50 protein-coding genes and 1 pseudogene (1 of these 51 only partly in view) are annotated in these 56,476 nt (G+C 72.1%); 24 read left to right on the top strand and 27 right to left on the bottom strand.

The features are described 5' to 3' along the window. Nucleotide 1, bottom strand: a 1-nt sliver of a protein-coding gene (purF, locus tag P3T41_RS22460; protein ID WP_280691789.1) for an amidophosphoribosyltransferase. Its footprint begins 1,580 nt before the window's first position; only 1 of the gene's 1,581 nt is visible here; only part of the start codon is in view: it crosses the left edge, with 1 base visible at nt 1; its stop codon lies off the left edge, out of view. A 212-nt stretch (nt 2–213) separates the two neighbouring features. Continuing rightward, nucleotides 214–1,047 carry a diacylglycerol kinase gene (locus P3T41_RS22455; protein ID WP_348533682.1) on the bottom strand — a complete coding sequence of 278 codons (834 nt, stop codon included), beginning with the start codon at nt 1,045–1,047 and terminating at the stop codon, nt 214–216. Between the two features lie 126 nt (nt 1,048–1,173). Here P3T41_RS22455 and P3T41_RS22450 point away from each other — a divergent pair, with 126 nt between their 5' ends. Further along, on the top strand, nt 1,174–2,457 hold the full coding sequence (locus P3T41_RS22450; protein ID WP_280691788.1) for an adenylosuccinate synthase: 1,284 nt from the start codon (nt 1,174–1,176) through the stop codon (nt 2,455–2,457). A gap of 173 nt (nt 2,458–2,630) precedes the next feature. After that, nucleotides 2,631–3,038, top strand: coding sequence for a GNAT family N-acetyltransferase (locus P3T41_RS22445; RefSeq protein ID WP_280691787.1), 408 nt, complete (start codon nt 2,631–2,633; stop codon nt 3,036–3,038). A 68-nt stretch (nt 3,039–3,106) separates the two neighbouring features. Here the strand turns inward: P3T41_RS22445 and P3T41_RS22440 are convergent, their stop codons facing one another. Beyond that, a complete protein-coding gene (locus P3T41_RS22440) occupies nt 3,107–4,063 on the bottom strand; it encodes an NADP-dependent oxidoreductase (RefSeq protein WP_280691786.1) in 957 nt (318 codons plus the stop codon). Between the two features lie 96 nt (nt 4,064–4,159). Here P3T41_RS22440 and P3T41_RS22435 point away from each other — a divergent pair, with 96 nt between their 5' ends. The 5 genes from P3T41_RS22435 to P3T41_RS22415 all read left to right on the top strand — a co-directional run bounded on the left by P3T41_RS22435 (nt 4,160) and on the right by P3T41_RS22415 (nt 7,939). Continuing rightward, entirely contained in the window at nt 4,160–4,579 is a 420-nt protein-coding gene (locus P3T41_RS22435) for a helix-turn-helix domain-containing protein (RefSeq protein WP_280691785.1), read from the top strand. Between the two features lie 156 nt (nt 4,580–4,735). After that, nucleotides 4,736–5,359 carry a hypothetical protein gene (locus P3T41_RS22430; protein WP_280691784.1) on the top strand — a complete coding sequence of 208 codons (624 nt, stop codon included), beginning with the start codon at nt 4,736–4,738 and terminating at the stop codon, nt 5,357–5,359. A gap of 113 nt (nt 5,360–5,472) precedes the next feature. Next, the gene (locus P3T41_RS22425) at nt 5,473–5,703 is read left to right on the top strand and encodes an antitoxin (protein ID WP_280691783.1); all 231 of its coding nucleotides are present in this window, start codon (nt 5,473–5,475) and stop codon (nt 5,701–5,703) included. Further along, on the top strand, nt 5,690–6,037 hold the full coding sequence (locus P3T41_RS22420; RefSeq protein ID WP_280691782.1) for a type II toxin-antitoxin system PemK/MazF family toxin: 348 nt from the start codon (nt 5,690–5,692) through the stop codon (nt 6,035–6,037). Before P3T41_RS22425 ends, P3T41_RS22420 begins: the two co-directional genes overlap by 14 nt. Nucleotides 6,038–6,103: 66 nt before the next feature. Next, complete coding sequence (locus P3T41_RS22415) at nt 6,104–7,939, top strand: NHL domain-containing thioredoxin family protein (protein WP_280691781.1); 1,836 nt, start codon at nt 6,104–6,106, stop codon at nt 7,937–7,939. 58 nt (nt 7,940–7,997) lie between these two features. Here P3T41_RS22415 and P3T41_RS22410 read toward each other — a convergent pair whose 3' ends face one another. Beyond that, nucleotides 7,998–9,305 carry a M18 family aminopeptidase gene (locus P3T41_RS22410; protein ID WP_280691780.1) on the bottom strand — a complete coding sequence of 436 codons (1,308 nt, stop codon included), beginning with the start codon at nt 9,303–9,305 and terminating at the stop codon, nt 7,998–8,000. A gap of 232 nt (nt 9,306–9,537) precedes the next feature. Further along, the gene (locus tag P3T41_RS22405; protein WP_280691779.1) at nt 9,538–11,367 is read right to left on the bottom strand and encodes an acyl-CoA dehydrogenase; all 1,830 of its coding nucleotides are present in this window, start codon (nt 11,365–11,367) and stop codon (nt 9,538–9,540) included. Nucleotides 11,368–11,636: 269 nt separating this feature from the next. Between P3T41_RS22405 and P3T41_RS22400 the strand changes: the two genes are divergently transcribed. The 3 genes from P3T41_RS22400 to P3T41_RS22390 all read left to right on the top strand — a co-directional run bounded on the left by P3T41_RS22400 (nt 11,637) and on the right by P3T41_RS22390 (nt 14,398). After that, a complete protein-coding gene (locus P3T41_RS22400; RefSeq protein WP_280691778.1) occupies nt 11,637–12,173 on the top strand; it encodes an SseB family protein in 537 nt (178 codons plus the stop codon). 148 nt (nt 12,174–12,321) lie between these two features. Continuing rightward, nucleotides 12,322–13,269 (top strand): pirin family protein, encoded by a 948-nt coding sequence (locus tag P3T41_RS22395; RefSeq protein ID WP_280691777.1) that lies wholly within the window; start codon nt 12,322–12,324, stop codon nt 13,267–13,269. 247 nt (nt 13,270–13,516) lie between these two features. Then, nucleotides 13,517–14,398 (top strand): LLM class F420-dependent oxidoreductase, encoded by an 882-nt coding sequence (locus P3T41_RS22390; protein WP_280691805.1) that lies wholly within the window; start codon nt 13,517–13,519, stop codon nt 14,396–14,398. Nucleotides 14,399–14,418: 20 nt separating this feature from the next. Here the strand turns inward: P3T41_RS22390 and P3T41_RS22385 are convergent, their stop codons facing one another. Next, entirely contained in the window at nt 14,419–14,913 is a 495-nt protein-coding gene (locus tag P3T41_RS22385) for an FBP domain-containing protein (RefSeq protein WP_280691776.1), read from the bottom strand. A 63-nt stretch (nt 14,914–14,976) separates the two neighbouring features. Here P3T41_RS22385 and P3T41_RS22380 point away from each other — a divergent pair, with 63 nt between their 5' ends. Beyond that, the gene (locus P3T41_RS22380) at nt 14,977–15,555 is read left to right on the top strand and encodes a TetR/AcrR family transcriptional regulator (RefSeq protein WP_280691775.1); all 579 of its coding nucleotides are present in this window, start codon (nt 14,977–14,979) and stop codon (nt 15,553–15,555) included. A gap of 53 nt (nt 15,556–15,608) precedes the next feature. Further along, nucleotides 15,609–16,301: an SDR family NAD(P)-dependent oxidoreductase gene (locus P3T41_RS22375; RefSeq protein ID WP_280691774.1), complete on the top strand. Its 693-nt coding sequence runs from the start codon at nt 15,609–15,611 to the stop codon at nt 16,299–16,301. Nucleotides 16,302–16,334: 33 nt separating this feature from the next. Here the strand turns inward: P3T41_RS22375 and P3T41_RS22370 are convergent, their stop codons facing one another. The 3 genes from P3T41_RS22370 to P3T41_RS22360 all read right to left on the bottom strand — a co-directional run bounded on the left by P3T41_RS22370 (nt 16,335) and on the right by P3T41_RS22360 (nt 19,009). Next, complete coding sequence (locus tag P3T41_RS22370; protein ID WP_280691773.1) at nt 16,335–17,156, bottom strand: protein phosphatase 2C domain-containing protein; 822 nt, start codon at nt 17,154–17,156, stop codon at nt 16,335–16,337. Between the two features lie 234 nt (nt 17,157–17,390). Further along, nucleotides 17,391–18,212, bottom strand: a complete 822-nt coding sequence (locus P3T41_RS22365) for a TIGR03086 family metal-binding protein (RefSeq protein WP_280691772.1) — start codon at nt 18,210–18,212, stop codon at nt 17,391–17,393. 119 nt (nt 18,213–18,331) lie between these two features. Further along, a complete protein-coding gene (locus P3T41_RS22360) occupies nt 18,332–19,009 on the bottom strand; it encodes a TetR/AcrR family transcriptional regulator (protein WP_280691804.1) in 678 nt (225 codons plus the stop codon). Between the two features lie 165 nt (nt 19,010–19,174). Here P3T41_RS22360 and P3T41_RS22355 point away from each other — a divergent pair, with 165 nt between their 5' ends. The 3 genes and pseudogenes from P3T41_RS22355 to P3T41_RS22345 all read left to right on the top strand — a co-directional run. Next, nucleotides 19,175–20,365, top strand: a complete 1,191-nt coding sequence (locus tag P3T41_RS22355) for an acyl-CoA dehydrogenase family protein (RefSeq protein ID WP_280691771.1) — start codon at nt 19,175–19,177, stop codon at nt 20,363–20,365. 57 nt (nt 20,366–20,422) lie between these two features. Further along, complete coding sequence (locus P3T41_RS22350) at nt 20,423–20,779, top strand: metalloregulator ArsR/SmtB family transcription factor (protein ID WP_280691770.1); 357 nt, start codon at nt 20,423–20,425, stop codon at nt 20,777–20,779. Between the two features lie 115 nt (nt 20,780–20,894). Next, nucleotides 20,895–22,094 (top strand): annotated as a pseudogene (locus tag P3T41_RS22345) (MFS transporter); the annotation flags it as partial. An 8-nt stretch (nt 22,095–22,102) separates the two neighbouring features. Here the strand turns inward: P3T41_RS22345 and P3T41_RS22340 are convergent. Beyond that, the gene (locus tag P3T41_RS22340) at nt 22,103–23,521 is read right to left on the bottom strand and encodes a pyridoxal-dependent decarboxylase (RefSeq protein ID WP_348533681.1); all 1,419 of its coding nucleotides are present in this window, start codon (nt 23,519–23,521) and stop codon (nt 22,103–22,105) included. A 158-nt stretch (nt 23,522–23,679) separates the two neighbouring features. Here P3T41_RS22340 and P3T41_RS22335 point away from each other — a divergent pair, with 158 nt between their 5' ends. Both P3T41_RS22335 and P3T41_RS22330 read left to right on the top strand, forming a co-directional pair. Then, on the top strand, nt 23,680–24,366 hold the full coding sequence (locus tag P3T41_RS22335) for a spermidine synthase (RefSeq protein ID WP_280691768.1): 687 nt from the start codon (nt 23,680–23,682) through the stop codon (nt 24,364–24,366). Between the two features lie 37 nt (nt 24,367–24,403). Beyond that, on the top strand, nt 24,404–25,225 hold the full coding sequence (locus P3T41_RS22330) for a hypothetical protein (RefSeq protein ID WP_280691767.1): 822 nt from the start codon (nt 24,404–24,406) through the stop codon (nt 25,223–25,225). A 56-nt stretch (nt 25,226–25,281) separates the two neighbouring features. Here P3T41_RS22330 and P3T41_RS22325 read toward each other — a convergent pair whose 3' ends face one another. Continuing rightward, on the bottom strand, nt 25,282–26,445 hold the full coding sequence (locus tag P3T41_RS22325) for a nitric oxide synthase oxygenase (RefSeq protein WP_280691766.1): 1,164 nt from the start codon (nt 26,443–26,445) through the stop codon (nt 25,282–25,284). Between the two features lie 343 nt (nt 26,446–26,788). Between P3T41_RS22325 and P3T41_RS22320 the strand changes: the two genes are divergently transcribed. After that, nucleotides 26,789–28,171 (top strand): aminopeptidase P family protein, encoded by a 1,383-nt coding sequence (locus P3T41_RS22320; protein WP_280691803.1) that lies wholly within the window; start codon nt 26,789–26,791, stop codon nt 28,169–28,171. Continuing rightward, nucleotides 28,168–30,888: a LuxR family transcriptional regulator gene (locus P3T41_RS22315; protein WP_280691765.1), complete on the top strand. Its 2,721-nt coding sequence runs from the start codon at nt 28,168–28,170 to the stop codon at nt 30,886–30,888. Before P3T41_RS22320 ends, P3T41_RS22315 begins: the two co-directional genes overlap by 4 nt. 55 nt (nt 30,889–30,943) lie before the next feature. Here the strand turns inward: P3T41_RS22315 and P3T41_RS22310 are convergent, their stop codons facing one another. Genes P3T41_RS22310 through P3T41_RS22260 form a run of 11 tightly spaced genes read right to left on the bottom strand, consistent with a single transcriptional unit; the run spans nt 30,944 to nt 41,838 of the window. Further along, a complete protein-coding gene (locus P3T41_RS22310; RefSeq protein WP_280691764.1) occupies nt 30,944–32,269 on the bottom strand; it encodes a hypothetical protein in 1,326 nt (441 codons plus the stop codon). 3 nt (nt 32,270–32,272) lie between these two features. Continuing rightward, on the bottom strand, nt 32,273–33,724 hold the full coding sequence (locus P3T41_RS22305) for an amidase (protein ID WP_280691763.1): 1,452 nt from the start codon (nt 33,722–33,724) through the stop codon (nt 32,273–32,275). Further along, nucleotides 33,717–33,914 carry a hypothetical protein gene (locus P3T41_RS22300; protein ID WP_280691762.1) on the bottom strand — a complete coding sequence of 66 codons (198 nt, stop codon included), beginning with the start codon at nt 33,912–33,914 and terminating at the stop codon, nt 33,717–33,719. The genes P3T41_RS22305 and P3T41_RS22300 overlap by 8 nt, the downstream gene beginning before the upstream one ends. A 23-nt stretch (nt 33,915–33,937) precedes the next feature. Further along, nucleotides 33,938–34,831, bottom strand: a complete 894-nt coding sequence (locus P3T41_RS22295; RefSeq protein WP_280691761.1) for an ornithine cyclodeaminase family protein — start codon at nt 34,829–34,831, stop codon at nt 33,938–33,940. Continuing rightward, entirely contained in the window at nt 34,828–36,054 is a 1,227-nt protein-coding gene (locus tag P3T41_RS22290; protein ID WP_280691760.1) for an aminotransferase class I/II-fold pyridoxal phosphate-dependent enzyme, read from the bottom strand. The genes P3T41_RS22295 and P3T41_RS22290 overlap by 4 nt, the downstream gene beginning before the upstream one ends. Beyond that, entirely contained in the window at nt 36,051–36,965 is a 915-nt protein-coding gene (locus P3T41_RS22285; RefSeq protein ID WP_280691759.1) for an alpha/beta hydrolase, read from the bottom strand. The genes P3T41_RS22290 and P3T41_RS22285 overlap by 4 nt, the downstream gene beginning before the upstream one ends. Next, entirely contained in the window at nt 36,962–37,867 is a 906-nt protein-coding gene (locus P3T41_RS22280) for a hypothetical protein (protein ID WP_280691758.1), read from the bottom strand. Before P3T41_RS22280 ends, P3T41_RS22285 begins: the two co-directional genes overlap by 4 nt. A 41-nt stretch (nt 37,868–37,908) precedes the next feature. Further along, nucleotides 37,909–38,754 carry an aldolase/citrate lyase family protein gene (locus P3T41_RS22275; protein ID WP_280691757.1) on the bottom strand — a complete coding sequence of 282 codons (846 nt, stop codon included), beginning with the start codon at nt 38,752–38,754 and terminating at the stop codon, nt 37,909–37,911. Continuing rightward, nucleotides 38,751–39,743, bottom strand: a complete 993-nt coding sequence (locus P3T41_RS22270; protein WP_280691756.1) for a 2OG-Fe(II) oxygenase family protein — start codon at nt 39,741–39,743, stop codon at nt 38,751–38,753. Before P3T41_RS22270 ends, P3T41_RS22275 begins: the two co-directional genes overlap by 4 nt. Next, nucleotides 39,740–40,243, bottom strand: a complete 504-nt coding sequence (locus P3T41_RS22265; protein WP_280691755.1) for a MaoC family dehydratase — start codon at nt 40,241–40,243, stop codon at nt 39,740–39,742. The genes P3T41_RS22270 and P3T41_RS22265 overlap by 4 nt, the downstream gene beginning before the upstream one ends. Continuing rightward, nucleotides 40,240–41,838, bottom strand: a complete 1,599-nt coding sequence (locus P3T41_RS22260; protein ID WP_280691754.1) for a 2-isopropylmalate synthase — start codon at nt 41,836–41,838, stop codon at nt 40,240–40,242. Before P3T41_RS22260 ends, P3T41_RS22265 begins: the two co-directional genes overlap by 4 nt. Before the next feature lie 292 nt (nt 41,839–42,130). On the opposite strand from P3T41_RS22260, the gene P3T41_RS22255 reads away from it, so the two are divergent. Then, nucleotides 42,131–43,522: an MFS transporter gene (locus tag P3T41_RS22255; protein ID WP_280691753.1), complete on the top strand. Its 1,392-nt coding sequence runs from the start codon at nt 42,131–42,133 to the stop codon at nt 43,520–43,522. Nucleotides 43,523–43,598: 76 nt separating this feature from the next. Next, nucleotides 43,599–47,207 carry a carboxylic acid reductase gene (gene car / locus P3T41_RS22250; RefSeq protein WP_280691752.1) on the top strand — a complete coding sequence of 1,203 codons (3,609 nt, stop codon included), beginning with the start codon at nt 43,599–43,601 and terminating at the stop codon, nt 47,205–47,207. 77 nt (nt 47,208–47,284) lie between these two features. Here the strand turns inward: car and P3T41_RS22245 are convergent, their stop codons facing one another. Together P3T41_RS22245 and P3T41_RS22240 are read right to left on the bottom strand one after the other, a co-directional pair. Beyond that, nucleotides 47,285–48,757, bottom strand: a complete 1,473-nt coding sequence (locus P3T41_RS22245; RefSeq protein WP_280691751.1) for an aminopeptidase P family protein — start codon at nt 48,755–48,757, stop codon at nt 47,285–47,287. Nucleotides 48,758–49,133: 376 nt separating this feature from the next. After that, nucleotides 49,134–49,553: a hypothetical protein gene (locus P3T41_RS22240; RefSeq protein ID WP_280691750.1), complete on the bottom strand. Its 420-nt coding sequence runs from the start codon at nt 49,551–49,553 to the stop codon at nt 49,134–49,136. On the opposite strand from P3T41_RS22240, the gene P3T41_RS22235 reads away from it, so the two are divergent. Next, a complete protein-coding gene (locus tag P3T41_RS22235; RefSeq protein WP_280691749.1) occupies nt 49,525–50,289 on the top strand; it encodes a hypothetical protein in 765 nt (254 codons plus the stop codon). The two genes, P3T41_RS22240 and P3T41_RS22235, sit on opposite strands and share 29 nt — an antisense overlap. Nucleotides 50,290–50,318: 29 nt before the next feature. Here P3T41_RS22235 and P3T41_RS22230 read toward each other — a convergent pair whose 3' ends face one another. After that, nucleotides 50,319–50,924: a hypothetical protein gene (locus P3T41_RS22230; RefSeq protein ID WP_280691748.1), complete on the bottom strand. Its 606-nt coding sequence runs from the start codon at nt 50,922–50,924 to the stop codon at nt 50,319–50,321. A gap of 407 nt (nt 50,925–51,331) precedes the next feature. On the opposite strand from P3T41_RS22230, the gene P3T41_RS22225 reads away from it, so the two are divergent. Further along, the gene (locus tag P3T41_RS22225) at nt 51,332–53,446 is read left to right on the top strand and encodes a right-handed parallel beta-helix repeat-containing protein (protein ID WP_280691747.1); all 2,115 of its coding nucleotides are present in this window, start codon (nt 51,332–51,334) and stop codon (nt 53,444–53,446) included. 198 nt (nt 53,447–53,644) lie between these two features. Then, a complete protein-coding gene (locus tag P3T41_RS22220) occupies nt 53,645–54,664 on the top strand; it encodes an aldo/keto reductase (protein WP_280691746.1) in 1,020 nt (339 codons plus the stop codon). A gap of 73 nt (nt 54,665–54,737) precedes the next feature. Here the strand turns inward: P3T41_RS22220 and P3T41_RS22215 are convergent, their stop codons facing one another. Both P3T41_RS22215 and P3T41_RS22210 read right to left on the bottom strand, forming a co-directional pair. Next, nucleotides 54,738–55,154: an ester cyclase gene (locus P3T41_RS22215; RefSeq protein WP_280691745.1), complete on the bottom strand. Its 417-nt coding sequence runs from the start codon at nt 55,152–55,154 to the stop codon at nt 54,738–54,740. A gap of 120 nt (nt 55,155–55,274) precedes the next feature. Beyond that, on the bottom strand, nt 55,275–56,282 hold the full coding sequence (locus tag P3T41_RS22210; RefSeq protein ID WP_280691744.1) for a helix-turn-helix domain-containing protein: 1,008 nt from the start codon (nt 56,280–56,282) through the stop codon (nt 55,275–55,277). Between the last annotated feature and the right edge of the window lie 194 nt (nt 56,283–56,476).

Below are 56,476 nucleotides of genomic sequence, written 5' to 3'. Positions count from 1 at the left end.
CGTCTTCGAGTCTAGGGCAGTTGGCACAGGCTTCGGCAGTCAGGCATGGGTCCGGCCTGGCGATTTGCCCGGCGACGCGCGTAGAACAGGCCCCTTACCATGCCGCCCGGGCAGGCAGGACAGGGAAACCGGAGGTGTCCGCGTGACCCTGATCACCCAGGGGTCGGTCAGAGCCAGTTCGAGTCGGTGCGGGCCGGTCCGGGTCGGTGCGGGTCATCTCATGGGCAGCAGCAGGCCCCAGGCGGCCGGGCGGGCGGTCCAGGTCCGGGTGGGCACCGGGCCCGCCGGGCAGCCGTCGGCCTCGTAGCCGAAGGTGCGGCCGGCCACCGTGACGCTGGAGGCGCGCACCCGCAGCAGCGCTCCGCCCGGCCCCGAGGGCCGCACCACCACCTCGACCGCGGCGGAGTCGGCCGGCAGTCGCAGCGCGACCAGCCGCAGGCCCCGCCCCGGGCCGGCCAGCGCTCGCCCGTCCGCCTCGACCCGCAACCGGGCCTCCTGGGACTCCACCTGCTCGGCCGCAATCAATTTCGCCCAGAGCGAACGCCAGCCGCCCGAATGGCCGTGCCGCCGGCCGGGGATCCGCACCTCCCCCAGCACCACCCCGTCGCCGTCGTCCAGCAGCAGCCCCAGCTGCCTGGGCACCCCGCCCAGCACCGCGCGGGCCGCCGCCACCGGCTCGACCGGCACCCCGAGCGAGCGGGCCAGCGCCACCGTCCGCCCCGGCCCGACCGGCACCAGGCCCAGCGGGCCGGCGCCCAACTCGCGCTGGTGGTGCAGCGCCTGCACCACCCGCTGCAGCGCCAGGTCGGAGCCGACCACCACCGGACGGCGCCTGCCCCGGTGCGCGAGCACCCGGTCCAGCTCGGCCGCACTCTCGGGCACCACCACCTTCACGTCCGCGCCCCCCGAGAGCACATCCCGGGCGATTCGCACCGCCTCCCCGTCGGCTTCCTTGGCCGCCGGATCGAGCAGCACGAGAAGCGGGATGCCGCCAGGCGGCCCGGCTGCGTCGGAGGGTCGGGGTGCGGGCGTGGACAGGGACGACACGACCGGTCCTTCCTCAGGTAATCTCTCGGTGCAAGAGCCCCTTGCGCTATTGCGCCAGGGGCTTCGTCTATCTCGGGGCATACTGCGGCCTACGCAGGATGCCCCAACCGGAAGGGGTGTACGCCTGTGCCGGCACTCGTGCTCGTTGGTGCCCAGTGGGGAGACGAGGGCAAGGGGAAGGCCACGGACCTCCTCGGCGGCTCCGTCGACTACGTCGTTCGCTACCAGGGCGGCAACAACGCCGGTCACACGGTGGTCATCGGCGACCAGAAGTACGCGCTGCACCTGCTGCCTTCCGGCATCCTGAGCCCCAACGTCGTGCCGGTGATCGGCAACGGCGTGGTGATCGACCCGGGTGTGCTGCTGGCCGAGCTGGCCGGGCTGAACGAGCGCGGCATCGACACCTCCAAGCTGCTGATCTCGGGCAACGCCCACCTGATCACGCCCTACCACCGCACCCTGGACAAGGTGGTCGAGCGCTTCCTCGGCAAGCGCAAGATCGGCACCACCGGTCGCGGCATCGGCCCGGCCTACGCCGACAAGATCAACCGGATCGGCATCCGGGTCCAGGACCTGTTCGACGAGTCGATCCTGCAGCAGAAGGTCGAGGCCGCGCTGCACGACAAGAACCAGATCCTGGTCAAGCTCTACAACCGTCGCGCGATGCCGGCCGACCTGGTGGTCCAGGAGTACCTGGCCTACGCGGAGAAGATCCGCCCGTTCCTGGCCGACACCACGCTGGTGCTCGACCAGGCGCTGAAGGCGAACAAGGTGGTGCTGCTGGAGGGCGGCCAGGGCACCCTGCTGGACGTGGACCACGGCACGTACCCGTTCGTCACCTCCTCCAACCCGACCTCGGGCGGCGCCTGCACCGGCGCCGGTATCGGCCCCACCAAGATCGACCGGGTGATCGGCATCCTCAAGGCCTACACCACCCGGGTCGGCTCGGGCCCGTTCCCGACCGAGCTGCTGGACGCGGACGGCGAGGCGCTGCGCCGGATCGGCGGCGAGCGCGGTGTCACCACCGGCCGTGACCGCCGCTGCGGCTGGTTCGACGCGGTGATCGCGCGCTACGCGACCCGGGTCAACGGCCTGACCGACTTCTTCCTCACCAAGCTGGACGTGCTGACCGGCTGGGAGCAGATCCCGGTCTGCGTGGCGTACGAGATCGACGGCAAGCGCGTCGAGGAACTGCCGTACAACCAGTCGGACTTCCACCACGCCAAGCCGATCTACGAGAACCTGCCCGGCTGGAGCGAGGACATCAGCAAGGCCCAGACCTTCGCCGACCTGCCGAAGAACGCGCAGGCCTACGTGAAGGCGCTGGAGGAGATGTCGGGCGCGCCGATCTCGGCGATCGGCGTCGGCCCGGGCCGCACCGAGACGATCCAGATCAACTCGTTCATCTGACGCTTCGCGCGCACAAGGGCCCCGCACCTCGGTGCGGGGCCCTTTTCGTCGCGTCCGTTTTCACTTTTGTACTAGATCAATAGAACATTGCATCTAGTACTTACCCCGGCTACCGTGGCGGCCATGAGCGCGAAGACCCTGTCGCGCGTCAACTGATCAGAGGAGTAGCCCCCATGTGGAAGTGCGAGGTCGTCGACGGCACGGAACTGGACGTCGAGGAGGTGGCCGCGCTCTACCGGGCCTCCACCCTCGCCGAACGTCGACCGGTCGAGGACGGCGCCCGTTTCGCCGGCATGGTCCGCGGGGCGAACCTGGTGATCACCGCGCGGGCAGCCGGTCAGCTCATCGGCATCGCTCGCTCCCTGACCGACGGCGTCTACGCGACGTACCTGTCCGACCTCGCCGTCGACCAGGCATTTCAGCGTCAGGGCGTAGGCCGCGCCCTCATCCAGGCGACCCGCGACGCCGCGCCACAGGCTTCCCTCGTGCTGCTGGCCGCGCCGGCGGCGGTCGGGTACTACCCGCGCATCGGGTTCACGCAGCACAACTCGGCATGGGTCATGGAACGCGCGGCCGGCTGACGAGCGGCCGACCGCCGGCCGAGGCCCGTCGGTCGAGGCCCGTCGGTCGAGGCCCGTCAGTCGAGGGTTCAGTCGAGGGTGAGGACCACCTTGCCCTGGGTGCGGCCCGAGCCCACCAGCTCGAAGGCCTGCGCCACCTCGGCCAGCGGCAGCCGCGCGGCGACCTCCACGCGCAGTTCCTTGCGCTCGATCAGCTCGACCAGGCCGCGCAGCCCGAGCTGGTCCGGCTCGACCAACACGTCGGTGATCCGCAGGCCCCTCGCCCGCGCCTGCTCGGCCGCCTGCGGGTCCACCCCGCCCGGCACCGCCACCAGCAGCCCGCCCTCGCGCAGGGTGCGCAGCGAGCGCAGCTGGTGCTCGGGGTCGCCGATGTTGTCGACCACCAGGTCGAGCTCCGCGACCGCCTCCTCGAACGGACCCGCCGTGTAGTCCAGCACCTGGTCCACACCGAGCGAGCGCAGGAAGTCGTGCTTGGCCGCCCGCGCCGTCCCGATCACGTACGCGCCCCGGGCCTTGGCGATCTGCACCGCGAGGTGGCCCACCCCGCCGGCGGCCGCGTGCACCAGCACCCGCTGGCCGGGCGACACCTGCGCGGTGTCCACGATGATCTGCCAGGCCGTCAGCCCGGCCAGCGGCAGCGCGGCCGCCTCGGCGTGGCTCAGCGCGACGGGCTTGCGCACCCAGTGGCGCGAGGGTGCGGTGACGTACTCGGCGAAGGCGCCGGCCAGCCGCGGGAAGTTGGGCATCCCGAGGACCTCGTCACCGACCGTGAGCGTGGTGACCCCGAAGCCGACCGCCACCACGGTGCCGCTGACGTCCCAGCCCAGCGTGTAGGGCGGCTCGCCGTAGTACCAGGCCAGGCCCTCGCCCCGGCTGGTCTTCACGTCGACCGGGTTGACCCCGGCTGCGTGCACCTTCACCAGCACCTCGGTCGGGCCGGGCTCGGGGCGGTCGGTGCGGGCGATCCGCAGGACCTCGGGAGTGCCGAAGAGATCCTGGGTCACGGTGTTCATCTGCGTCGTCATGGCCCCAGCCTGCTTCGGCCGGCCCGCCGACCGGTAGACGGCACCTGCGGGTGCCTGCTCGGAATACCGGCCGCCACCCCGCGGGTTGCCGCGTTCATGAACGACGACGACCAGGACCCCTGCCCCTGCCGCCCGCTGCTGGACCGCCTGGGCGACCGCTGGTCGGCCCTCCTGCTGGTGACCCTGCAGCAGGGTCCCGCCCAGTACGGCGACCTGCACCGCCGGATCGGCGACATCAGCCGCAAGATCCTCACCGAGAAGCTGCGCAGCCTGGAGCGCGACGGCCTGGTCACCCGCACCGTCCTGGGCGGTCCCGTGCTGCGGGTCCGCTACGAGCTCAGCCCGCTCGGCCTGAGCCTGGCCGAACCGCTGGACGCCATCCGCGGCTGGATCGACCGGTACCAGCCCTCCGTCGAGGCGAACCAGCGCGCCTACGACGCGGCCAACCCCGCCCCGGGCGTCACCGAACTGCGGCGGCGCCGCGCGGTGCCGCAGCTGCAGCTCGCCCGGGGCTGACCGAGCGCGAGGTCGTGGCGGCAGTGGCGGCAGCATCCGCTGACGACAGCACGGGGCAGTCCGGTGAGCCGGTCCGGGGGAATCATGACGAGCAGGGCCCAGCGGCGCCGACGCCCACAGCCAGGACGCCGCACGGTCGAGCCGGACCGGCGAGTGGTGTCGCTGCTCGCCAAGGCGGGGCCGGACGGCGTTCCCGCCCGGGTCGGTCGACGACGGATCCGCACCGGGCACGCGATGCTGGCGCTGGCCACGGCTACGGGCATCTGCCTTCCCGCCCTGCTGGAACGCTTCGGCGCGATCGGCACCGGCGCGCCCCTGGTGGGTCTGTGCACCACCCTCGTGGCGGCCGTGCTCCTGCCGGCGCTGCATGACACCTGGACCGTCGCGCAACACGGTCCGGATTCCCTGCTGGCCAGCGCTCGGACCCTGCTGGGCCCCCGGACCGTGGATCTCGCCGAACTGACGCGCATCCGCCGGGTGCGCATGCCCGGCAGGAACGGAGGGATCGACCAGCTCTGGCTCACCGACCGCTCGGGCATCTTCCTCCTGACGGACGACCCCGGAGTCATTGCCTCGGTCGCCTCGCTGGTCGGCCACGAGCAGCCAGTCGAGCCGAACGTCCGCGTCTCCAGATCGGCGGCAGTGCTGCTGGGCCTGGAAACACCCGGTCGCGCCTACCGAGTCGCCCGCGTTGTGCTCGACTTCGCCGTGGGACTCTACGCACCGGGCGCCGCCGCCGGCCTGGGCGCCTTGGCCACCTGGGGCCTCGCGGTCGCGTGAGCATGGTCCGGACCGACCGGCCCCGGGCAGCGGTGCTACCGCCAGCGCTCGATAGTGCTACCACTGACGGCCATGAGTAGCAGTGCAGGTAGGACCGCAAGTAGAATATCGGCATGAAGATCAGCGTCAGCCTGCCCGAGGCGGATGTCGCCTTCCTTGACGAGTACGGGGCCAAGACCTCCAGTGACTCGCGCTCCGCCGTGATACACGCCGCGATCGAACTGCTCCGCGCCGCCCAGTTGGAGGACGACTACCAGCAGGCATGGCAGGAGTGGGGACGGGACGAGTCCACCTCCCCGTGGGAAGACACCATGGAGGACGGCCTCTCCGATGCTGCGCGGTGACATCTACCTGATCGACTTCGACCCGGTGCGCGGGAGCGAGGCGAACAAGGCCCGGCCCGCCGTCATCGTCTCGAACGACTCCGCCAACCGGTCCGCCGGCAGGCACGGCCGCGGCGTACTGACGGTTGTGCCGATTACCTCCAGCACAGACCGGGTCTTCCCCTTCCAGGTCCTGCTCGACGCCGCCTCCTGCGGGCTCGACCACGATTCCAAGGCGCAGGCCGAACAGGTCCGCGCCGTCTCGGTCGAGCGCCTGCTGCACCGGCTCGGTTCACTCTCGCCGGCGCTGCTCGCCCGACTCGACGCCGCGCTGCGCCTGCACCTCGCCCTGTAGCCGACGGGTCAGCGCGCCCCGAGGCCGGCGGAATGCCGTGGTACGTCGGTGCGGTTGGATGAGGACATGGCTTCTCGTGCACGTGTCCGCGCCCCTGAACTCGTCGGCGCCGGTGGTTGGCTCAACACCGGCGGCAAGGATCTGACCCTTGCCGACCTGCGAGGCAAGATCGTCGTCCTGGATTTCTGGACCTTCTGCTGCATCAACTGCCTGCACGTCCTGGACGAGCTGCGCGAGTTGGAGGAGCGGCACCGCGACACGGTGGTGATCGTCGGGGTGCACTCGCCCAAGTTCGTGCACGAGGCCGAGCACCAGGCGGTGGTGGACGCCGTGGCGCGGTACGAGGTGGAGCACCCGGTGCTGGACGACCCGGCGCTGGCCACCTGGAAGCAGTACGCGGTGCGGGCCTGGCCGACGCTGGTGGTGATCGACCCCGAGGGGTACGTGGTCGCGCAGCACGCGGGTGAGGGGCATGCGCACGCGATCGAGCGGCTGATCGAGGAGTTGGAGGCCGAGCACGAGGCGAAGGGGACGCTGCGGCGCGGGGACGGCCCGTACGTGGCGCCGGAGCCGGTGGCGGGGGCGCTGAAGTTCCCGGGCAAGGCCGTGCGGCTGGCGGACGGCCACTTCCTGGTGGCCGACTCGGGGCACCACGCGCTGGTCGAGCTGGCCGAGGACGGCGAGACGGTGGTGCGGCGGATCGGCGACGGCGAGCGCGGGCTGGTCGACGGGGCCGAGCCGCGGTTCAGCGAGCCGCAGGGTCTGGCGCTGGTGCCGGCCGGGCTGGAGCTCGGGTACGACGTGGTGGTGGCCGACACGGTCAACCACGCGCTGCGCGGCGTGCGGCTGGCGGACGGCACGGTGACCACGCTGGCCGGCACCGGCAAGCAGTGGTGGCAGGGCTCGGCGACCGAGGGCCCGGCCCGCGAGGTGGACCTCTCCTCGCCCTGGGACGTCGCCTTCTTCGACGGCCGGGTGTGGATCGCGATGGCCGGGGTGCACCAGCTCTGGGCCTACGACCCGGTGGCCGGCACGGTCGGCGTCGCGGCCGGCACCACCAACGAGGGCCTGGTCGACGGTCCGGCGGCCGACGCCTGGTTCGCCCAGCCCTCGGGCCTGGCGGTCTCGGCGGACGGCGAGAAGCTCTGGGTGGCGGACAGCGAGACCTCGGCACTGCGATGGGTTTCACGTGAAACACGGTCCGTGCACACCGCCGTCGGCACCGGTCTCTTCGACTTCGGCCACCGCGACGGCGCCGCCGAACAGGCGCTGCTCCAGCACCCGTTGGGCGTCACCGTGCTGCCGGACGGCTCGGTGGCGATCGCCGACACCTACAACCACGCGCTGCGCCGTTACACGCCGCCGACCGAGGAGGGGGCCACCGGCGAGGTCAGCACGCTGGCCACCGACCTGCGCGAGCCCTCAGGGGCGGTGCTGGTGGACGGGGACATCGTGGTGGTGGAGTCGGCCCGGCACCGGCTGACCCGGCTGCGACTGCCCGAGGAGGCGGTGCGGGTCGAGGCGGTCGCGCACCGCACCCAGCGCGCCGCGACCGAGGTGGCCCCGGGCACGCTACGCCTGGACGTGGTCTTCACCGCGCCGAGCGGCCAGAAGCTGGACCTGCGCTACGGTCCCTCGACCCGGCTGCTGGTCAGCGCCACCCCGCCCGAGCTGCTGGTCTCCGGCGCGGGCCCGGACACCGCGCTCTCCCGCGAGCTGGTGCTCTCCCCCGAGGTGACCGAGGGCGTGCTGCACGTCTCGGCGATGGCGGCGTCCTGCGACGACGACCCGGCGATCGAGTACCCGGCCTGCCACGTGCACCAGCAGGACTGGGGGGTGCCGGTGAAGCTGGTGGCGGGCGGCGCGACCCGGCTGCCGCTGGTGCTGGCGGGGATGGAGTGACGGATGGTCAGGGGGTGGCGGAAGCCGCCCCCTGACCAGGCGTCAGGCCGCTGGGAGGTCAGCCCTCCATGAAGGCCTTCAGCGCCGAGGCCAGCAGGTACGGGTCCTCGGCGCCGCACAGCTCGCGCGCCGAGTGCATGGACAGCGCGGCGATCCCGCAGTCCACCGTGGTGATGCCGAGCCGGGCCGCGGTGATCGGGCCGATCGTGGTCCCGCAGGGCATCGCGTTGTTGGAGACGAAGACCTGCCACGGCACGCCCGCGCGCTCGCAGGCCTGAGCGAAGATCGCCCGGCCCACGCCGCTGGTGGCGTACCGGTTGTTGACGTTGACCTTGAGGATCGGCCCGCCGTTGGGCATCGGCTGGTGCCCCGGCTCGTGCCGCTCGCTGTAGTTGGGGTGGACGGCGTGCGCCATGTCCGAGGAGAGACAGACGGTGCCGGCCATCGCCCGGGCCCGGTCCTCGACGCTGCCGCCGCGCGCGTGGACGCTGCGCTCCAGCACGTTGCCGAGCAGCGGGCCCTGCGCGCCGGTGTCCGACTCGCTGCCGGTCTCCTCGTGGTCGAAGGCGGCCAGCACCGGGATGTACGGCAGGCTGCCGGCGCCGCTCCCGGTGGCGGTGGCGACCAGCGCGGCGGTCGCCGCGTGCACCGAGAGCAGGTTGTCCAGCCGCGGCCCGGCCAGCAACTCGCGGTCGCGGCCCAGGTAGGCGGGCGGCTGGACGTCATGGGTCATCAGATCCCAGCCCGCCACCTGGTTCGCGTCCAGTCCGGCACGCTCGGCGACGTAGGAGATCAGGCTCCCCTCGTCCACCTGACCCAGACCCCAGATGGGAGTCAGATGCCGCTGCTTGTCCAGCTTCAGCCCGTCGTTGACGCCGCGGTCGAGGTGGATCGACAGCTGCGGGACGCGCAGCAGCGGCTCGTCCAGTTGCACCAGCCGGGTCGACCCGTCGCGCAGCACCAGCCGGCCGGAGAGCCCCAGATCCCGGTCGAGCCAGGTGTTCAGCGGCACCCCGCCGTAGATCTCCACCGCCACCTGGCGCCAGCCGACCGAGCCGGTGTCCGGCACGGGCTTGACCCGCAGGTTGGGCGAGTCGGTGTGGGTGCCCACCACCCGGAACGGCGTGGCCGGGACCGCTGCCTCGGGAACGAACCAGGCGATCAGCGCACCGCCCCGCACGACGTACTTCCCGCCGGCCGTGCCCTCCCACATGTCGGTCTCGGCGACCTGCCGGAAGCCCGCCTTCTCCAGGCGCTCGACCGCACCGGCCACGGCGTGGAACGGGGACGGGGCGGCGGCCAGATACGCGATCAGGTCGTCGGTGTGGGTCCGGTCGAAGTAGACCGGGCGGTCGGCGGTCGACATGCTGCTCCTGGGTCGAGGGGTTGCGGGGAGCCGGTGGGGAAAGGGGCCTCCCACCCGAGCATATGCCCGTACATCGTCAGGACGGTCAAGAGTAGGTATTGCGCACCGCCACCGGGCACACACCGGGCACCCGGCCCCCGCGCGGGGCCCTCAGAAGCACTGTGGGGCCCGCGCTTTCGCGCGGGCCCCACAGTGCTGAGGGTTGGTCAGGCGGTCTTCAGGAGCCGTCGGCTCAGAACGCGTCCTCGGCCAGCTCCATGACGTCCAGGTCGACGCTCTCGGCGATCAGCCGCTGGGCGCTGACGGTCGGCAGGATGGTGCGGGCGAAGAACTGGGCGCCGGCCACCTTGCCCTGGTAGAAGGCGAGCTCCTTGCCGGTGGCGCCGGCCTCGATCTTGGCCAGCGCGACGGCGGCCTGGCGCAGCAGCAGCCAGCCGACCACCACGTCGCCGGAGACCAGCAGCAGACGGGTCGTGTTGAGACCCACCTTGTGCATGTTCTTCACATCGTGCTCGACCGCGGAGAGGTCGGCGAGCAGCTTGCCGACGATGGCCTCCAGGTCGCCGGCGGCCTTGCCGAGCAGCTCGCGCTCGCCGGCCAGGGCGTCGCCGCCCTCGCCCGCGCCGAGGAACTTCTGGATCTGCTCGGAGACCGCGGTGAGCGCCTGGCCGCCGTCCTTGACGATCTTGCGGAAGAAGAAGTCCAGGCCCTGGATCGCGGTGGTGCCCTCGTAGAGGGTGTCGATCTTGGCGTCCCGGATGTACTGCTCGATCGGGTACTCCTGCAGGAAGCCGGAGCCGCCGAAGGTCTGCAGCGACTGCGCGAGCTGCTCGTAGGACTTCTCCGAGCCGTAGCCCTTGACGATCGGCAGCAGCAGGTCGTTGAGGCGCTCGGCGGCCTCGTCCTTCTCGCCGCGCAGGCGGGCGGCCATCATGTCGTCCTGCACCGAGGCGGTGTAGAGGACCAGCGCGCGCATGCCCTCGGCGTAGGCCTTCTGGGTGAGCAGCGAGCGGCGCACGTCGGGGTGGTGCGTGATGGTGACGCGCGGGGCGTTCTTGTCCATGAAGTTGGCGATGTCGGCGCCCTGCACGCGCTCCTTGGCGTACTCCAGCGCGTTCAGGTAGCCGGTGGAGAGGGTGGCGATGGCCTTCGTGCCGACCATCATCCGGGCGAACTCGATGATCTTGAACATCTGGCGGATGCCGTCGACGGTCTCGCCGACCAGCCAACCCTTGGCCGGGTGCTTGGCGCCGAAGGTCATCTCGCAGGTGTTGGAGGCCTTCAGGCCCATCTTGTGCTCGACGTTGGTGGCGTAGGCGCCGTTGCGCTCGCCCAGCTCGCCGGTCTCCCAGTCGAAGTCGAACTTGGGGACGATGTAGAGGCCCAGGCCCTTGGTGCCCGGCTTGCCGCCCTCGGGGCGGGCCAGCACCAGGTGGATGATGTTCTCGGACATGTCGTGCTCGCCCGAGGTGATGAAGCGCTTCACACCCTCGATGTGCCAGGAGCCGTCCTCCTGCTTGATCGCCTTGGTGCGGCCGGCGCCCACGTCGGAGCCCGCGTCGGGCTCGGTGAGCACCATGGTGGCGCCCCAGAGCCGCTCGGTCATCAGCTTGGCGACCTTCTGCTGCTCCTCGGTGCCCTCGTCGAAGACGACGCCCGCGAAGGCCGGACCGGAGGAGTACATCCAGATGGCCGGGTTGGAGCCCAGGATCTGCTCGGCGTAGGCCCAGATCAGCGAGGACGGGGTGACCTGGCCACCGATCTCGGCCGGGATGCCCAGGCGCCACCACTCCGCGTCCATGTACGCGTTGTAGCTCTTCTTGAAGGTCTCCGGGATCGGCGCGGTGTTGGTCTCCGGGTCGAAGACCGGCGGGTTGCGGTCGGTGTCGATGAAGGAGGCGGCCAGCTCGTTCTCGGCCAGGCGCGAGATCTCGCTGAGGATGCTCTTCGCGGTGTCGACGTCCATGTCGGCGAACGGCCCGGTGCCGTACACCTGGTCGCGGCCGAGCACCTCGAAGAGGTTGAACTCCACGTCCCGCAGGTTGGACTTGTAGTGACCCATGACCGTTTCTCCGGTTCGTCGCTTCCGGGTGTGCCCATTGCTGCTCGGACGCCTTCATACTGGGACGCCCCTACCCGCCAGTAGACATCATGATGCTACCGGTTAGTAACTTCTTCAAGCCTTTCACGGTGAAACCGGCGTGAACGTAGTCACGTCGCGGACGCCGTCCATCGGGTCCCGCATCCGTGGGATCCCGACAGGACCATCCCAGCGCACCTTGTCCGGTTCGCCCGCCCCGCGCGGCGGGCGCGGTTCGCTAGCCTGTCCGTGTGTACGGCTACGAGCAGAGCGCGAACGGCGGCTACCCGGGCAACCCCTACCAGCAGGCGGGGCAGCCCGGCATGGGCGGCATGTACGGGCAGCAGGCCTACGGCACGCCGACCGGCGCCGGGGCAGCATACGGCGAGCAGCAACAGGCCGCCGGACAGTCGCTCTACCCCGAGCCCTCGCCGCCCTCGCTCGCGGACGCGGTGCGCGCCTTCACCACCGGCTCGATGCCGGTGGAGGACTTCCAGGCGATCTTCATCACCTCCAAGGTGCACTGCCCGCGCGGCGACCGCCCCGGCTTCCTGGCGCTGCACAACACGCCGACGCCGGTGATCCCGATGTTCAGCTCGGTCAAGGAGCTGCGCCGGTACGCGGGCAAGGAGTCCAAGTACTTCACCGTCTCCGGCGCCGAGGTGCTGGACCTGCTGCCGACCGGCTACGGCTTCGCGCTGGACATGGAGGGCGACCACCGGATGGTGTTCGACGCCAAGGCCGTGGAGCAGATGGTCGACTTCACGATGCGCCGGATGTACGGCTGACCCAGCCCCCTCGCGCGCCCCAGCTGCCCTCGTCGTCCACGGCGGGGGCAACTTCTTGACGTCATGGTTGAAGATTCAACTTGCTTCTTGTTGAGCATTGAACTAATCTCTGGGTTGCAGGCCAAGCACCCCCGAGAAGGAGGCCGACATGCCCGCCGTGACCGTCGAGAACCCGCTCGTTCTGCCGCGTATCGCGGTCCCCACCGAAGGCGCCCAGCCGCGTCCCGTGCTGGCGGTGTCGACCGCCCTCAGTGGCTTCGAAGGCGAGGGCTTCCCCGTCCGCCGCGCCTTCGCCAAGATCAACCAGAAGTACCTGGACCCGTTCATCATGATGGACCAGATGGGCGAGGTGGACTACGCGGCCGGTGAGCCGAAGGGGACCCCTTGGCATCCGCACCGCGGCTTCGAGACGGTCACCTACATCATCGACGGCACCTTCGTGCACCAGGACTCGCACGGCGGCGGTGGCGTCATCACCGACGGCGACACCCAGTGGATGACGGCCGGCTCCGGCCTGCTGCACATCGAGACCCCGCCGGAGTCGCTGGTGATGTCCGGCGGCCTCTTCCACGGCTTGCAGCTGTGGGTGAACCTGCCGGCCGCGGACAAGATGATCGCGCCGAAGTACCAGGACATCCGGGGCGGCAACGTGAAGCTGCTCGCCTCGCCGGACGGCGGCGCGCTCGTCCGACTCATAGCCGGTGACATCGGTGGCCACCAGGGCCCCGGCGCCACGCACACGCCCATCACCATGATCCACGTGTCCGTGAACCCCGGCGCCGAGGTCACGCTGCCGTGGCGGCCCGACTTCAACGGCCTGGCCTACGGCCTCGCCGGCAGCGGCTCGGCGGGCCAGGAACGGCGCCCGTTCCACATGGGACAGGCCGTCGTCTTCGGCGAGGGCGACTCCCTCACCATCCGCGCGGACGACACCCAGGACTCCCGCAGCGCCAACTTCGAGGTCGTCCTCCTGGGCGGCGAGCCGATCCGGGAGCCGGTCGCCCACTACGGCCCGTTCGTGATGAACAGTCACCTCGAGCTGCAGCAGGCGATGGAGGACTTCCAGTCGGGGAAGTTCGGGCATCCGATCGACTGATTGTCGGTCAACTTGACTGAGCGGCAGCTATATTGACCAGCTGCCGCCCTTTCCGGTTTCTTGGGGGAACCATGAGCCGGTTTTGGGAAGCAGATCCAATCGCCGTACTGCTGCGGCCTGTTTGATGCGATCGTGGCTCGGTGGCGCTTCCGGCTACCAGCCGTTCGTGTCAGCCGAACAGATTCGGCTCCAGACGCGGTAGCGTCGGCCTGCTGCCCGTTCACTCCGCCCTGTGGGGGTATCCGCCATGAAGCTCGGCCTGCACTACTGGAAGTACTCGACGCCCGAGGACCCCGCCAAGATCGCCTCGACGCTCGCGCGTACGGCGCGGATCGCCGAGCAGGCGGGGGTCGACCGGTTCACCGTGATGGATCACTACTTCCAGATGGAGACCCCGCACTCCACCGCCGAGGAGCCGATGCTGGAGGGGTACACCACGCTCGGCTACGTGGCGGCGGTGACCGAGCGGATGCAGCTCGGTCTGATGGTCACCGGTGTGATGTACCGGTACCCGGGGCTGCTGGCGAAGATCGTCAGCACGCTCGACGTGCTGTCCGGCGGCCGTGCGCAGTTGGGGCTCGGCGCCTCCTGGTACGAGCGGGAGCAGCGGGCGCTCGGGGTGCCGGTGGTGCCGGTGAGCGAGCGGTTCGAGCGGCTGGAGGAGACGCTGCAGATCTGCCTGCAGATGTGGAGCGAGGAGAACGGGCCGTACGAGGGTCGGCACTACCAGCTGGCCGAGACGCTCTGCGTGCCGCAGCCGCTGCGCAGCCCGCGGCCGCCGATCATGATCGGGGGCAGCGGCGAGAAGAAGACGCTGCGGCTGGTGGCCAAGTACGCCGACGCGTGCAACCTGTTCGGCACCGGCGTCGCGGACGTCGCGCACAAGCTGGAGGTGCTGCGGGCGCACTGCGACACCGAGCAGCGCGACTACGCGGCGATCGAGAAGACGGTGATGTGCAGCCGCAGCCCGGTGCTCGGCGATCTGGACACCTTCCTGAGCGAGGCCGAGCAGTTGGCGAAGCTGGGCGTCACCGAGTTGCAGGTGGTGCCCGAAGCGGGCCAGGACCCGGTCGAGTTCGCGCAGCAGATCGCCGAGCACCTGCTGCCGCGGCTGGCCCGGATCGGCTGACCCGCCGAGCAAGAAGTCGTTCAGGCGAAGAGCTTCGCCACGAACGCCTCCAGGTTCGCCACCATCCTCTCGATCTGCTCGGCCTGGCTCAGCGACTCCTCGAAGCGCGCGCCAGGCTCGGGCAGTTGCTTGCCGCGCACGTAGAGCGAGCAGGCCAGGTCGGTGCACATGTAGGCACCGACCGAGTTGCCGTCGCGGCCGCCCTGACCGGCCTTGCGGGCGGACATCAGCGAGACGCCGCTGCCCGGGTGGGTGGTCAGGCAGAGGCTGCACATGCTGCGGCGCAGGAAGCCGCGCTGCTGGGCCGAGTAGCGCAGCGTGACGCCGGTCGGCCCGTCCGCCCGGGGCAGCACCAGGTAGGCGCGGTCGGGGGCACCCGGATCGCGCCAGCCCAGGAAGTCCAGGTCGTCCCAGGGGCGTTCGTCCAGATCGCGCGGGACTGCCAGGCGCTTCGCCTCGCCCTTGGAGCAGTTGACGAATGACGTGCGAATATCCTGCTCGGTCAGTGCCTTCATGAGGACGACGCTATGTTGCCTATACTTCCTAGGCAACTGGTTAATGACCATAGGAGACAGTGGATGCCCCGAGCCGGACTGACGGCCGAGCGCGTGGTGCTGGCGGCGGCGGAACTCGCCGACCGGGTCGGTCTGGACGGCGTCACCCTGTCCGCACTGGCGCGCGGCTTCGGGGTCAGGGACGCCAGCCTCTACTCGCACGTCAGGAACGTCCGGGACCTGCGCACCCGGCTCACCCTGCTGGCCGGCGGCGAGCTGACCGACCGGATCGCGCTGGCGGTGGCCGGGCGGTCCGGCAAGGAGGCGCTGGCCGCCTTCGCCCAGGCCTACCGGGAGTACGCGCTGGCCCATCCGGGCCGGTACGCGGCCAGCCAGCTGCCGATGGACCAGGCCCTGCTGGCCGCCTCCCCCACCGCCCAGCGCTCGATCGAGATCACCTACGCGATGCTGCGCGCCTATGACCTGGCCGACCCGGAGCTGATCGACGCCGGCCGAATGCTGCGCGCCACCCTGCACGGCTACGTCACCCTGGAGGCGGCCGGCGGCTTCGGGCACGCCCGTCCGGTGCAGACCTCCTGGGAGCGGGCCATCGACGCGCTGGACCTGGTGCTGCGGCGGTGGCCGGCCGCGAACAGCCGCTGACACAACGTCAGATCACGCTGGACAGCGGGCCGTCGCTGATCCAGGCTGAAGCCATGAGCGACGCACCTGTGGCCGTGGTGACCGGCGGCAATCGTGGGATCGGGCTGGAGACCTGCCGCCAACTCGCCGCCCTGGGGCACCGGGTGGTGCTGACCTCGCGGGACGCCGGCAAGGGCGAGGCCGCCGCCCGGCGACTGGGCGGCGAGGTCGAGGCCTACGAGCTGGACGTCACCAGCGTGACGGGCGCCGAGGCGCTGGCCGAGCATCTCGCCGCGCGGTACGGGCGGCTGGACGCGCTGGTGAACAACGCGGGGATCAACTACGACACTTGGCAGCGGGTCTCGACCGCCGATCTGGCTCAGGTGCGGGAGACCGCCGAGACCAACCTGTACGGACCGTGGCAGCTGGCCCAGGCGCTGCTGCCGCTGCTGCGGGCCTCGCGGCACGGGCGGATCGTCAACGTCTCCAGCGGGGGCGGCGCGCTCGCCAGCCTCGGCCCGAGCACCCCGGCGTACTCGATCACCAAGCTCGCGCTGAACGGTCTGACCCTGATGCTGGCCGCCGACCTGCGCCAGGACGGCATCCTGGTCAACGCGGTCTGCCCCGGCTGGGTCGCCACCGACATGGGCGGCAGCGGCGGCCGCCCGGTCGCCGACGGCGCGGCGGGCGTGGTCTGGGCCGCCACCCTGCCGGACGGCGGCCCGAGCGGCGGGTTCTTCCGCGACCGGGCCCGGATCCCCTGGTGAGCCGCCGACCAGGGGCTGCCTGCGGGCGGGGCCTCAGATGATCGCGTAGAGCGCGCTGGCGTCGTCCTGGGCCTTGCCGCGCGGCAGCCGCTCGCAGCGCGGGTCCGCCGCCTCGACCTCGCGGACCCGGTCGATCAGCGCCGCCGGACCGGCGTCGGCCAGCAGGCGCAGCGCCTCGCTCCAGTCGCCCAGCGCGAACCGCTCGGCGTAACGGGCGGCGCCGTCGGTGACCGCGGCCAGCGCGCGCAGCGAGTCGAGCCGGACGAAGCCGGTCTCGGCATGTGCGACGGCCTTCGGGCTGGCGGCGGCGATCCACGGGCCGCGCCCGGTGTTGCGCACGGCGCGCACCGCGAGCGCGTAGCGCAGGTGCAGCGCGGCGCGCTCGGCGCTGCCGTGCTCGGCCTCGACCAGCGAGCGGCGCAGGCTCTCGCCGGCCGGGAAGGGCTGGTTGTCGCCGATCACCCGGGGCGGGCCGCTCTTCGGTTCCAGGACCAGCAGCGAGTCGCCGAGCACCAGGTACTCCAGCGAGGGGCCGTGCAGCCGGGCCGCGACCACCATGGCGGCCGGGGTGCCCGGGTGGGCCAGGTCGCAGCGGCCGCCGTGCAGCGCGGCCGTCTCGACGATCGCGTCGGCCAGGCACTCGGTGATGCTCCGGTCCGACCGGTCGGTCAGCCGCGCCAGCAGGTGCACGCCCAGCCGGCGGGCGTACCAGGCGGTGCCGTGGCGGCAGCCGGACTCCATGCCCTCCGGTGAGCTCGATCCGTCGAGCAGCACCAGGGCCTCGGGGGTGGCCGCGGCGAAGTCCTCGTTCTCCCGCCCCGGCTGCGCCGGCTGACCGGCCAGTTGCACCTGCATGCCGTCAGTGTGCGCGGCCGAGCGGCCGTAGCGACAGCCCTCGGCAGGGGGCTTCGCTCGTACGGGGTGCGGTGGCAGCGACTTTGACTTTCACATAGCGTCACATCTCAGACATATCGCCCAGAGTAGAGGTGGAGTCGAGATGTGGTGGCAGGCGCTCGTGGTGACGGTGGCCAGCTTCGCATTCCCAACGATGGCACTGCTGTACTTCATCGGCGGGCCGAACTGGCGCGATCAGCGCGGTCCGCGGCACGCCGCGACGGGCCGTCCGGCGGCTCCCGAGGCCCGTGGGAACTGACGGCACGTCGGTCCCCGGGCATGGGACAGTGGCAGGCAGCACGACCAGGCACCGGTTCCATCCAGGAGGTCCGTATGAGCAGCAGCGACGCAGCAGCCATGGAGAGCGAGCAGAGCCCCGAGGTGCCCGCGAACGCCGCACCGGGCGCCGAGGAGGGCGACGGGCAGGAGGCCGGAGCGGATGACGTGAAGGCGAAGTTCCTGGCCGCTCTGCAGCGCAAGCACGGCACGAAGACCGACGGCGCGGGCGGCGGGGTCGTTCGGGACCAGTTCGGCGATGTTCAGCAGCAGCGCGGCCAGGTCCGGCCCGAGCTCGAAGGGCAGGCCGATGGTGACCGCCAGGTCCCAGGCGTGCACCAGGGTGTCCAGCAGGTGGAAGCCGATCGCCTGGGTGGCCGGGAAGGCGTGGCCCGGCAGGATCTCCGGCAGCTCGACCGTCGCACCGGTGGCCTCGGCCGCGGCGAAGGCCTCGGCCAACTCGCTCGCGGAGTCGGCGAAGGCGGCAAGGGCAGCGCCGGCCGCGCCCGGGCCGGCGACCAGCGGCCGGTCGGCCCAGACCGCGGGATCGGCGCCCTGGCCGCGGGCGGCCGCCGCGAAGCCGTACTGCTGGCCGATCACATGCGCCAGCAGCCGGCGCAGCGCCCAGTCGCCGCACGGGGTGGGCAGGTCCAGGTGTTCGGGGCGGATGGCGGCCACCACGGGCGCGGCGAGGGCGAGCGCGCGGGCGTGGGCCGGGGCGAGGGTGGTCGGGGTCGTCATGCGCGGTGCCTCCGTCAGCTGAGGGCCGGATGCGGGCTGCATGTCTGAAGCTAGCACGATCGTTCGGTCAGTTTTGGAGGAATGACAAATCGCTGCCGGATCGGCTCCGGTCGGGCGGTTCAGGCCGACGGCAGCAGCGACTCGTCCACCGCCTCCGAGCGGAGCAGCAGCAGCACCGCGCGCCTGGCCCGCGCGTACGGCACCTCGTCCTCGTGCAGCAGCGACATCGCGTTGGCGTACTCCAGGAAGCTGACCAGCTCGAAGGCGAGCTGCTCCAGGTCCGCGTCCGGGTGCAACTGCCCGGCCGCCCGGGCGGCTTCGAAGAGGTCGAGGACGATGCGGTGCCAGCGCCGGCTGCCCTCGGCGAGCACGTCGCGCACCCGACCCGGCTGCGCGTCGAACTCGGCACCCACCGCGTAGAAGAAGCAGCCGCCCGCGAAGACCCGGCCGCGCGAGTACTCCAGCCAGCGCTCCGCCAGTTCCCACAGCTGCCCGACCCCCGCCGACCGGCGGTGCACCGGCTCGATCACGGTGTCCCGGTAGATCCGCTGGGCGGCCCGCACGGTCGCCAGTTGCAGCTCCTCCTTGGAGCCGAAGAGCGCGAACACCCCGCTCTTGCTCAGCGACAGCTCGGTCGCCAGCCGCCCGAGCGAGAGCCCGCCCAGGCCCTCGACCGAGGCGATCGAGACGGCCCGGGCGAGCACCAGCCGCCGGGTCTCGTTGCCCTTCTGGACCCGGCCGTCGGTCGAATCGGCCCCGGCGTCGGCGCGCGGGACGTCAACGCCCGCGCCCGGCACCTGCGTCGTGTGCGTCGTGGGATCCGTCACTGCCCACCACCGTCTTCCCTGTGACCGACCGGCGACTGCTTTCCGGCCAGCGTAAAGCCTGATACGGATGGTGCGGCACCGCGCAACCTAGGTCCTGTACAGGACCTCAACCCCACAGACCCTCAGGAGCGCCGCATGTCCGCCAGCACCGCCCGCCCGGGTGGCCCCGACCCGATCGACCTGCTCGCCGTGGGCGACCTGCTCACCGACGAGGAGCGGTTGATCCGGGACACCGTCCGCCGGTTCACCGACGACCTGATCCGGCCGAACATCGCCGACTGGTTCGAGCGCGGCCACTTCCCGGCCCGCGAGCTGGCGCCCGAACTGGGCAAGCTGGGCCTGCTCGGCATGCACCTGGACGGCTACGGCTGCGCCGGGGCCGGCGCGGTGGCCTACGGGGTGGCGTGCCTGGAGGTGGAGGCGGCCGACTCGGGGCTGCGCAGCTTCGTCTCGGTGCAGGGCTCGCTGGCGATGCGGGCGATCCACGCCTTCGGCTCCGAGGAGCAGAAGCAGCGCTGGCTGCCGGAGCTGGCGGCCGGCCGGGCCATCGGCTGCTTCGCCCTGACCGAACCGGACTTCGGCTCCGACCCGGCCGGGATGCGGACCACCGCACGGCGCAAGGGCGCGGACTGGGTGCTCAGCGGCAGCAAGATGTGGATCACCAACGGGAGCGTGGCGGACGTCGCCGTGGTCTGGGCGCAGACCGAGGACGGGGTGCGCGGGTTCGTGGTGCCCACCGACACGCCCGGTTTCACCGCCACCGACGTGCACGGCAAGCTCTCGCTGCGGGCCTCGGTGACCAGCGGGCTGAGCTTCGACGAGGTGCTGCTGCCGGGCAGTGCGGTGCTGCCCGGGGTCAGCGGGCTGCGCGGACCGCTCTCCTGCCTCAACGAGGCCCGGTACGGGATCCTCTGGGGCACGGTGGGCGCGGCCCGGGACTGCTACCAGAGCGCGCTCGACTACGCGAAGAGCCGGGTGCAGTTCGGCCGCCCGATCGCGGCCTTCCAGCTCACCCAGGAGAAGCTGGTGGAGATGGCGCTGGAACTGGAGAAGGCCTACCTGGTCGCCTGGCGGATCGGGCGGCTGAAGGAGGAGGGCCGGGCGAAGGCGGCGCAGGTGAGCTTCGGCAAGCTCAACAACGTGCGCACCGCGCTGGAGATCGCGCGCAGTGCCCGGACGGTGCTGGGCGCGAACGGGATCACCACGGACTACCCGGTGCTGCGGCACGCCAACAACCTGGAGTCGGTGCTGACTTACGAGGGGACCAGCGAGATCCACACGCTGGTGCTGGGCGAGGCGATCACCGGGGAGTCGGCCTACCGCTGAGGCGTCATGGGGTCATCGGGTCATCGTAGGCAGGGCCGCCCCACCTACGATGACCCCATGAGCAACGGCATGCAGATCCCAGGTGCGAACCACACGCAGCAGCCGGTCACCGAGGAGCGGCTGGAGATCGCCGCCGGGATCCTCGCACTGCTCGCCGACCGCACCCGCCTCTCGCTGCTGCACCGTCTCGGCGAGGGCGAGGCCGACGTCACCACGCTCACCGAGGCCTGCAACGCGGCGCGCACCTCGGTCAGCCAGCACCTCGCCAAGCTGCGACTGGCCGGCCTGGTGACCACCCGCAAGGACGGCCGCCGGGTCGTCTACGCGCTGCGGCACGGGCACCTGCGCCGCCTGGTGGACGAGGCGTTGAACGTCGCCGACCACGAGATCGGCTCGCTGCCCGCGCACGACTGAGCCCGACCACGACCTCCGCAGGCAACCGCGATCCCGATCCGCCAACATGTGCACAGGTGCTGACATGTTGGTTATGATGCTCGGGTCACCGTGTCGTCGGCCCGCGAGGGACGCCATGCTGTCCGTGCTCCGCCACCGCACCTATCGCCACCTCTTCGCCGCCCAGGTCATCGCCCTGGTCGGGACCGGCCTCGCGACGGTCGCGCTCAGCCTGCTCGCGTACGACATCGCGGGCGCGAACGCCGGCTCGGTACTGGGGACGGCACTGGCGATCAAGATGGTCGCGTTCGTCGGCCTCGCGCCGCTGATCAGCGCCTACGCCCACCAGCTGCCCCGGCGGCTGCTACTGGTCGGTGCCGACCTGATCCGGGCCGCGGTGGCCGTGCTGCTGCCGTTCGTCGACCAGGTCTGGCAGGTCTATCTGCTGATCTTCCTGCTGCAGGCCGCCTCAGCCGCCTTCACTCCGGCCTTCCAGTCGGTCATCCCCGAAGTGCTGCCCGCCGAGCGCGACTACACCCGCGCGCTGTCGCTCTCCAGCCTCGCCTACGACCTGGAGAGCCTCTTCAGCCCCGCCCTCGCGGCGGGCCTGATCACCGTGGTCAGCTACCACCAGCTCTTCCTCGGCACCACGGCCGGCTTCCTCGCCTCGGCCTCGCTGGTCGTCTCGGTCGCGCTGCCCAAGCCGCTGCGGGCGCCGGTCGAAGGGGGCCCGCTGGCCCGGGCCGGCCACGGCGCCCGGCTGTTCTGGGGCACCCCGCGGCTGCGGGCCCTGCTCGCGCTCAACCTGACGGTGGCGGCCGGCGGGGCGCTGGTCTTCGTCAACACCATCGTCTACGTCCGCGACCACCTGCACCGCGCCGCCGCCGACGTCCCGTTCGCGCTCGGCGCCTACGGCGCGGGCTCGATGACGGCCGCCCTGCTGCTGCCCCGGGCACTGGACCGGGCCCGGGAGCGCACCGTGATGCTGCCCGCCGGCTGGGCCATCACCGGGCTGCTGTGCGGACCGCTCGCCCTGCTCAGCGCCACCGGACGGGGTGCCTGGCAGTGGCCGCTGCTGCTGGCCGGCTGGGCCGCGCTGGGCGCGGCCGGCGCGGTGATCAACGCACCGGCCGGGCGGCTGATCCGCCGCTGCACCACACCGGAGCAGCGGGCCGACGCGTTCGCCGCCCAGTTCTCCCTCTCGCACAGCTGCTGGCTGCTCACCTACCCGCTGGCCGGCTGGCTGGGCGCGCGGTCGGGCCTGCTCGCCGCCGATCTGGCACTCGGCGCGCTCGCACTGATCGGCACGGTGGGCGCCGTCCGCGTCTGGCCGGCCGGTGCGGGTCAGGACGAGCCGTCGGCCACCGGCCCGGTCCGCTCCGCCGACTTCGGCACCGCCCGGGCCAGCGCGTCGATCACCCGGCGGACGTCGGCCTCGGTCGTCCGCCAGTTGCTGAACGCCGCCCGCAGCGCGGGCACCCCCTGATGGACCGTGGGCGTCAGGAACACCTCCGCCGCCACCGCCTGGGCCAGTTCGGCCAGCCGCTCGGCGGTGGGGTCCGCGGCGAGCGTGAAGCAGACGACGTTCAGCCGCACCGGTGCCAGCAGCCGCAGTCCCTCGATGTCCGCCACCGCCTCCCCCAGCGCCCGCGCGCCCGCCACGCACCGCTCGACGATCTCCCGGTGCCCCGCCCGCCCGTAGGCGCGCAGCGTGAACCAGGCGGCGAGCGCGCGCAGCCGATGTGAGTTCTCCGGGGTGAGGTGCACCAGATCGGGGTGCTCGCCGACAGGGCCGAGGTAGGCGGCGGTGTTGCGGAACACCCGCGCCTGCAGGTCGGGGCGGCGGGTGAACTGCACCGCGCTGTCGTACGGCACGTTCAGCCACTTGTGCAGGTCGACGCAGACCGAGTCGGCCAGGTCGAGGCCGTCCACCAGGTGCGCGTGGTCCGGGGAGAGCGCGGCGAAGGCCCCGAAGGCGGCGTCCACATGCAGCCAGAAGTCGTACCGCGCACGCAGCGCGGCGATCGCCCGCAACTCGTCGAAATCGACCGTGTTGACCGTCCCGGCGTTGGCCACCACCACGCACGGTCCCGGCTGCCGCCCCAACTCCCGCTCCAGCGCGGCGAGATCGACGGCCTCCCGGCCCGGCAACGTGGCCACCGGAAGCAGCGCGCCACGGCCCAGGCCCAGCATCGCCAGCCCCTTGCCGACGCTGGAATGCGCGCTGCCCGACAGCACCCGCACCCGTCCGAGCGCGCCCACCCCGTCCTGCGCCACGCTCACCCCGAGCCGTTCCCCCAGCCACTCGCGGGCGATCGCCAGGCCGACCGTGTTCGCCATGGTGGCCCCGCTGACGAAGGCTCCGTGGTGCTCGGCGCAGAGCCCGAAGAACTCCCGCAGCCACCCGACGGTCTCGCGCTCCAGCCGCTGCCCGGCCGGATCCAGCGAGGAATTGGAGTTCTGGTCGAAGGTCGCGGTCAACCAGTCCCCGGCCAGCGCGGCCGGCGTGGCCCCACCGGTGACGAAGCCCAGGTAGCGCGGCCCCGCGCCGGCCGACAGGCTCCCCTCCCAGCGCTGCGCGAACTGCTCCAGCGCCGCCCGCAGTCCGACCCCCGACCCGGCGAGCGGCAGCGGCCCGGGCACCCGCTGCGCAGGCAGCACCGGCCGCTCGGCCAGCCCGTCCAGGTAGGCCACGGCATGCTGCCGCGTCTCCTCCAGCAGCTGCGGCAACTGCTCCAGGTCCGCCTTGAGTTGTGGATGCACAGGAACCTCCGTCGCGCCCCGACCGATCGACTGCGTCCTGACGCTACCGAGGCCGGGCGCACCCGTCCGGGGCCAATCGCGGGAAATTGGACTGCCGCCTTCCGCGCACGACGGCATAATCGTCCAAGCAGCCACCAGCAGGACCGAGGGAACCAGAGATGTCCGAACCGCCCACCAGGGACCAGGCGGCCGAGGCCGTCGTGCTCGACCGCCGCGAGGGCCCGTACGGTGAGGTGGTGCTGCGCCGGCGGGGCGTGGACCACGAGATCATCGCCAACGGCTGCTTCCTGATGGACACCGCGGACGGCCGCTCCGAACGCCTGCTGATCGACGCCGCGTTGGAGCGGCTGACCGCGGCCCGCCCCGCCGTGCTGATCGGCGGCCTGGGCGTGGGCTTCTCGCTCGCGCACGCGGCGGCCGAACCGCGCTGGGGGCGGATCGTGGTGGCCGAGCGGGAGGCGGCGATCATCGACTGGCACCGGGCCGGGCCGCTCGGCGCCATCTCGGCGCGCGCGCTGGCCGATCCGCGGGTGGCGATCCTGCAGACCGACCTGGTCGAGTACCTCGCCGGCACCTCGGACCGCTACGACGCGCTCTGCCTCGACATCGACAACGGCCCCGACTGGACGGTCACCGAGGCCAACTCCGGCCTCTACGGCCCGCACGGCCTGGCCGACGCCCGGGCTCGGCTGAACCCCGGTGGCATCCTCGCGGTCTGGAGCGCACAGCCCTCACCGGCCTTCGAAGCCGCCCTGCGCACGGCCGGGTTCACCGACGTCCATACTCTGGAGATCGCGGTCAGCCGCGGCGTGCCGGATGTGGTCCACCTGGCCCGCCGTCCCTGACGCCCGGTCAACCTCCTCACAGCCTCCGGGAGTACGGATGTCCCCGTCCCACCCTGTCCTCGCGGATCTGCCCGGCGTCTGGCGGCGCACGCTCGCGCGCGAAGCGGACGGCTCGACGGATCGGGTCACCGACGCCGTCTGGATCCAGGGCCCCTCGATCTTCGCGGACCTGCGCCAGCCGCCCGGCCTGCCGGACCTGGTCGGCGACGCGCACCCGAGCGAGCTGGACCGCCCGCTCCTGCTGGCGCTGTGCGAGCAGAAGGCGTTCGCCGGCACTCTGAGTGCGGACGACGGGGCGTTCGGCTGGCTCCGCCGGATCGACCTGCACCCGCCGGCCGCGCTGCCCGACGCGGGCACCCTGCGGTGGCAGGACGGCGTGCTCGTCGAGGAGGGCGTGCACGAGGACTACCTGGAGCACTGGGAACCCGTCGAGCGCGGCGGCACGGCGGCCGTCCTGCTGGAGGATCCGGCGGAGGGCAGCACGGGCCTGCTGGTCCGCGCGGGCTCCTGGTTCGGCTACGCCAGGGACCGCTCCGGGCCGCTGCCCGCACCCCTGGTCCCGCTGCGCGAGCAGGTCCTCGGCTGCGCCGACCGGGCCGCGGCGGCCGCGCTGCTGGACTGCGAGGTCTCGATCGGCCGAGTGCACGCGGACCAGGTCGACGGGGAGCGCTGGGAGATCCTCCGCTCCACCTTGCCGCACCGTGTCGGGAGCCACCTGCAGCCCGAGCTGGGCGGGGCCGGCGACGGGCTGCTGATCCGCGACACGGATCCGCAGCGCCGGCCCCGGCCGCGCGCCTGGCGACCGGCCCGGCTGGAAGGCCCGTCGACGCTGTTGACGATCACCGCCGCACCCTGCTGAGCAGGGCCGGCCAGCGGCTGCCGCCCGGCACCACGAACGCGCCGGGCGGCGTCCACTCAGTCCGGCACACCACCGGCCGGCCAAGGCGCCGGGTGCGGCGAGAAGTTGGGCCGCTGCCTGGTGGGCTCGTAACGGCGCTGCCACACCGGGGTGGTGGACCCGCTGGTGGCGGGCACGATGGCGGACCAGTCGGCCGGGCAGCTGCGGCCGTTCTTCTGCTCGCGTTCCTCGTGGCGCACGAACTGCTTGGTGGCGAAGTGGTGGTCGATGATGGAGACACCGGCCTGGTCGTACGAGTGCAGCACCGCCGCGGTGAGTTCCAGCAGCGCGCGGTCCCGCCACAGCGTCCGGTCCCGTCCGGTGTCCAGTCCCATGCCCCGGGCGATCGCCGGCAGTTTGTCGTAGCGGTTGGTGTCGGACAGGTTGCGCGCGCCGATCTCGGTGCAGGTGTACCAGGCGCTGAACGGCGCCAACGGGTAGCGCAGGCCGCCCAGTTCGAGCACCTGGTCGGAGATCGTCGGGAAGGCGTGCCAGCGCAGCCCGAGTTGCTCGAACCACGGATGGTCCGGGTGGCTGATCCGCACCTCGGGCACCGCGTCGGCGGGCAGTTCGAAGAACCTCGGCTCGCGCCCCGGCCACTGGATGACCAGCGGCAGCACGTCGTACTCCGTGCCCGGGCCACGCCAGCCGAGTCGCCGCGCGGTCTCGGTCAGCCGCACCGTCTCGGGGTCGCCAAGCACCGACCCGTCCGGCTGCCGGTAGCCCGCGTAGCGGATCAACTGCCCGTTCCAGACCCGCGGCCCGGGACGATCCGGCTCGTCGGGGGCGAAGAGGCTCAGCAGCAGCTTGATCCGTCCGCCGTTCCAGCTCAGCCGCAGATGCTCCACCAGCGCCTCGAACAGCTCGCCCTCGTCCCCGCCGCCGCCGACCTCGCGGCAGTCCCGGACCTCCAGCGCCTTCCAGTAGAACTTCCCGATGCACTGCGGGTTGTTCCGCCAGGCGATCCGCGTCCCGTGCAGCAGCTCATCCGTCGTCTGGCGATAACTCCCCCGCCCCGCCAACTCCTCCCGCACCACCCGCAGCCGCTGCTCCGCGTCCGCGGGCGCCAGGTGCCCCTCGGCGGCGAGTTGGCGCAGCAGCTCGGCGGCCTCGGCGGTCGCCGCGTGATCGAGCGGAGCGGAAGGTGAGGACGGTGGTGCGAACGCGCCTGCGCTTGTCACGATGGGTCCCCTGTCAACGACGACGTATGGATGTCCACCCCCGTGAACGGCACGGTGTGGACATCCAGTTCACCTGTACGAAACATCCGGCCGCCGTCGAACGCTAGCCCAACGGGTAGACGAAACCGAGCCCGCAGGCCGTCCTTTGATAGAACCCATGCACACGTCAGAAGTTGACCGGACGACGGGAATCGGCCACCACCTGAACCCACGATCTAGAAAGTGTCATATGTGAAATGATACTTTCGCTGAGAAGCGGACCACGACGAACGGGGAGCGTGCGGTGGAGCAGCAGGGCGGGTTGCGCGGCGTCGGGAGCCACGATCGCGCGGTGCCGGCCGCGTTGGCCGAATCCTTCCGCCAGGGGTGGGCGGACAGCAGCCGGAAACTGCCGCCCGTGCCCGGGGCGTTGTACGCGGCCGAGCGGCGCGCGGCGGTCTCCGAGCGGTTCCCCGGCGAGCGGATCATCGTCCCCTCGGGTGGGCTCAAGGCCCGGAGCAACGACTTCGACTACCCGTTCAGGCCGCACTCCGCGTTCATCCATCTCACCGCCGAGCAGGCGACGCAGGCGGTTCCCGACAGCGTCCTCGTCTTCGAGCCCACCGGGACGGGCCACGCGGTCACCCTGTTCACCCGGCCGCGCTCGCGGCGCGACGGCGGGGCGGACCCGGCGGCGTTCTACCGCGACCGGCGGCACGGCGAGTTCTGGGTCGGGCGGCGCCGGACGCTGTCGGAGACCGCCGACGCCTTCGGCGTCGAGGCCGCCGAACGCGACGACCTGGAACGGGCCCTGGCCGGGAACGTGCCGACCCGGGTGCTGCGCGGCGAGGACGCGCTGGTCGACGCGCTGGTGCCGCCGGCTCCCCAGGCCGACGCCGAACTGGCCACCTTCCTCTCGGAGTTGCGGCTGGTCAAGGACGCGTGGGAGATCGAGCAGCTGCGCGCCGCCGTGGGGTCCACGGTCGCCGGGTTCCACGACGTCGCCGGCGAGCTGCGCCACGCCACCGGCTTCGAACGGGGCGAGCGCTGGATCGAGGGCACCTTCAACCGGCGGGCCCGGCTGGACGGTTACGGCCTGGGCTTCGAGACCATCGCGGCGGCCGGGGCACACGCCTGCGTGCTGCACTGGATGCGCAACGACGGTCCGGTGCGGGACGGGGACCTGCTGCTGCTGGACGCCGGTGTCGAAGCCGACTCCTGCTACACCGGCGACGTCACCCGGACGCTGCCGGTCAGCGGACGCTTCACCGACGTTCAACGCCGGGTCTACGACCTGGTCTTCGCCGCCCAGTCGGCGGGCATCGCCGCGCTGCGGCCCGGCGCGCGGTTCGGCGACTTCCACGACGCCGCGACGAGCGTCATCGTCGAAGGCCTCGACAGCTGGGGCCTGCGACCCGGCGGCGACGCGGTGCCGGCCGACACCGCCCTGTACGGCCGGTACACCGTCTGCGGTTCGGGCCACATGCTCGGCCTGGACTGCCACGACTGTGCGAGTGCCCGCCGGCAGAGCTACCTGGACGGCGTGCTGGAGCCCGGCCACGTCCTCACTGTCGAACCCGGCCTGTACTTCCAGCCCGACGATCTGACGATCCCCGAGGAACTGCGCGGCATCGGCGTCCGGATCGAGGACGACTTCCTCATCACGGCCGACGGCGCAACGTGCCTGTCCGCCGGCCTGCCGCGCGACGCGGACGAGGTCGAGGCCTGGATAGCGTCGCGGAGATGACCGCGCGCAGCCCGCTGGTGGACCGGGTCTGCGGAGAACTGCGGCAGGTCGGCGCGGTGGCGGTGGTCGGGCCCACCGGGTTCGGCAAGTCCGCGGTGCTGGACGCCGTGTGCACGGCCTGGCAGGCGGCCGGGGATCCGGTGGTCCGGCTCAGCTCCGCGCCCGCCGACGCGCACATCGCCTACGCGCCCCTGGTGGACCTGTTCACCGCCTGTCCGGCCGAGGTGTCCGGCGAGCTGTCGGAGCTCCAGCGCTCGGCGATCGACTGGGTCATGCGGCGCGTCGTCGGGCCCGAACCCGACGCCACGACCCTGCGCGTCACGGTCCTGTCCTGCCTGCAGGCCTGGGGGCGCCGGGCCCGGCCGCTGCTGGCCGCCGACGAGGTGCACTGGTGGGGGCCGGGCAGCCTGGACGTCTTCCGGTTCGCCGCGCGGCGCAGCCGGGGCAGCGTCTCGCTGCTGGCGGCGCTGCGGCCGGACGGCCCGGCGGCCCACGACGTGCTCGGCGGCGGCGCGGTCGAGATCGGGATCCCCACGCTCAGCCCGCAGGAGTCGGCGGCCCTCGTACGGGCGTTGGGGCTCCCGCTGCGGACCGCGGGCCGGATCCACGCCGCGACCGGCGGCAACCCGCGCCTGGTCTCGGACATCGCCGCCGGACTGGCCAGGACCGGGACACCCGCGCCGACGCTGCACGTCCAGCCGCTGGCCCCGTTCGCGCGCAAGGCGACGCACGCCTGGCTGGCCGACCTGGCCGAAGGGGTGCGGCCGGTGCTGCTGCTGGCGGCCCTCGCGGCCGATCCGTCGCTCGACGCCGTCCGGCGCGCCGCCGGGCCACCGGCCGACGCGGCGCTGGCGGCCGCCGAGGCTGCCGGGCTGGTCCGGGTGACCGACGCCACCGTGCTCTTCCCGGCACCCGTCGTGCGGGAGAGCCTGGTCGCCGAAGCCGGCGACGAGGCGGTGCGCCGAGCCCATCACCTGCTGGCGACGGCCTCGGCCGAGCCGGACGACCGGGCCTGGCACGAGGCGTCCGCGCTGGCCCCGGCCGAGCTCCCGGCCCGCCTGGTCGCCACGCTGGCCGACGCCGCCGGGGCCGCGCGGGAGCGCGGCGACCGCGCCCGGGCCGCGGAGTTCGGCCTGCTGGCGGGCGACCGCGTCGGCGGCGCCCGGCCCGACCTGCTGGTCGCGGCCGCCCGGGACGCCGAGGCGGCCGGGCGCCTGGACCTCGCGTGGACCGCCATGGAGCGGCTGGCCCGGACCGGGGCCGACGCCACCGCGCGGGCCCGGGCCCGGATCGCCGTCGTCGACGCCGCCGGGCGGGGCGCCGCGCTGCTGAAGGACATCGCGGCCCAAGCCCTGGCCGACGCCACCGCCGGCGACGAGCCGGCGCTGATCTCGGCGGCGCACCTGCGGCTGGCCTGGAGCACGCACCTGAACCGGGGCTTCAACGCCGAGGCCGTGACGCACGCCCGCGACGCCGTCGCGTGGGCGGAGCGGGCCGGCGACCCGGAATCCCGCGCCGCCGCCCTGAGCCTGATCGCCCGGCTCGAACAGGGCCGGGGCTCGCCGGACCGTACCGCGGCTCTCCCCCTCACCCTGGGCCCGGGCGCGGCGGGCCGCGATGCCGACCGGCTCGACCGGCGCGCCGATCCGCGGCGGGCCGCCGTCCGCTTCGCCCTGCTGGACGACCAACTGGCCGACGCCGGGCGACTGCTCGACGAGCTGCGCCCGGTGGTCGGACGGGTCGGCGGCCGCGCCGATCTGCTCTGGCTGCTGGGCCGCTCCGTCCACCTCCACGCACAGCGCGGTGCAGGCCGGCTCGCCCGCGAGGAGGCCGGCCGGATGCTGGCCCTGGCCCGCGAGCTGGGCGCCTCGCCCGGTCCGCCCTGGTACGCCGCGGCGAGTGCCGAACTCGTGGGCGGCTCCCTGGAACAGGCGCTCGCCTACGCGGGGCTCGGCCTGACGGCCGCTCAGGAGGAGACCGACCTGGTCCTCGCCGCGCACTGCCTGCACCTGTCCGGCCTGACGCGGCTGCTGCTGCGGGACACCGCCGGGGCGCTGGCGGATCTGCTCCGGGTCCGGGATCTGGTGCGGGACCTGGCCGTCGGGGATCCGGCGGTGATCCGCTACGACGCCGATCTCGCCGAGGCCCTGGTCGCCGCCGGGGATCTGGCGGCCGCCACCCGGACCGTCGCCGCCGCCCGGCGCCGGGCCGAGGAGCTGGGGCGGCGCGGCGTGCTGGCCTCGCTCGACCGGGCCGAGGCGCTGTGCCGCACGGCGGCCGGCGAGTTCGGGCCGGCCGAGGAGCTGCTGGTCCGCGCGCTCGACGCCTTCGAGCAGCTGGGATATCCGCTGGAGCGCGGCCGGGTGCTGCTGACCCGCTCGGCCGTCGAGCGACGGCGCCGGCATCCGGCCCGCGCCAGGGCACTGCAGGCCGCGGCCGAGGCGGTGTTCCGCGAGGCGGGCGCGCCGCTGTGGGGGCCGGGCAGGGCGGAGCACAGCGGGGCACCGTCCTGGCTGGCGGGTCTGACGGACGCGGAGAAGCGGATCGCCGAGCTGGTCGCCGACGGGTACGGCAACCGGGACATCGCGGCGGCCCAGTACGTCAGCGTCAAGACCGTCGAGGCGGTGCTGACCCGGATCTACCGCAAGCTCGAGGTGCGCTCGCGGGTCCAACTGGTGGCGCTCGCCCGCAAGGACGAGCGCCACTCGGACCGGTGAACCCCAACCGCCGCCCGCCGCCGGTCGGTTCGGCCGGTCGGTTCAGCCGGTCGGTTCAGCCGGAGTACCAGCCGACGGTGCCCAGGATGCTCGAATCCCCCGGCCGAGCCGCGGCGTTCCGCGGATCGGGAACCTCGTAACGCACCGAGCAGCCGGACATCCGGCCGCCGATGACCAGCGGGCCGAACACCGCACGGGTCGAGATGCCCAGGTACTCGCCGCGCTCGCAGTCGAGCACGTCCGCGCCGATCTCGGCACTGTGGACGGTCTCCTGGGCGATCCAGGTGCCGGCCCGCCTGGCCTTGGCGATGACCGCCTCCCACGCGGCCGCGCCGGTGCGGGAGCCGAGATGCACGTCGGCCCGTTGGTCGCCGTCGGAGCGCTTCAGCACGAAGTCCGCCCGCCGGCTCACCAGCAGATCGGTCAACTTCCAGGTCTCGCCCTGGTATTCCACCCGTTCCTCGCGGATCCCCCGCGACCAGGGGAGGTACGTCCGGACGAACTCCCTTTCCCGGTCGGTCATCCAGTCCGCTCCCGTGGAGAGCACGGCGAACAGCTGCTTGTTCGCCACCTGGTAGGAACTCTGCGGCGACAGCACCAGGGCGCCGCACTTCCTGATCCGCAGCAGCGGGCCCAGGTCCCGCCCCGCGTCGAGCCACTCCTGCGGCACCATCCGCTCCAGCACCAGCGGAAAGTCGCCCGCGCGGGTGTCGAGGGCGGCGGCGAACTCGTCCGCCTCGAAGTACTCCGCCATGATCCCCGCCGTCCGCAGGGCGTCGATCTCGATCTCGTAGTACCGGCGGCTGCGCACGCCGACGTCCGCGAGGTGGCCGACCAGCGCCACCCGCGGCTCCAGGCCGTGCTCCGCGAGGACGGCGTGGAGCAACGCGTTGCGCGCGGTCAGCGGATCCGCGAGGGTGACGGAGCCCGACGCCTGGCCGGGCAGCAGCTGCCGCCACACCTCGTTGAGGAGGTGGGTGTAGACCTGGCCGCCGGTGGCCGAGCAGAAGTTGAACTCGATGAACTTCCAGCCGGATTCCGTGAGGATCAGGTCCGGTCGCCCGATGGCCGTCGCGTACGTCCGCTCGACCTCCTCGTCCCCGTAGAAGGCCGTCAGCCGTTCGTCGAGGCCCAGCGCCCGGTGCCGGGCCGCGCAGTCGTCGCCCAGGCTCCAGGCCGCTCGCCGCAGCAGGTCGACGAGGCGGCCGGCCGCGCTCTCCAGTTCGGCACCGCGGGCGGCCGGCAGCAGGACGGGCCCGGCCGGGGCGATCCGATCGAACCAGAAGCTGCGGAAGCCTCGGAACTGGTGGTCGAACGCGTTGAGCAGCAGCCGGGGATCAGCGGCGGTGATCAGCTGTGGAGCCGTCGAGCTGTGGTCCATGCGCTACTCCTGGGATGCGGTCAGGGCGGGCCGGGTGTCGCGCCGGCCGAACTCGGCCTCCAGCGCGGTGCCCGCCCGGAACAGGCTCGCCTCGCCGAACCGGGGCCCGACCAGTTGCAGCCCGATCGGTAGGCCGTTCCCGGCGAACCCGAGGGGCAGGGACATGGCCGGGTGTCCGGTGAGCGCGAACGGGATGGTCTGCATGTCGTTGGCCAGCCTGGGCGGCGGCCAGTTGACGGGGAAGTCGTCGAACCGGGCCGCGGTGGTCTGGCCGCAGGCGGTGATCAGCACGTCGTGGTCGGCGAAGACCCGCCGGTCGAGCGCTGCGGCGAGCCCGCGGCGCACCTCCAACGCGCGCAGCAGATCGCTCGCGCCGACCCCGGCGCCGGGCATCAGCTTCTGGTAGGTGAAGCGGCCGAACTCCCGGGGCGCGGCACGCAGGTTGGCCTCGTGCACGGCGAACCCCTCGGCCGCCAGGATGATCCGGCCGCAGGCGTTGAACACCTCGTACGGCGGCAGCTCGCACTCCTCGACGATCGCGCCGAGCTTCTCGAGGTGGGCCAGCGCCCGCTCGATGGCCTCGGTGATCTCCGGCAGGGTCGCCGGATCCGCGCCGTACCAGGCGGTCGAGTACGCCACCCGCAGCCCCCGGACGTCCCCGGTCAGCCCGGTCAGCCCGGAGCGGACGTCCGGCACCGGCGCGTCACGGGTGCGCGGATCGCGCGGATCGGGCCCGGCGACGACCTGGAACGCGGCGGCGGTGTCGGCCACCGTCCAGCCCAGCGGCCCGAAATGGTCCATGGTGTGCGACAGCGGGGTGGCGCCGTGTCCGGACACGGCGCCGTAGGTCGGCTTCAGCGCGACGGTCCCGCAGTGGAACGCCGGGCCGCGCATCGAGCCGGCGGTGTCGGATCCGAACGCCACCCGCAGGAACCCGGCGGCCACGGCGACCCCAGCACCCGAGGACGAACCGCTGGGAATGTGCTCGCCGTTCCAGGGATTGCGGGCCGGCGGGAAGGGCAGGTCCGCGCTCGGCCCGCCGAGCGCGAACTCATAGGTGGCCAGCTTGCCGAGCAGCACGCCGCCGCCGGCCCGCAGCCGGGCCTCGACCGCGCTGTCCTGCGCGGCGACGTCCGAGAGCGTCAGCCACGACTGGTTGGTGGTGGGCAGGCCCTCGGCCGCGAAGACGTCCTTCAGCGCGTACGGGATCCCGTGCAACGGCCCGCGGTCGACGCCTTCGCGCAACTCCCGGTCGGCCTGCCGCGCCCGCCGCAGGGCCAGGTCCCGGGTGACCAGCACGAAGGAGTGCAGCTCCTGGTCGTAGGCCTCGATCAGGCCCAGCGCGTGCTCCACCAGTTGCACCGAGCTGATCGCCCCGGTGCGCAGCAGCGCTCCGGCCCGCGCGACGGACAGCTCGGCGAGGGCGCCGGGTCCGGCGGTGTCGAGCTCAGACATCCGCGATCTCCACGGTGCGCAGCAGCTCCATCATCGCCCGCAGCGGGCGGTAGCCGGCCAGCACACCGGGTGCCAGGTCCGGCGGCATCTCGATGCCGAGCCGTGCGAGGGTGACCGCGAACTCGTGCGCTGCGGTGTCCTCTTCCTTGCCTGCCTTGCCTGCCTTGCCTGCCTTGCCGGTGGTTGCCACGTGCGGTCTTCCCTTCGATACGTTCAGCGGTGCGTGCGCCCCACCAGGTGCGCGCAGGTGATCAGGTCCAGCGAGGCGTGGCCGGTGGAGCTGAAGACGGTCGGGCGGCCGTCGAGCCCGGTGTGGCCACCGCTCTCCAGGGCCGCCAGGTCGATCGCCGTGCGGTGGATCTCGCCGGCCTCGGCGACGGCGGTCTCGATGTCCTCGACCACGAGCGTGGCGGCGGCCAGCAGCGAGTGCGGCAGCTCGCGCGACCGCGTGGTGTGCGCGCCCATGCAGTTGATGTGCACGTGCTCCGGCAGGTCGGTGGCGATCGGCAGCGGGAGCACGGACGTCGTCGCCGTGGCGATGACGTCCACCCCCGAGGTGGCCTCGGCGGCCGAGGCGCAGACCACGGCCCGGGCCCGGCCGGCCGCCCTGATCCGCTCGCAGAGCGCCTCGGCGTGCCCGGCGGTGCGGGAGTGGACCCGCACCCGGGTGATCTCCCGCACCGCCGAGACGCCGAGGTACTGCTGCCAGGCCTGGACCCCGGATCCGACGATGCCGAGGACCGAACTGTCCCGGGCCGCGCAGCGATCGGTGACCACGGCCGTGACGGCGGCGCACTTGAGGTTGGTGACGGCCGCGCCGTCCAGCACCGCCAGCAACTCCCCGGTCCTCGTCGAGAACACCGGGACCACGGAGGTCACGGTCGGTCCCGGCCCGTCGGTGATGGTGGCGGTCTTGGCGATGTAGAGCCCGAAGTCGGCGCAGACGGCGGGCATCACCAGGAACTTGGCGCCGTGCCCGTCCTCGACGACCTGCCGCAGCGGCACGGTCATCCGCCGCACCGCGCCGCCGCGCAGCGCGGTCCGGATCAGCTCGGCGACGGCGGTGACCTCGCCCGCCGCGTGTGCCACCGAGCGGACCAGGGTCATCCGAGTCCTGCCAGCGTCTCCAGCAGGTCGGTCGCGAACCGCTCGGTCAGCTCCGTCGGCATGTCGCCCCGCAGCATCATCCGCACGCCGGCCTGGCCCTGGGCCACGATCGGGAAGAACATCGCGGAGCAGTAGTAGCCGCGCCGGTAGAGCTCGGTGGACAGCCGCACCGCCCGGTCGTTGTCGCCGGTCACGACGAACTTGATGTGCGATCCGGTGCCCCGCAGGTCGTGCCCGCGCAGCCGTTCGTCGAACAGCTCGATGTTCCGGGCGAGTTGCCGCTGCCGCCGGCCGAGCTCCGGGCTCCGGTGGACTTCCAGGGCCCCCAGGGTGGTGCCGACCGCGGCGGTCCGCAGCCCCTGCGACCAGGCCAACGGCCCGGACCGGTAGAGGAGTTCGAAGATCTCGCGGTCGCCCATCATGGCGATGCCGCCGGTGCTGCCGAATGCCTTGGCGATCGAGGCGACCACGATCGTGCGGGAGTCGAGGACGTCGAACACCGTGCGCGCGTAGCCCTCGCCGCGCTCGCCCACCGTCGACAGCGAGTGCGAGTCGTCGAGGTAGACGAACAGGCCGTAGCGGTCCTGGAGTTCCCTGATCCCCGGCAGATCCGCCTGCCCGCCGACCGAGTAGACGCCTTCGCAGACGTAGGCGACCCGCGGGTACCGCTTGCAGATGTCCTCCAGGTACGCCATGTCGTCGTGCGGACAGGTCAGGACCAGCGTCTCGTCGGCGAGGATCGGCTTGAGGAAGTTCATCGAGAAGTGCGCGAACCGGTCGAAGACCACCACCAGCGGCTCGCTGCCGGTCAGATGACCGGAGGCCAGCAGCGGCAGGATCGCCGCGCTCAGCACGCCGCACGAGACCGACGGCAGCACCTGGGCGCCGAAGTGCTCGGCGAGCTCCTCCTCCAGCCGGTTCATGATCCCCAGGCGGATCCGGAACTCGCCCATGGACAGTCCGGTGATCCGCTCCTCGGCCAGCGCGGCGCGCCCCGCCTCGACCACCGCGGGGTGGCTGTTGAGCCCCAGGTACGAGCAGGACGACAGGTTGGCGAACTCGTGCCCGGTGCGGGTCTCGCGCAGCCGGTTCTGGCCGTCGACGGCCTCGACCACCAGGCCGAGCATCCCGTGCTCCTGGGCCAGACCCCAGGCGGCCTCGCTGGCCGGCACCATCTTCCGGTTGTTCCGGTACCGGTGCGGACCGGTGATCTGCTCGCTCATCGCCCGCCACCGGCCCGGGCGCGGAGCCAGCCGCCGAGCCGGGCGACGGCCTGGCGGGCCTTGCCCAGCCGCGCGTGGTGCAGATGCCACACGTGGACCATGCCGGGCCACACCTCCAACGTGCCGACGCACCCGGCGCGTTGGAGCGCGTCCGCGAACCGCTGCGCGTCGCTGAGCAGGACCTCGCGGCTGCCCACCTGGATGAGCACCGGCGGCAGACCGGCGAGATCCCCGTACAGCGGGGAGACGTAGGGGGTCGTCGGCTCGGTGCCCGCCAGGTAGGACTCGGCGACGAGTGCGACCACGTGGTGGCTGATCAGCGGGTCCTCGTCCGCCAGCGTGCGGTAGCTCTCCCCGGTGCCGGCCAGGTCGGTCCACGGCGACACGCAGGCCGCCGCGACCGGCAGCGGCAGCCCCAGGTCCCGGAGCCTGAGCAGCGTCGCGAGCACCAGGCCGCCGCCGGCCGAATCCCCCGTGAACACCACGTCCGCAGGGGCGAACCCGCTCGCCAGCAGGCCCTGGTAGGCGGCCAGCGCGTCGTCGAGCGCCGCCGGGTAGGGATGCTCGGGGGCCCGCCGGTAGTCCACGAAGAACATCGGGCAGTGGGCCGCCCGGGCGATCTCCGCCACCATCGCGCCGTGGCTGCGCAGCGATCCGTAGACGTAGCCGCCGCCGTGCAGGTAGAGCCCGATCCGGGCGCCCTCGGTGTTCGGCGGGGTCAGCAGGTAGCCGCCGGCGCGCTGTTCGACCAGGACGTCGGCGGCGATCGGCGCGCCCCAGGCGTCGTAGAACGCCCGGGCCTGGTCGATGTCGTCGGGCCAGTCGTCCGCCGAGAGCGCCGCCAGCAGCTCTTCGAGCTCCGCGACGTCGCTCCCGGACATGACCGGCACACCGGTTTCGGTGGAGGTCATCGCGACCCGGCCCCGCCCTCGGCGCCGACCGGGTCGATGCCGCGGTGGTAGCGCTCGCGCGCGGCCTCGTCCGGCACCTGAAGGCTGGGCGCGGGGATCTCCAGGTTGTAGTGCCGGTACCACTTCGCCAGCTCGACGCCCTCGGCGAACTGGTACTCCAGGTGCCGGATCGGGCGCCGGGCGGGCTTGCCCGGATCGACCGCGCGGGGCTCGGAGCCCGCGTGCGCCAACCCGCCGGCCACCTCGTTGAGCAGCACGACCAGCACCAGGTCCGCGGCGAGGTCGACGTCGACCGCGCCGGCGTAGCCGGCCAGGATCCGCTCGGCGTGCTCCTCCCGGACCGCGACGTTGAAGCTGTGCGGCATCAGCTCGATCAGGTCGGCCGCAGCCACCCCCGAGTCCGCGCAGTAGGCCCGGGTGTCGCAGACCACCGGAGTGCCGCCCTGGATGTTGGTGTTGGGCCCGTAGATGTTCCCGACGAACGGCGTGGCGGCGTCGAAGTGCACGCACTTGGTCGTCAGGAACTCGCGCTCGGTGGTGTGGTCGCCGTTCGGGGTGAAGTGCTTGTTCTTGTTGTAGCCGTCGACGTCCATCCCGGCGATCCGGTCGTAGTCCATCACGACCGGGCTGAAGGCGGCGACGTCCACCCGCGCGCCGAAGGCGCGGAACAGCGACTCCAGGTAGTCGCGGCCCACCGCCGCGTCCTGCTCCTGGTGGACGTCCAGCCCGTGGCTCGCCAGCGTCCGGGCGACGCCGTGGCAGACGGCGACGCCGTCCGCTTCGGTCACCAGCCGGACCAGTTCGGTGACGAGCTCGTCGCCGACGGCCCGCAGGCGGCCGTCGACCAGCTCGGTCGGGTGGGTGGAGACGTCGATGATCGCGTACTGCGGCAGGGTCTTCACTGGGCTTCCCCGATTCGTCATTGCGGGTGCTGGGGCGGGTGTCAGGAGCGGGCGGCGTCGGCCGCGTGGAACTGGAGCATGCGCCGGGCCCGCAGCACGAACGGCGGGGCCAGCACGCGGTCCTTCTCGACCGTGAAGCCGGAGGGCAGGGCGTCGTAGTCCGCGACCACCCGCCGGTATTCGGCGAGTTCGTCGGGGCCGACCGTGAACGCCTCGGCGATCACCTCCACCTGCCGGGGGTGGATGGCCGCCTTGCCGGTGAATCCGGCGTCCCGGGCCGCCCGGCAGGTCGCCGCGACCACGTCGAGGTCGTGCAGCTCGAAGGAGTTGGTGTCGATGGCGGGCAGCCGGTACCTGGCCGCCGCGACACAGAGCCGGGCCCGCGCGTAGTCGAGATAGGCCGCGTTCTCGGCGTACATCTCGGCCGTCAGGTCCGCCTGGCCGAAGCAGAGTCCGTCGCTCACCGCGGCGATGGCGAAGGCGTTCTCGACCGAGTCCACGGTCTCGATGAAGCTGCAGATCTGCGGGGGCTTCGAGGTGCGGGCCAGCAGCGCCCGGTAGATCGCCACGTCGCCGGGGCCGGCGATCTTGGGGATGAAGACCACGTCGATCGGGACGCCGCCGATCACGGCGTCCAGTTCGAGCAGCGTCCGCAGGTCCGCCAGGCCGTCGGGGGTCGCGATGCTGTTGACCCGCAGGCCCAGCCCCGGCAGCCCGGCCCGGCTCAGGTCCGCCGTGGCCAGCAGCGCGCGGGCCTCGGCCTTCTTCGCCCCGGGGACGGAGTCCTCCAGGTCCAGGACCAGCAGGTCCGCGCGAACCCGGCCCGGCTCGGCCACCGAGGCCAGCCGCAGCGCCGGGGTGTACAGCAGGCTCGCGTACGACCTCACCGCGAACCCTCCCGGCCGAACAGCAGGTTCATCTTCTGCAGCGAGAAGTCCTCGTAGCGGATCGGCTGGTACTTCGCGGGGCGCTCTGCCGTGAACTTCGGGAAGCACTCGATGACCGCGTCGTCGTTGGCCAGCTTGAAGAAGACGATCGACTGCCGCCGCCGGTCGGCGAGCCGGACCCGGTGCGGTGTCGACACGTACTCGTCGTTCGACCAACGGGCCATCAGGTCACCGATGTTGACGATGAAGCTGTCGCGTTCCGGGACCTCGACGTCCAGCCAGCGGCCGGCCCGGTCCTGGAGCTGCAGGCCCGGGCCGTCCTGGGTGAGCAGGGTGATCAGCGTGCCGTCGGTGTGCTGCCCCATGCCCTGGTCGTTGCGGAACTCCGGGGCGACTCCCGGGTAGAGGTGCGAGCGGAGCGAGTCGTTGGAGGTGTTCGTCCGGCCGGCGAAGAAGTCCCGCGGCAGGTCCAGGGCCAGGGCCAGCAGCTCGGCGATCCGGTCCGCCATGGTCTCGCAGGCCGCGAAGTACCGCTTCAGCGCGGCGCGCAGCTGCGCACCCTGCTCGTCCGCCGGGAAGGGCAGGTCCTCGGCGTCGTTCAGGATCAGCCGCCCGGCGCTGAACTTCTCGACGTAGTCCGACGGCATGCCCTGCTTGCCGGTGTAGGCGTACGCGTTCTCGGCCAGCAGGGCGCTGTATCCGTACGGGCTGTAGTCGTTGTCGCCGCGCGCGGTGCTGGTCCGCATCGCGAGCTGGTGCTTGGTGTCCAGCGGGAGCCCGAAGAAGCGCAGCGACGCGGCGTAGGCGTCGTCGAAGACCTCGGGGGCGATCCCGTGGCCGCGCACGACGAAGAACCCGCTGTGCCGGCAGGCGTCCGAGATCTCGTCGGCCACCTTGCGTTCGGCGGCCTCGCGCTCGGCGGTCGTCTGCTCGGCATCCTCGCGCTCCGCCCGGGCAAGCTCGGGTTCCAGCGTGATGATCGGGATCATCGGTCCGCCTCCTGCCGCGGGACGAGAATCGTCCGCTCGAATTCGATCACTGTCGCGCCGTGCTGGTTCTGGCCGGTGGTGTGGACGGTCACGATGCCCTCGCCGGGCCGCTTGGCGGACTCCCGCTTGGCGAGGATGCGGGTCCGCGCGTAGAGCGTGTCGCCGACGAACACCGGTGCGGTCAGCCGCACCTGGTCCCAGCCGAGGTTGGCGATGCCCTTGGCACTGATGGTGGCCACCGTCATCCCGTTGACGATCCCGAAGGTGACCAGGCTCGACACCAGCACCTGCCCGAACCGGGTCTGCTCGGCGTAGACGGCGTCGATGTGCAGCGGATGCTGGTTGAGGCAGAGCAGCGAGCTCCACACGTTGTCGCTCATGGTGATCGTCCGGCCCGGCCGGTGCTCGATGACCTCGCCGGGGACGAAGTCCTCGTAGAGCAGGCCGCCGTCCTCCCGGTAGATCCCGGGGCCGACGGTGCGGTAGGCGTTGCCCTTCACAGCTCTCCTCCTCGGATGCCGGCTCGGCGCAGTGCGGACCGGCACGAGCGGTGCGCCGCGTCGGCGGCCGTCGCCGCCAGGCCGATGCCCCAGACCGTGCGGCCGCCCGCGTCCAGCGCCGCGAAGCAGGCCGTCGGCTCACCGGCGGCGACCGTCGTGGCGGTGACCACGAACTGGGTGAACTCGACGCCGTGCGCCGTGGCGTGCTCCGCGACGACCTGGTGCTCGTCGGCGCCGGACGGTGCCGCGAGCGAGTCGTCGAGGCAGTAGTTGCCCCGGAGCAGCTGCCAGAGCTCGGCCGGTTCCAGTTCGCGCCCCAGCGCGTCAGTGGCCCTCTGCACCACGGCCGCGAAGTCCCGGCGCAGGTCGGTGGGCAGGTCGATCCCCCAACCGGCCTTCAGCACATAGGCGATGCCGCCCTTGCCCGACTGGCTGTTCACCCGGATGATCGCCTGGTAGTCCCGGCCGACGTCCTTGGGGTCGATCGGCAGGTACGGGACCTGCCAGGGCAGTTCCGCGACCTCGCGGCCCTCGCGCTCGGCCTGCGCGCAGAGCGCGGCCAGGCCCTTGGCGATGGCGTCCTGGTGGGTGCCGGAGAAGGCGGTGTACACCAGGTCTCCGGCGTAGGGGTGCCGGGGGTGCACCGGCAGGCGGTTGCAGTCCTCGACGATCTCGCGGACGGCGTCGATCTCGGAGAGCTCCAGCTGGGGGTCGACCCCCTGGCTGAACAGGTTGAGCGCGAGCGTCACCAGGCAGACGTTGCCGGTGCGTTCGCCGTTGCCGAAGAGGGTGCCCTCGACCCGGTCGGCCCCGGCCATCAGCGCCAGCTCGGCCGACGCGACGGCGGTGCCCCGGTCGTTGTGCGGGTGCACCGAGAGGATGATCGACTCGCGCCGGTCGAGGTTGCGGTGCATCCATTCCACCTGGTCGGCGAAGACGTTGGGCGAGTGGGTCTCCACGGTGGTCGGCAGGTTCAGCACCAGCGGCCGGTCGGGGGTGGCGCCGACGATCTCGGTGACCGCGTCCGCGATCTCCAGCGCGAACTCCGGCTCGGTCAGGTTGAAGGTCTCCGGCGAGTACTCGAACCGGATGTCCGTCCCGGTCGCCCGCTCCGCGAGGCGCACCAGCTGCCGCGCGCCCTCGACGGCCATCCGCAGCACCTCGGGCCGCTCCAGGCCGAACACCACCTCGCGCCACAGGCACGCCGTCGCATGGCACAGATGCACCGTCGCGCGGTCGGCTCCGTGAATCGCCTCGAAGGTCCGCTCGATGAGATCGGGCCGGGCCGGCGTGAATACCGAAACCGTCACGTCGTCCGGAATTCCGTCCTTGCCGACCAGCTCCCGGACGAAATCGAAGTCGTCGGTGCTGGCCGCCGGATATCCGATTTCGATGTCCTTGAAGCCGGTCGCGACCAGCAACTCGAACAGCCGCTTCTTCCGGCCCGGGTCCATCGGCTCGGCGAGCGCCTGATTTCCGTCCCGGAGATCGACCGAGGCCCACACCGGAGCCCGCTCGAGCGCCCGGTCCGGCCAACGTCGCAGCCAACCGGTGGTAGGCGTAGGCCCGTTCCGCGCATAGCGGTGGAACGGCATGGACGAGGGACGCTGCGGAATTCCCCGGTTCCGCTCCGGGAAAGGCAGTGGTGAACCCGTTCCGCGTGCTCCCATGCTGCCTCCTCTCGCTGTTCTCGACGCTTCGACACTACGGAGCGCCCGGCTCGGTCGGAAACAGAGGATTTTCTAGACCGGACCCTGGAATCGGACTATTCCGGCGCTTTCCGGTCAGTTCGACGGCTGCCGGTTGACGCCACGGCCGGCCGCGGGTCTAGGATTTCGCAGCACTGATCGGCAGGAATTCATTCGTCTCACCTGAAATGGCGGCCCCATGGCCAACTCGACCAGTCTCGACAGCGACGCGCCGGACCTGGCCGAGGCCCCCGTGAGACCCCGTCGCGTTCTCGCGGTGGCCAGCCTGGCGACCGGGATGATCGTCATCGACATCAGCATCGTGAACGTCGCGATCCCGGCGATCCGCGCCAGCCTGCGGGCGAGCCTGCCGATGATGCAGCTCGTCGTCGACGCGTACGCGATCGTCCTCGCCAGCCTGGTGCTGGCCGGGGCCGCGATGGTCGCACGGTTCGGCGCCGTTCGGATGTTCCGGCTCGGCGTCGCCGTGTTCGGGGTGACGTCCGTGCTGTGCGGACTGGCTCCCGACGGTCCCGCGCTCGTCGTCGCGCGGGCGTTGCAGGGGCTCGGCGGGGTGTTGCTCACGCCCGCCACGCTGGTGATGCTCACCGACACCTACCGGGACCCGGACGGCCGTGCGAAGGCCATCTCCATCTGGGCGATGGTCGCCGGCAGCCCGGTCGCCTTCGGTCCCATCCTCGGCGGCACGCTGGTCGCGGCGGTGGGGTGGCGGAGCATCTTCCTGGTCAACGTGCCGGCCGTGCTGGTGATCCAGTGGCTTTCGGCCCGTCATATGCCCCGAGCCGGGGCGAACGTCCGCAAGGAACCCCAGGACGTGCTGGGCCAGTTGCTCGCCGCCGCCTTCCTCGCCGGCATCGCGCTGGCGCTCACCGAAGGGCGGGAGCTGGGCTGGACCCGGCCGCTGCCGATGGTGGCGGCGGTGGCGGCCGTCCTCGCGCTCGCCGCCTTCGTGGTCAGGCAGCGCACGTACGCGTTCCCGATGATCCCGGGCGACCTGTTCCGGGCCCCGGGGTTCCGCGGCTTCGTCGCGGCGGGCCTGCTGCTCTTCGCCGGCTACTACGGGCTGCTGTTCTCGATCAGCGTCTTCCTCCAGCAGGTGCGCGGGTACGGCCCGATCACCACCGGACTCTGCTTCCTGCCCTCCGCGCTGCCGATCACCCTGATGCCGCTGGTCGCCGGGCGCGTCCACGCCAGACTCGGCGCGCCACGGGTGCTGGGCATCGCGGTGCTGCTGACCCTGGTCGGCGGGGTGCTGCTGGTCTTCATCGGCGGTGACACCCCGATCGGTACCGGCATCGGGCTCGCGTTCATCGGACTCGGCTTCGGTCTGGCGACCGTTCCGCAGATCACCCTGGTGATGGCGACGGCCCCGGCGCACCGCTCGGCCCTCGCCAGCGGACTGATGTCGGCGGGCCGGTCGTCCGGCACCACCATCGGCGTCGCGCTGATCGGCGGCCTCAAGTCCGGCAACAGCATCGCCGCACCGGCGTTCGCGGCCGTTCTGATCTACCTGCTGATGGCGCTGGCCGTCGGCCTCGGCGCTCGCCGGCTGCCCGCCGACCCGGCCTAGGGCGTGTGGGGGGCACGGTCCAGCAGGGCCGGTCCGGCGGGAGCCTCATCGGACTCCATCACACACCGGAGCACTCATGTCTGAGCACCAGACGGGTCGCGACCTCGCGTCCCGGACCGCGGCACTGCACGCGAACGATCCCGAATTCGCCGCAGCCGCCCCGTCGCCGGCCGTCGCCGAGGCCATCCGGCAGCGCGCCGGCAGCCTCATCGGCACCATCTCGGCCGCGATGGACGGTTACGCCGACCGGACGGCGCTCGCCCGTCGGGCCGAGCGGATCGTCCACGACCCCGCGACCGGCCGTCGCACCCTCGAACTCCTGCCCGGCTTCGAGACGGTGACCTACGCCGAGCTGTGGCAGCGGGTCGGCCGCCTCGCCACCGCCTGGGCCGACCCCGCCGGCGGCGGCCTGCGCGCCGGCGACTTCGTCGCGACGCTGGGCTTCACCAGCGTCGACTACGCCACGATCGATCTGGCCTGCATGTACCTGGGGACGGTGTCGGTCCCGCTGGCCACCGGATCGTCCGCGGTACGGCTGGCCCCGGTCGTCGCCGAAACGCAGCCGCGGCTGCTCGCCGCCGACCTCGGCTCGATCGACGCCGCGGTCGACACCGTCCTGGCGTCCGACTCCATCGAGCGCCTGGTCGTCTTCGACTGCGACCTTCGCGTGGACGACCACCGCGAGGCGCTGCGGGCCGCCGTCGACAAGCTGGGCGAGCGAGCCACGGTGGTCTCGCTGCGGGACGAACTGGGCCGTGGCGGCCAACTGCCCGCCGTGCCACCGTATGACGACGGCGATCCGGACCGGCTGCTCGGCCTGATCTACACCTCCGGCAGCACCGGCACGCCCAAGGGCGCGATCTACACCGCGTCCATGATCACGCGCATGTGGCAGAACGGCTGCGGCGGCATGAGCGGCCCGGCGGGCGGCAGCACGCCGGTGCCGACGATCATCCTGCACTACATGCCCATGAGCCATGTCAACGGCCGCTCCTGGCTGGTCTCCGGGCTCTCCTGCGGCGGCATCGGCTTCTTCACCGCCCGCAGCGACATGTCGACGCTCTTCGACGACCTGCGCCTGGCGCGACCCACCGTGCTGAGCCTGGTCCCGAGGATCTGCGACATGGTCCACCAGCGGTACCTGCTCGAAGCCGACCGCCGCTGCCGCGCGGGCCTGGCCCGACCCGATGCCGAGGCGGCCGCCCGCGACCAGGTCCGCGACGGCATGCTCGGCGGCCGGATCGTCAGCGCCCTGTGCGGCAGCGCGCCGCTGTCGGCGGCGATGCACACGTTCATGGCCTCGGTCCTCGACACGAAGATCATCGACTGCTACGGGTCGACGGAGACCACCAGGGCCGTCGTCGTCGACCAGCAGGTGCGCCGTCCGCCGGTGCTCGACTACCGGCTGGTCGACGTGCCGCAGCTCGGCTACTTCGCGACCGACAAGCCGTACCCCCGGGGCGAGTTGCGGCTGAAGTCGGTCGGCCTGGTCCCTGGGTACTACAAGCAGCCCGACGCCAGCGCACGCACCTTCGACGAGGACGGCTACTACCGGACCGGCGACGTGTTCGCCGAGATCGCACCCGACCGCCTGGTCTACGTCGACCGGATCAACAACGTCGTGAAGCTCTCCCAGGGGGAGTTCGTCGCCGTGTCCCGGTTGGAGGCGCTCTACTCGACCAGCCCGTCCATCGCGCAGCTCTACGTCTACGGCAGCCCCGAGCAGGCGTTCCTACTGGCGGTGGTGGTCCCCGACCGGGAGCGCCTGGGGCAGGCCGACGATGCCGCGATCCGGGCCACCGTCCTCGACTCGATGCGGGAACTCGCCCACGGCGCGGGCCTGAACGCCTACGAGGTCCCGCACGACGTGCTGGTCGAACGGCAGCCGTTCACGATCGGGAACGGACTGCTGTCGGGGGTCGGCAAGCTCCTGCGCCCCGCCCTCAAGGAGCACTACGGCGCCCGGCTGGAGCAGTTGTACGCGGACATCGCGACCGGCCGGGCCGGCCAGTTCGCGGCACTGCGGGCCGAGGGCCGCGACGTCACACCGCTGGAGGCGGTCCTCAGCGCGGTCCAGATCACCCTCGGCTACCCCTCGTCGCTGGTGCGGCCGGAGGCCAACTTCACCGAGCTGGGCGGTGACTCGCTGTCAGCGCACACCTTCTCGACCGTTCTCGAGCAGCTCTTCGACGTCGAGGTCCCGGTCCAGGCCGTCCTCGGCCCCGGCTCGACGCTGGCCCGCATCGCGGACCGCCTCGGCGCGGCGCGCGGGGCCCGGGAGCTGCGCGCCACGTTCGCCTCGGTGCACGGTCGCGACGCGGTGGAGGTGCGGGCGAGCGACCTGACCCTTGGTCACTTCCTGGACGAGCGGCTCCTTGTCGAGCGCTCCGGTATTGAGCATCGTCCGGCCGAGCGGGTCCTGCTCACCGGGGCGACCGGCTACCTCGGACGGTTCCTGGCGATCGAATGGCTCCAGCGCGTCGCCCGGACCGGCGGGCGGCTGACCTGCCTCGCCCGCGCCACCGACGACGCGGCCGCCCGGCAACGCGTGGTCCGGTGCCTGCGCGCGGCGTCGGGGGACGGGGGCGACCGGGCCGGCCAGGCCGACTGCGCCGACTGGTTCGACGCGGTCGCGGCGGAGCATCTCGAAGTCCTGGCCGCGGACGTGTCGGCACCTCAGCTGGGCCTGGACGACGCGGCCTGGCAGCGGCTCGCCGCCGAGACCGAGCAGATCGTGCACGCCGCGGCCCTGGTCAACCACGTGCTTCCGTACAGCCGGCTGTTCGAGCCGAACGTCGCCGCGACGGCGGAGCTGATCCGGCTGGCACTCACCGGACGGCAGAAACGGTTCGTCTACGTCTCGACCATAGCCGCCGCGATGCAGCCCGACGGGTCCGTCCTCGACGAGGCGGTCGACATCCGTTCGGCCTCCCCCACACGGCGGTTGAGCACCTCCGACGCGAACGGGTACGCCACCAGCAAGTGGGCCGGCGAGGTCCTGCTGCGCGAGGCGCACGAACGGACCGGCCTGCCGGTCACGGTGTTCCGACCCGACATGATCCTGGCCCACAGCCGCCTGCCCGGCCAGCTGAACCTGCCCGACCGGTTCACCCGGCTGATCCTCAGCGTCATCGCGACGGGCATGGCGCCGCGCTCCTTCTACCGGCTCGACGAGCAGGGCAACCGCCGCCGGGCTCACTACAGCGGCCTGCCCGTCGACTTCACCGCCGAAGCCATCGCCTCGCTCGGCGCCCGGAGTGCGGACGGGTACCTCACGTACAACACCGTCAACGCGAACGACGACGGCATCTCCCTGGACGAGATCGTCGACTGGCTGATCAGCGCCGGGCACCCGATCACCCGGTTCGACGATCACCGGGAGTGGCACATGCGCTTCGAGGCGGCGCTGCGCGGCCTTCCCGACCACCAGCGCCGGCTGTCGCTGCTGCCGTTGATGCAGGCCTACGCCCGCCCGGGCGAGCCGAGAGAGGGGTCGGCGGTACCGGCCGCGCGGTTCACCGCGGCGGTCGGGAGCCTGGGCGTCGGGAGTCCGGACCTCGGGCGCCCGGGCGTCGGCAGTCTCGGTGCCGGCAGTCTCGGTGCCGGCAGCGGTCAGGTGCCGTCGCTCGCACCGGAGTTCATCGCCAAGTGCGTCGCGGACCTGGAGCTGCTCGGCCTGCTCTGACGGGCGCCGCACATCGCAACGGCCGACCGCACCCGGTGGTGCGGTCGGCCGTCAGGTCCGGTCAGCGGCAGGCGCCATCAGCCCCGCAGTCGGGACATCCAGGCCTCCACGTCGTCCGCCGTCCGGGGCAGCGCGGCCGAGAGGTTCTCGTTGCCGGCGGCGGTGACCAGGATGTCGTCCTCGATCCGGACGCCGATGCCGCGGTACTCCGCGGGCACGGTCAGGTCGTCGGCCTGGAAGTACATCCCCGGCTCGACGGTGAGCACCATCCCGGGCTCCAGCGTGCCGTCGACGTAGAGCTCGGTGCGGGCCACGGCGCAGTCGTGGACGTCCAGACCGATCATGTGACCGGTGCCGGCCAGGGTCCAGCGACGGTGCAGGCCGAGCTCGAAGACCTCGTCCACCGACCGGTCGCCGAGCAGACCCCAGGAGACCAGGTGCTCGGCGAGGGTCCGCTGCGCGGCGTGGTGGAAGTCCCGGTACCCGGCGCCGGGCTTGACCGCGGCGATGCCGGCCTCCTGCGCCGCGAACACCGCGTCGTAGACCTTGCGCTGGATCGGGGTGAAGCGGCCGCTGACGGGCACCGTACGGGTCACGTCGGAGGTGTAGAGGTTGTTGGTCTCCACGCCGGCATCCAGCAGCAGCAGATCACCGGGACGGGCCTGGCCGTCGTTGCGCACCCAGTGCAGCGTCGTGGCGTGCGGCCCCGCGGCGCAGACCGTCGTGTAGCCCACGTCGTTGCCCTCGATCCGCGCGCGCAGGAAGAACGTGCCCTCGATGACCCGCTCGCCGGTCGGCGTGTCCGTCCCGAGGACGCGGACCACGTCCTCGAAGCCGCGGGCGGTGGCCGCGCACGCGAAGCGCAGGTCGGCGATCTCGAACTCGTCCTTGACCAGGCGCATTTCGGAGAGGAAGACGCGCAACTCCTCGTCGCGCTCGGCGGTCACCGCACCCCGCAGGGCGGCCTCGACGGCCGCATCCTGCCCGCGCAGCACGCGGACCGGGCCGGCGACCGCGCCGAGCCGCTCGACCAGCGTGCGGACGTCACGGCAGGGCAGGCCGAGCAGCCGTTCGTTCTCGGTGAGACTGTTGCGCCGGCCGTCCCAGAGCTCGCCGTGGTAGTCGAGCCAGAACTCGCCGTTCTCCCGGTCGGACCGGGGCAGCAGGTAGGCGATCGCCTGGTGCCCGCCGTCCGGCCCCGGCTCCAACACCACGACGGCGTCCTCGGACTGATCACCCGTCAGATACACGTACTCGGAGGACGGCCGGAACGGGTAGTCCGTGTCGTTGGAGCGGACCTTCGGGTTGCCGGACGGGATCACCAGCAGCTCGCCGGGGAAGCGGGCGGACAGCTCGGCCCGCCGGCGCGCGGTGTGCGCGGCCTGCGGGATCGGCTCCAGATCGTGCAGCTCGGTGTCGGCCCAGCCCTGCTTCATGTGCTCGGCGAGCTCGTCGCTCACTCCCGGGAGCACGCCGTTCTTCCGCTTCTTGCGCTCGCTCACGGGGGCCTCGGGCTGCCGGCTCTCGGATGTCCGCTCGGTCACAACCATCTCCTGAATCGAATGAATCGAATCGGTCCAAGCTGCCTTTCGCGCGATCGGCATCGCCGCCTCGCCCGCTGGCGCAATCCGTACGGTATACCGAACACAGGCAGGGAGAAAGAGGTATCGACTCGCCTTCCGTGAGGTTTCAGCCGCCTCAACGTTTGGTTTAACGAACCCCGGCATGCCGTGTGCTCGTCCGGGAACCGGCCCAGCCGGCGACCATCGATCGGCCACCAATCGCGGTTGCACACCTGTGACAGGAGGCAGACGCTTCCCGGACCCCCGTTCGACAGAGTTCTCCTATCGCACAGAGCAGCGAGCCACCGAACGGGCACGGACGCCGGCAGGGGAGGCAAGGCTCCGGCGAGACCCACAGACCGCCTCACAGTTCCTCGGGGGGAACCGTCATGTCCGCTCGCGCCCGCCGCCACGCCGCCGCCGTCAGCCTCACCGTCGCCGTCACCACCGGGACGGCCCTGCTGCTCACCTCCTGCGGCCCGTCGACCACCTCCACTGCTGCCAACTCCGCTTCGCCGAGCGCCGTTTCGACCCCGTCCCCGTCCTCGACGCAGTCCGCCGCTCCCACGACCGGCACGCCGAGCGCCTCGCCCACCGCGGCCGCCGGCACGCCGACGCAGTCGTCCGGCCCGGTGCCGAGCCGGTCGGCATCCGCCACGCCGTCGAGCGCGCCGGCGACCGGCAACTCGCCGACGCCGCTGAACGGCACCGCCCGCAACGGCCTGACCATCAGCAACGGCAGCCGGTACGTCGTGATGAACGGCACCACGGTCGACTTCGGCACCGCGGTCCGTGACCTGGTCTGGTCCCCCGACGGCCACAAGGCCGCGTTCGTCGACGGCGCGGGCGACCTGGCCGTCGCCAACCCGGACGGCAGCGGGCGGGTGACCGTCGCCAAGCACCCGGCCGGTGAGACCTGGTCGCACCCCGCCTGGCAGGTCGCGGCGGCCTCGCCGCAGGGCTACTACCCGGTCAAGGACAACCTGTTCTTCGTCGCGGCCAGGAACGGCGTCTCCCAGCTGGAGAAGGTGCCCGCCACCGCGGTCGACGGCACGCCGCAGCAGTTGGGTCTCGGCGGCTACTCGGGCGACGACACCCAGCCGAACCCGGAGACCGGCAACCTGTGGCCGAACGGCGGCGGCCCCTACGGCAGCTCCGTCTACGCGAACAGCGACACCGGCGAGGTCTTCATCCGCGACGAGTCCCTGCGCCAGCAGGGCGGCCCGGTGACCAAGGGTTCGGAGCCCGCGCTGTCGCCGGACGGCGAGCAGATCGTCTTCGTCCGCTCGGTGGACGGGCACGACCACCTCTTCGAGAGCGCCAACAGCGGCGCCACCGCCACCGCCAAGGACCTCACCCCGCACGCCACCACCGACTACACCGAGCCGGCCTGGTCCCCGAGCGGCACCACCATCGCCGCCCGGACCGCGAACGGCATCGTCACCCTCCCCGCGAACGGCTCCGCCGCGCCGACCCTGATCTCCGGCTACCAGGGCCTGCCCGCCTACCGTCACAGCTGAGGCCCAAGCCGCCTCGCCCGTGGGCCCGTTCAGCCGGCCGGCTGAGCGGGCCCGCAGCCGTTCCGGGCCAACTCGGCCCGCAGCTCCGCCAGATGCGCGTCCGCGTTGTCGTGCGGCAGGTACTCGACCACGTCGAAGAAGCGGAACATCACCTTCGTCCCGGTCACCGCGAACTCGTAGTCACCGAACCCCACCACCGCACCGAGCGCGCCCCGGACCGCCCCACGGACCACATGCTCCGTCAACTCGTCCGGCCGCTCGGCCCCCAGGCCCCGCCGCGCGTTCGGCCTGGCCAGATACGGGCACACCATCGACGCGTACAACATGCACGCACGGTGCCCCGGACCCTCCAACGTCGGCGCCAGGTTGCGGTACGGCCGCCCGGCCGCCAGCGCCTCCCCGATCGCGGCACTCTCACTGGCCCCGACCACCCGCCACACCGGCCCGCGCGGCATCAGCGCGTTGCACACCGAACACAGCCGCTCCCGAGCGCACTCGGCACTGCGGCCGTAGTCGGTCAGCGCGAACTGCGGCTGCCCGTCCTCCCACGGAGTGATGGCAGGCACCGGATAGCCGCGCTCATCCCGCGGTCGGTCCTGGACGGCGAGCGGCATGGGCACGAGGTCGAAGCGCACACTCCCATACCTACCAGCCCCCGGCACGGCGCGTCAGCCAGGGTGCCCGGTCCCACGAAACACCCAGCGCGGCTCCGCTGACGAATCTGGCTCGCCGCCCTGCGAACCCCTGTGCGAGAATCCGTTCGCCCTTCGCCGAAGGCGGATTCCCGACGGTCGAAGGCCCGCCGCTCTGAACGGCTCCAACTTCGCTTTTCCCTGGGGGCATCATCAAGAACCGCATTGCCGCACTGCTCGGGACCGCACTGCTCGGGATAGCCGTTGTCCCGGCCCTGAGCTCGACCAGCGCCGTCGCCGACGCGACCACCCTCTACGTCAACAACGCGGCCGGGGCCCACTGCTCGGACGCCGGCACCGGCACCCAGGCGGCGCCGTTCTGCCGTATCGCGGCCGCCGCCGCGGTGGTCATGCCGGGTCAGACGGTGGAGATCGCCGCAGGCAGCTACAACGACACCGCGCTGACCCTCACCCGTTCCGGCACGGCGACGGCTCCGATCACCTTCCGGGGCCCGGACCCGGGCCCCGGCCTGCAGGGGGCGCGCGCCTCGTTCACCGGTGGCGCGCCGAACTCCCCGGACTTCGGCCTGGTCATCAAGGGTGCCCAACACCTCCGGATCCAGAACCTCGTCGTCTCCTCCAACCAGAAGCAGTCCATCGTGGTGGACAACGCGCAGGACGTCTCGATCACCGGCGTCCAGGCGTGGGGCGGCGGCGTCCACGTCACCGACAACTCCAGCGGTGTCTTCTTCGGCCACGGGCAGTTCGGCTACGCGGCCGGTCCGCTGATCCAGGTCGACGGCGGCTCGACCGGGACGGTCGTGTCCACGAACATGGTGCAGCCGAACAGCACGACCGACCAGACCGGCATCCAGGTGTCCAACGCACCGGGCACCGTGGTCGTCAGCAACACCCTCCTCACCGGCTGCTCGGCCGGCATCGTCCTGAGCGGTGGTTCAACGGACGCCGTCCTCGAGAACAACGTGGTCGACACCTCGGCCAGCAGCGGCAAGCCCTGCCCGGCCGGTTCCTCGGACACCGGAATCTCGGTCTCCCCGGACTCCGTCACGGGCACCAAGGAGGACTACGACACCGTCTCGCCGATGAGCGGCGGTCCGGCCTACAACTGGGGCGGCACGACGTACACCGCCCAGCAGGACTTCACCACGGCGACCGGCCAGGGTTCGCACGACTACGTGTCGGACCCGAACAAGGTGTGGCAGCACGGTCCGAACGACTCGCTCTCGCCGATCGTCGACTCCGCCGACGAGAACGCCCCCGGCATGATGAGCACCGACGCCTGGGAGTGGCCGCCGGTGGACGACCCGGCGGTGCCCAACACCGGCACCGGTAGCGGCTACCGTGACCGTGGCGCGCAGGAGTTCCAGGGCTTCGGCAGCGCGTTCACCCCGGCCGGTCCGACCCGCCTGCTGGACACCCGGGTCCCGATCGGCGTCCCGAACGCCACCGCCGTCCCCGCCTGGGGCACCGTCGACCTCCCGGTCACCGGCATCGCCGGCGTCCCGGCCACCGGCGTCACCGCGGTGACCATGAACGTCACCGTGACCGAACCGGGTGCCGACGGCCACCTGACGGTCTACCCCCACGGTGACCCCCTGCCGCAGGCGTCGAACCTCAACTGGACCGCCGGCGAGACGATCCCCAACCTGGTGACCGTCCCGGTGAAGGACGGCAAGGTCTCGTTCTACAACGCCTCCGGCGGCACCGTGCAGCTGGTCGCCGACCTCGCCGGCTACTACAGCACGACCGGCAGCCTGTTCACCTCGGCCGGTCCCACCCGCCTGCTGGACACCCGGGTCCCGATCGGCGTCCCGAACGCCACCGCCGTCCCCGCCTGGGGCACCGTCGACCTCCCGGTCACCGGCATCGCCGGCGTCCCGGCCACCGGCGTCACCGCGGTGACCATGAACGTCACCGTGACCGAACCGGGTGCCGATGGCCACCTGACGGTCTACCCGCACGGGAACGCGGCACCCGACGCGTCCAACCTCAACTGGACCGCCGGCGAGACGATCCCCAACCTGGTGACCGTCCCGGTGAAGGACGGCAAGGTCTCGTTCTACAACGCCTCCGGCGGCACCGTGCACCTGATCGCCGACCTCGCCGGCTACTACAGCACGACGGGACGCAATACGTACCAGCCCAGCGGGCCGGCGCGTCTGATGGACACCCGGCAGACCACGTATTTCGAGGACGGCTCGAACCGGCCGGCCGGTGCTGTCCCGGCCTGGGGCACGCTCGACATCTCGACGGCGGAACTCCCGCCCAACGCGACGTCGGTCACGCTGAACGTCACCGTGACCGAGCCGGGTGCCGACGGCCACCTGACGGTCTACCCGCACGGGGACGCCGCACCGGACGCCTCGAACCTCAACTGGACCGCCGGCGAGACGATCCCCAACCAGGTCGTCGTCCCGGTCAAGGACGGCAAGGTCTCGTTCTACAACGCCTCCGGCGCCGGCGTTCAGCTGGTGGTGGACCTCTTCGGCTACCAGGCCTACTGACGGTCTCAGCCCCATCGTCGGCCCCGGTCCGCGCCCTTCGTGCGCGGACCGGGGCCGACGTCGTTCGCAGTGACCATCATGCACCCGGGCCCGCCTCCACGTTTTCCGCCTTGCGATGCGGAACGGCGTTCCGTATCGTAAGTGGAGCAACGTTCCGCTTGTGCGGGATGTCAGGGCAGTGACTGGAGGAACACGGTCATGCAGTACCGCACTTTGGGCCGCACCGGTGTGCAGGTCAGCTCGCTCGCGCTCGGCGCGATGAACTTCGGCAGGATCGGACAGACCACCCGGGACGAGGTCACCGCCATCGTCGACGCCGCCCTCACGGCCGGGATCAACCTCATCGACACCGCCGACATGTACAGCGGCGGGGAGTCGGAGGAGATGGTCGGCAAGGCCATCGCCGGACGCCGCGACGACATCGTGCTGGCCACGAAGGCGGGCCTGCCGATGGGCGAGGAGCGCAACCACCGGGGCGGTTCGCGCCGCTGGCTGGTCACCGCGCTGGACGACAGTCTGCGCCGGCTCGGCGTCGAGCACGTCGATCTCTACCAGGTCCACCGGTGGGACCCCAGCACCGGCGACGAGGAGACGCTGTCGGCGCTGACCGACCTGCAGCGCGCGGGAAAGATCCGGCACTTCGGCTCCTCGACCTTCCCGGCCTACCGCATCGTGCAGGCCCAGTGGGCCGCCCGTGAGCACCACCTGAGCCGTTACGTCACCGAGCAGCCCAGCTACTCGATCCTGCAGCGCGGAGTCGAGACCCACGTGCTGCCCGTGACCGAGGAGTACGGGCTCGGCGTGCTGGTGTGGAGCCCGTTGGGCTCGGGCTGGCTGTCGGGCGCGGTCCGCGCGGGCCGCGAGATCACCACCAACCGCTCGGCCATGATGCCGCAGCGCTTCGACACCGCCGTCCCCGCCAACCGGGCCAGGCTCGACGCGGTCGAGCAGCTGGCCAAGGTCGCCGACCAGGCCGGCCTGACGATGATCCAGCTCGCGCTCGGATTCGTCACCGCGCACCCCGCCGTGACCAGCGCGCTCATCGGTCCCCGCACGCTGGAGCACCTGCACGCGCAACTCGCCGCCGCGGACACCGTGCTGGGCGCCGATGTGCTCGACGCCATCGACGCGATCGTCGCCCCCGGAACCGACCTCGCCGCACACGAGAAGCTCGACACCCCGCCCGCCCTGCTCGACCCGTCGCTGCGGCGCCGCTGACGCCCCCCGAGTCCCCCGAGTCCCGCACGGCATCCGTGCGGGACTCGCCCGCTTTCCACGGCCGGACAAGGTCCTAGGGCAGGGCGCCGGTCTGGCGCAGCAGGCTGACCCCGTCGGCGACGGCCCAGTGCTCGACCCACTGCCCGTCCTGGTGGCGAAGGATGTCCATCACCCTGAACTCGACCTGGCGGTCGGACGGCGGGACGCCGAACCACGATCCGGTGTGCCTGCCGCGGAACACCTTGTGGGTGGCCACCAGGTCCCCGTCCGCGACGCAGTGCAGGATCTCGACGCGCAGGTCGGAGAAGGCCTCGTGCAGGGCTGTCATGAGCTCCCGCACCGCCGCCCGGTCATCGCGCTGCCCCGGCGCCGCCGTGCGGTTGCGGAAGTCGGGGTGGAAGAGATCGTCGATCAGCTCGAACCGTCCCCGCTCCTGCACCTGCTCGACGAAGAACCGCATCCGGTCCTCCGCTGATCGCTGTCCGGTCATCGCGCACCACCCGTTCCGTCTCGGTGAATTCGCACGGTCGCCCATGCTCTGCCGTCCGCTGCGAGCATCTGCCGTGCGGCGGCGCCGGGTCCACCGGCTTGCGGTAACTGCAAAAAGTGGTCAGCCGCCCGTCCCGGCTCGGTTCCGCGCCGGGACGGCCGAGCGGGCGTACTCGGTGGGTGTCCGGCCGTAGTGCTTCTTGAAGGCTCGGATGAAGTGGCTGCTGTCGGCGAACTGCCAGTGCGCGGCGAGCTCCGAGACGCTCAGTCGCCCGGAGGGTGCGGTGAGGGCCAATCGGGCTTCTTCCAGCCGCCGCTGGCGGATGTACGCGGTCACCGACTCCCCCGCCGCGGCGAACGCCCGCTGCAGGTTGCGGACGGAGACGTTGAGTTCACGGGCCAGCATCGTCCCGGAGAGCTCGGGGTCGGCCAGGTGACTGTCCGCCAGGTCCTTCGCGGCCTGAGCGAGCGCGGGAGCCAGCCGGGGTTCCGCGTCGTCGACCCGGCACCTCGCCACCGACTTGGCCAGTTCGATCAGCGTGTTGTGGGCGGCCTGCACTCCGGCCGGCCCGAGGTCGGCGACGGTTTCGTAGATCATGTTCGAGTGGGCCACCAGCAGCCGCACCTCCGCGCTGTCGGCCGGCCCGCTGACGCTCTGCCGTGCCCCGAGCAGCGGTGTCAGCATGGCGGCGGGCAGCACCAGGACCTTCGCCGTCGTGTCCGGCACCGTCTCGAAGTGCAGCGGCCGTCCGATGTGGCGGATGAGGAACTGCCCGGCCCGCACGGTCTGTTCGCCGCGCGCGAGCGGAGCGCCCAAGGTCCAGGAGCCGCGCTGCACGACGTACATCCGCACCTGGTCCTCGACGCCGTTCAGCGGGCCCTCGGTCCGGATGGCCGAGTCGCCGTGGAGATCGGTGATGGCCACGTCGCCCACCTTGGTGGCGCGGCTCTTGACCCGGAAGTCACGGGTCGTGGCCGCGCTGAAGGTCGGCAACGGGAAGCCGTCACCGATCTCCGTCTCCCAGCCGCTGCGGAAGGCGTCGAATGCGCGCGGCGCGGTGTCCGGGGCTGCGGAATCCCCGCCGACCCTCCCGCCCGGCGCGTCGGTCTCCACTCCCGTGCTGGTCATCGACGGCCGTCCCCCTTCATCCCTCCGCCGCTGCCTGGAGCCGCTGCCTGGCGCCGATGTTCTGCCTGGCTGGCGCTGTGGTCCAAGCCCGTGCTGTGCCGATGTTCCTAGGCTTCGAATGCGGGGGCAACCCCTCAACCCGGCCCGGCGGGACGCTCGGCAGCCGGTTCCTGCGCGGGTGTGCTTGCGCAAAT

Source organism: Kitasatospora sp. GAS204B, assembly GCF_029892155.1.
GTDB lineage: Bacteria > Actinomycetota > Actinomycetes > Streptomycetales > Streptomycetaceae > Kitasatospora.
The sequence above is the reverse complement of the archived record's forward strand: the minus strand, read 5'-3'. Positions and strand labels throughout refer to the sequence as shown.

Excerpts from the sequence above, each read along its gene's own strand:
- P3T41_RS22445 (WP_280691787.1), top strand. The coding sequence starts at position 2,631 with ATGTGGAAGTGCGAGGTCGTCGACGGCACGGAACTGGACGTCGAGGAG.
- P3T41_RS22440 (WP_280691786.1), bottom strand. The coding sequence starts at position 4,063 with ATGACGACGCAGATGAACACCGTGACCCAGGATCTCTTCGGCACTCCC.
- P3T41_RS22435 (WP_280691785.1), top strand. The coding sequence starts at position 4,160 with ATGAACGACGACGACCAGGACCCCTGCCCCTGCCGCCCGCTGCTGGAC.
- P3T41_RS22425 (WP_280691783.1), top strand. The coding sequence starts at position 5,473 with ATGAAGATCAGCGTCAGCCTGCCCGAGGCGGATGTCGCCTTCCTTGAC.
- P3T41_RS22420 (WP_280691782.1), top strand. The coding sequence starts at position 5,690 with ATGCTGCGCGGTGACATCTACCTGATCGACTTCGACCCGGTGCGCGGG.
- P3T41_RS22415 (WP_280691781.1), top strand. The coding sequence starts at position 6,104 with ATGGCTTCTCGTGCACGTGTCCGCGCCCCTGAACTCGTCGGCGCCGGT.
- P3T41_RS22410 (WP_280691780.1), bottom strand. The coding sequence starts at position 9,305 with ATGTCGACCGCCGACCGCCCGGTCTACTTCGACCGGACCCACACCGAC.
- P3T41_RS22405 (WP_280691779.1), bottom strand. The coding sequence starts at position 11,367 with ATGGGTCACTACAAGTCCAACCTGCGGGACGTGGAGTTCAACCTCTTC.
- P3T41_RS22395 (WP_280691777.1), top strand. The coding sequence starts at position 12,322 with ATGCCCGCCGTGACCGTCGAGAACCCGCTCGTTCTGCCGCGTATCGCG.
- P3T41_RS22390 (WP_280691805.1), top strand. The coding sequence starts at position 13,517 with ATGAAGCTCGGCCTGCACTACTGGAAGTACTCGACGCCCGAGGACCCC.
- P3T41_RS22385 (WP_280691776.1), bottom strand. The coding sequence starts at position 14,913 with ATGAAGGCACTGACCGAGCAGGATATTCGCACGTCATTCGTCAACTGC.
- P3T41_RS22380 (WP_280691775.1), top strand. The coding sequence starts at position 14,977 with ATGCCCCGAGCCGGACTGACGGCCGAGCGCGTGGTGCTGGCGGCGGCG.
- P3T41_RS22375 (WP_280691774.1), top strand. The coding sequence starts at position 15,609 with ATGAGCGACGCACCTGTGGCCGTGGTGACCGGCGGCAATCGTGGGATC.
- P3T41_RS22370 (WP_280691773.1), bottom strand. The coding sequence starts at position 17,156 with ATGCAGGTGCAACTGGCCGGTCAGCCGGCGCAGCCGGGGCGGGAGAAC.
- P3T41_RS22365 (WP_280691772.1), bottom strand. The coding sequence starts at position 18,212 with ATGACGACCCCGACCACCCTCGCCCCGGCCCACGCCCGCGCGCTCGCC.
- P3T41_RS22355 (WP_280691771.1), top strand. The coding sequence starts at position 19,175 with ATGTCCGCCAGCACCGCCCGCCCGGGTGGCCCCGACCCGATCGACCTG.
- P3T41_RS22350 (WP_280691770.1), top strand. The coding sequence starts at position 20,423 with ATGAGCAACGGCATGCAGATCCCAGGTGCGAACCACACGCAGCAGCCG.
- P3T41_RS22335 (WP_280691768.1), top strand. The coding sequence starts at position 23,680 with ATGTCCGAACCGCCCACCAGGGACCAGGCGGCCGAGGCCGTCGTGCTC.
- P3T41_RS22330 (WP_280691767.1), top strand. The coding sequence starts at position 24,404 with ATGTCCCCGTCCCACCCTGTCCTCGCGGATCTGCCCGGCGTCTGGCGG.
- P3T41_RS22315 (WP_280691765.1), top strand. The coding sequence starts at position 28,168 with ATGACCGCGCGCAGCCCGCTGGTGGACCGGGTCTGCGGAGAACTGCGG.
- P3T41_RS22310 (WP_280691764.1), bottom strand. The coding sequence starts at position 32,269 with ATGGACCACAGCTCGACGGCTCCACAGCTGATCACCGCCGCTGATCCC.
- P3T41_RS22305 (WP_280691763.1), bottom strand. The coding sequence starts at position 33,724 with ATGTCTGAGCTCGACACCGCCGGACCCGGCGCCCTCGCCGAGCTGTCC.
- P3T41_RS22295 (WP_280691761.1), bottom strand. The coding sequence starts at position 34,831 with ATGACCCTGGTCCGCTCGGTGGCACACGCGGCGGGCGAGGTCACCGCC.
- P3T41_RS22290 (WP_280691760.1), bottom strand. The coding sequence starts at position 36,054 with ATGAGCGAGCAGATCACCGGTCCGCACCGGTACCGGAACAACCGGAAG.
- P3T41_RS22285 (WP_280691759.1), bottom strand. The coding sequence starts at position 36,965 with ATGACCTCCACCGAAACCGGTGTGCCGGTCATGTCCGGGAGCGACGTC.
- P3T41_RS22270 (WP_280691756.1), bottom strand. The coding sequence starts at position 39,743 with ATGATCCCGATCATCACGCTGGAACCCGAGCTTGCCCGGGCGGAGCGC.
- P3T41_RS22260 (WP_280691754.1), bottom strand. The coding sequence starts at position 41,838 with ATGCCGTTCCACCGCTATGCGCGGAACGGGCCTACGCCTACCACCGGT.
- P3T41_RS22255 (WP_280691753.1), top strand. The coding sequence starts at position 42,131 with ATGGCCAACTCGACCAGTCTCGACAGCGACGCGCCGGACCTGGCCGAG.
- car (WP_280691752.1), top strand. The coding sequence starts at position 43,599 with ATGTCTGAGCACCAGACGGGTCGCGACCTCGCGTCCCGGACCGCGGCA.
- P3T41_RS22245 (WP_280691751.1), bottom strand. The coding sequence starts at position 48,757 with ATGGTTGTGACCGAGCGGACATCCGAGAGCCGGCAGCCCGAGGCCCCC.
- P3T41_RS22235 (WP_280691749.1), top strand. The coding sequence starts at position 49,525 with ATGAACGGCACCACGGTCGACTTCGGCACCGCGGTCCGTGACCTGGTC.
- P3T41_RS22225 (WP_280691747.1), top strand. The coding sequence starts at position 51,332 with ATGCCGGGTCAGACGGTGGAGATCGCCGCAGGCAGCTACAACGACACC.
- P3T41_RS22220 (WP_280691746.1), top strand. The coding sequence starts at position 53,645 with ATGCAGTACCGCACTTTGGGCCGCACCGGTGTGCAGGTCAGCTCGCTC.
- P3T41_RS22215 (WP_280691745.1), bottom strand. The coding sequence starts at position 55,154 with ATGACCGGACAGCGATCAGCGGAGGACCGGATGCGGTTCTTCGTCGAG.
- P3T41_RS22210 (WP_280691744.1), bottom strand. The coding sequence starts at position 56,282 with ATGACCAGCACGGGAGTGGAGACCGACGCGCCGGGCGGGAGGGTCGGC.